Annotated in this window: 55 protein-coding genes and 1 tRNA gene (2 of these 56 cut by a window edge); 18 read left to right on the top strand and 38 right to left on the bottom strand. The window is 65.0% G+C overall.

The features are described from left to right. Positions 1–134 carry the 5' portion of a M50 family metallopeptidase gene (locus AC1C2N_RS03945; RefSeq protein WP_495432955.1) on the bottom strand. 1,195 nt of this gene lie to the left of the window's left edge, so 134 of the gene's 1,329 nt are visible here — the first part of the coding sequence; it begins with the start codon at positions 132–134; its stop codon lies beyond the left edge, outside the window. A 117-nt stretch (positions 135–251) separates the two neighbouring features. On the opposite strand from AC1C2N_RS03945, the gene AC1C2N_RS03940 reads away from it, so the two are divergent. Further along, positions 252–1,781, top strand: a complete 1,530-nt coding sequence (locus AC1C2N_RS03940; RefSeq protein ID WP_495432954.1) for a Mur ligase family protein — start codon at positions 252–254, stop codon at positions 1,779–1,781. Positions 1,782–1,791: 10 nt separating this feature from the next. On the opposite strand, the gene dxr is transcribed toward AC1C2N_RS03940, so the two are convergent. Then, the gene (dxr, locus tag AC1C2N_RS03935; RefSeq protein WP_495432953.1) at positions 1,792–2,877 is read right to left on the bottom strand and encodes a 1-deoxy-D-xylulose-5-phosphate reductoisomerase; all 1,086 of its coding nucleotides are present in this window, start codon (positions 2,875–2,877) and stop codon (positions 1,792–1,794) included. A 40-nt stretch (positions 2,878–2,917) separates the two neighbouring features. Then, positions 2,918–3,943: an FKBP-type peptidyl-prolyl cis-trans isomerase gene (locus AC1C2N_RS03930; RefSeq protein ID WP_495432952.1), complete on the bottom strand. Its 1,026-nt coding sequence runs from the start codon at positions 3,941–3,943 to the stop codon at positions 2,918–2,920. 132 nt (positions 3,944–4,075) lie between these two features. Here AC1C2N_RS03930 and AC1C2N_RS03925 point away from each other — a divergent pair, with 132 nt between their 5' ends. Continuing rightward, positions 4,076–4,786: a lysophospholipid acyltransferase family protein gene (locus AC1C2N_RS03925; protein ID WP_483405900.1), complete on the top strand. Its 711-nt coding sequence runs from the start codon at positions 4,076–4,078 to the stop codon at positions 4,784–4,786. Between the two features lie 38 nt (positions 4,787–4,824). On the opposite strand, the gene AC1C2N_RS03920 is transcribed toward AC1C2N_RS03925, so the two are convergent. Beyond that, positions 4,825–5,295 carry an OsmC family protein gene (locus AC1C2N_RS03920; protein WP_483405707.1) on the bottom strand — a complete coding sequence of 157 codons (471 nt, stop codon included), beginning with the start codon at positions 5,293–5,295 and terminating at the stop codon, positions 4,825–4,827. A 37-nt stretch (positions 5,296–5,332) separates the two neighbouring features. Between AC1C2N_RS03920 and AC1C2N_RS03915 the strand changes: the two genes are divergently transcribed. Together AC1C2N_RS03915 and ald are read left to right on the top strand one after the other, a co-directional pair. Next, entirely contained in the window at positions 5,333–6,346 is a 1,014-nt protein-coding gene (locus AC1C2N_RS03915) for an asparaginase (RefSeq protein ID WP_495432951.1), read from the top strand. 127 nt (positions 6,347–6,473) lie between these two features. Continuing rightward, the gene (ald, locus tag AC1C2N_RS03910; RefSeq protein WP_495432949.1) at positions 6,474–7,592 is read left to right on the top strand and encodes an alanine dehydrogenase; all 1,119 of its coding nucleotides are present in this window, start codon (positions 6,474–6,476) and stop codon (positions 7,590–7,592) included. A 73-nt stretch (positions 7,593–7,665) separates the two neighbouring features. Here ald and AC1C2N_RS03905 read toward each other — a convergent pair whose 3' ends face one another. From AC1C2N_RS03905 to AC1C2N_RS03880, 6 genes are all read right to left on the bottom strand, one after another. Further along, the gene (locus AC1C2N_RS03905) at positions 7,666–11,016 is read right to left on the bottom strand and encodes an FtsK/SpoIIIE domain-containing protein (RefSeq protein WP_495432948.1); all 3,351 of its coding nucleotides are present in this window, start codon (positions 11,014–11,016) and stop codon (positions 7,666–7,668) included. 126 nt (positions 11,017–11,142) lie between these two features. Then, entirely contained in the window at positions 11,143–11,940 is a 798-nt protein-coding gene (locus tag AC1C2N_RS03900; RefSeq protein WP_483405704.1) for a PP2C family protein-serine/threonine phosphatase, read from the bottom strand. A gap of 86 nt (positions 11,941–12,026) precedes the next feature. Then, positions 12,027–13,196, bottom strand: a complete 1,170-nt coding sequence (locus AC1C2N_RS03895) for a DUF4192 family protein (RefSeq protein WP_495432947.1) — start codon at positions 13,194–13,196, stop codon at positions 12,027–12,029. Between the two features lie 150 nt (positions 13,197–13,346). Further along, a complete protein-coding gene (locus tag AC1C2N_RS03890) occupies positions 13,347–15,332 on the bottom strand; it encodes an ABC transporter ATP-binding protein (protein ID WP_495432945.1) in 1,986 nt (661 codons plus the stop codon). Further along, complete coding sequence (locus AC1C2N_RS03885) at positions 15,329–17,062, bottom strand: ABC transporter ATP-binding protein (protein WP_483405701.1); 1,734 nt, start codon at positions 17,060–17,062, stop codon at positions 15,329–15,331. Before AC1C2N_RS03885 ends, AC1C2N_RS03890 begins: the two co-directional genes overlap by 4 nt. Before the next feature lie 84 nt (positions 17,063–17,146). After that, complete coding sequence (locus AC1C2N_RS03880; RefSeq protein ID WP_495432944.1) at positions 17,147–18,130, bottom strand: aldo/keto reductase; 984 nt, start codon at positions 18,128–18,130, stop codon at positions 17,147–17,149. Between the two features lie 116 nt (positions 18,131–18,246). On the opposite strand from AC1C2N_RS03880, the gene AC1C2N_RS03875 reads away from it, so the two are divergent. Together AC1C2N_RS03875 and AC1C2N_RS03870 are read left to right on the top strand one after the other, a co-directional pair. Beyond that, entirely contained in the window at positions 18,247–18,825 is a 579-nt protein-coding gene (locus AC1C2N_RS03875) for a methylated-DNA--[protein]-cysteine S-methyltransferase (protein WP_495432943.1), read from the top strand. Positions 18,826–18,931: 106 nt separating this feature from the next. Further along, positions 18,932–19,510, top strand: coding sequence for a DNA-3-methyladenine glycosylase I (locus AC1C2N_RS03870; RefSeq protein WP_495432942.1), 579 nt, complete (start codon positions 18,932–18,934; stop codon positions 19,508–19,510). Between the two features lie 77 nt (positions 19,511–19,587). Here the strand turns inward: AC1C2N_RS03870 and AC1C2N_RS03865 are convergent, their stop codons facing one another. From AC1C2N_RS03865 to prmC, 13 genes are all read right to left on the bottom strand, one after another. Further along, entirely contained in the window at positions 19,588–20,343 is a 756-nt protein-coding gene (locus AC1C2N_RS03865) for a YaaA family protein (protein ID WP_495432941.1), read from the bottom strand. 29 nt (positions 20,344–20,372) lie between these two features. After that, positions 20,373–20,636: a F0F1 ATP synthase subunit epsilon gene (locus AC1C2N_RS03860; protein WP_483405696.1), complete on the bottom strand. Its 264-nt coding sequence runs from the start codon at positions 20,634–20,636 to the stop codon at positions 20,373–20,375. 2 nt (positions 20,637–20,638) lie between these two features. Continuing rightward, positions 20,639–22,105 (bottom strand): F0F1 ATP synthase subunit beta, encoded by a 1,467-nt coding sequence (gene atpD, locus AC1C2N_RS03855; RefSeq protein ID WP_483405695.1) that lies wholly within the window; start codon positions 22,103–22,105, stop codon positions 20,639–20,641. Between the two features lie 23 nt (positions 22,106–22,128). After that, positions 22,129–23,028: a F0F1 ATP synthase subunit gamma gene (locus AC1C2N_RS03850; RefSeq protein WP_483405694.1), complete on the bottom strand. Its 900-nt coding sequence runs from the start codon at positions 23,026–23,028 to the stop codon at positions 22,129–22,131. 3 nt (positions 23,029–23,031) lie between these two features. Then, complete coding sequence (atpA, locus tag AC1C2N_RS03845; protein WP_108390496.1) at positions 23,032–24,669, bottom strand: F0F1 ATP synthase subunit alpha; 1,638 nt, start codon at positions 24,667–24,669, stop codon at positions 23,032–23,034. A 52-nt stretch (positions 24,670–24,721) separates the two neighbouring features. After that, positions 24,722–25,516, bottom strand: coding sequence for a F0F1 ATP synthase subunit delta (locus AC1C2N_RS03840; RefSeq protein ID WP_483405693.1), 795 nt, complete (start codon positions 25,514–25,516; stop codon positions 24,722–24,724). Continuing rightward, entirely contained in the window at positions 25,516–26,067 is a 552-nt protein-coding gene (locus AC1C2N_RS03835; protein WP_483405692.1) for a F0F1 ATP synthase subunit B, read from the bottom strand. Before AC1C2N_RS03835 ends, AC1C2N_RS03840 begins: the two co-directional genes overlap by 1 nt. 29 nt (positions 26,068–26,096) lie before the next feature. After that, entirely contained in the window at positions 26,097–26,333 is a 237-nt protein-coding gene (gene atpE, locus AC1C2N_RS03830; protein ID WP_108390493.1) for an ATP synthase F0 subunit C, read from the bottom strand. Positions 26,334–26,379: 46 nt separating this feature from the next. After that, on the bottom strand, positions 26,380–27,177 hold the full coding sequence (gene atpB / locus AC1C2N_RS03825) for a F0F1 ATP synthase subunit A (protein ID WP_483405691.1): 798 nt from the start codon (positions 27,175–27,177) through the stop codon (positions 26,380–26,382). A gap of 177 nt (positions 27,178–27,354) precedes the next feature. Next, positions 27,355–27,801, bottom strand: coding sequence for a Cg1360 family ATP-synthase-associated protein (locus AC1C2N_RS03820; RefSeq protein ID WP_483405690.1), 447 nt, complete (start codon positions 27,799–27,801; stop codon positions 27,355–27,357). Next, positions 27,798–29,114: an MraY family glycosyltransferase gene (locus AC1C2N_RS03815; RefSeq protein WP_483405689.1), complete on the bottom strand. Its 1,317-nt coding sequence runs from the start codon at positions 29,112–29,114 to the stop codon at positions 27,798–27,800. The genes AC1C2N_RS03820 and AC1C2N_RS03815 overlap by 4 nt, the downstream gene beginning before the upstream one ends. Then, entirely contained in the window at positions 29,111–29,797 is a 687-nt protein-coding gene (locus AC1C2N_RS03810) for an L-threonylcarbamoyladenylate synthase (RefSeq protein WP_495432940.1), read from the bottom strand. The genes AC1C2N_RS03815 and AC1C2N_RS03810 overlap by 4 nt, the downstream gene beginning before the upstream one ends. A 172-nt stretch (positions 29,798–29,969) precedes the next feature. After that, positions 29,970–30,845, bottom strand: coding sequence for a peptide chain release factor N(5)-glutamine methyltransferase (gene prmC, locus AC1C2N_RS03805; RefSeq protein WP_495432939.1), 876 nt, complete (start codon positions 30,843–30,845; stop codon positions 29,970–29,972). Between the two features lie 165 nt (positions 30,846–31,010). Between prmC and cysK the strand changes: the two genes are divergently transcribed. Further along, positions 31,011–31,949: a cysteine synthase A gene (gene cysK / locus AC1C2N_RS03800; RefSeq protein ID WP_483405686.1), complete on the top strand. Its 939-nt coding sequence runs from the start codon at positions 31,011–31,013 to the stop codon at positions 31,947–31,949. A gap of 2 nt (positions 31,950–31,951) precedes the next feature. After that, complete coding sequence (gene epsC / locus AC1C2N_RS03795; protein ID WP_483405685.1) at positions 31,952–32,515, top strand: serine O-acetyltransferase EpsC; 564 nt, start codon at positions 31,952–31,954, stop codon at positions 32,513–32,515. Positions 32,516–32,612: 97 nt separating this feature from the next. Here epsC and prfA read toward each other — a convergent pair whose 3' ends face one another. Both prfA and rho read right to left on the bottom strand, forming a co-directional pair. Beyond that, a complete protein-coding gene (prfA, locus tag AC1C2N_RS03790; protein ID WP_108390484.1) occupies positions 32,613–33,692 on the bottom strand; it encodes a peptide chain release factor 1 in 1,080 nt (359 codons plus the stop codon). A 117-nt stretch (positions 33,693–33,809) separates the two neighbouring features. Continuing rightward, positions 33,810–36,230, bottom strand: a complete 2,421-nt coding sequence (gene rho, locus AC1C2N_RS03785) for a transcription termination factor Rho (RefSeq protein ID WP_495432936.1) — start codon at positions 36,228–36,230, stop codon at positions 33,810–33,812. 346 nt (positions 36,231–36,576) lie between these two features. On the opposite strand from rho, the gene AC1C2N_RS03780 reads away from it, so the two are divergent. Together AC1C2N_RS03780 and AC1C2N_RS03775 are read left to right on the top strand one after the other, a co-directional pair. After that, a complete protein-coding gene (locus AC1C2N_RS03780) occupies positions 36,577–36,822 on the top strand; it encodes a hypothetical protein (RefSeq protein ID WP_483405683.1) in 246 nt (81 codons plus the stop codon). Continuing rightward, on the top strand, positions 36,819–37,820 hold the full coding sequence (locus AC1C2N_RS03775) for an SRPBCC family protein (RefSeq protein WP_495432935.1): 1,002 nt from the start codon (positions 36,819–36,821) through the stop codon (positions 37,818–37,820). The genes AC1C2N_RS03780 and AC1C2N_RS03775 overlap by 4 nt, the downstream gene beginning before the upstream one ends. A 166-nt stretch (positions 37,821–37,986) precedes the next feature. Here AC1C2N_RS03775 and thrB read toward each other — a convergent pair whose 3' ends face one another. The 7 genes from thrB to AC1C2N_RS03740 all read right to left on the bottom strand — a co-directional run bounded on the left by thrB (position 37,987) and on the right by AC1C2N_RS03740 (position 45,757). Continuing rightward, positions 37,987–38,922, bottom strand: a complete 936-nt coding sequence (gene thrB, locus AC1C2N_RS03770; protein WP_495432934.1) for a homoserine kinase — start codon at positions 38,920–38,922, stop codon at positions 37,987–37,989. Beyond that, positions 38,919–40,001, bottom strand: coding sequence for a threonine synthase (gene thrC, locus AC1C2N_RS03765; protein ID WP_495432933.1), 1,083 nt, complete (start codon positions 39,999–40,001; stop codon positions 38,919–38,921). The genes thrB and thrC overlap by 4 nt, the downstream gene beginning before the upstream one ends. Before the next feature lie 2 nt (positions 40,002–40,003). Next, positions 40,004–41,314 carry a homoserine dehydrogenase gene (locus AC1C2N_RS03760; RefSeq protein WP_483405679.1) on the bottom strand — a complete coding sequence of 437 codons (1,311 nt, stop codon included), beginning with the start codon at positions 41,312–41,314 and terminating at the stop codon, positions 40,004–40,006. Next, entirely contained in the window at positions 41,311–42,714 is a 1,404-nt protein-coding gene (gene lysA / locus AC1C2N_RS03755; RefSeq protein ID WP_495432932.1) for a diaminopimelate decarboxylase, read from the bottom strand. The genes AC1C2N_RS03760 and lysA overlap by 4 nt, the downstream gene beginning before the upstream one ends. A 195-nt stretch (positions 42,715–42,909) precedes the next feature. Further along, a complete protein-coding gene (locus tag AC1C2N_RS03750; RefSeq protein WP_495432931.1) occupies positions 42,910–43,746 on the bottom strand; it encodes an LmeA family phospholipid-binding protein in 837 nt (278 codons plus the stop codon). A gap of 2 nt (positions 43,747–43,748) precedes the next feature. Next, entirely contained in the window at positions 43,749–45,416 is a 1,668-nt protein-coding gene (locus tag AC1C2N_RS03745) for an arginine--tRNA ligase (RefSeq protein ID WP_483405676.1), read from the bottom strand. Positions 45,417–45,550: 134 nt separating this feature from the next. Further along, a complete protein-coding gene (locus AC1C2N_RS03740) occupies positions 45,551–45,757 on the bottom strand; it encodes a hypothetical protein (RefSeq protein WP_483405675.1) in 207 nt (68 codons plus the stop codon). On the opposite strand from AC1C2N_RS03740, the gene AC1C2N_RS03735 reads away from it, so the two are divergent. The 3 genes from AC1C2N_RS03735 to AC1C2N_RS03725 all read left to right on the top strand — a co-directional run bounded on the left by AC1C2N_RS03735 (position 45,744) and on the right by AC1C2N_RS03725 (position 47,820). Continuing rightward, positions 45,744–46,175: a hypothetical protein gene (locus AC1C2N_RS03735; RefSeq protein ID WP_495432930.1), complete on the top strand. Its 432-nt coding sequence runs from the start codon at positions 45,744–45,746 to the stop codon at positions 46,173–46,175. The two genes, AC1C2N_RS03740 and AC1C2N_RS03735, sit on opposite strands and share 14 nt — an antisense overlap. 73 nt (positions 46,176–46,248) lie before the next feature. After that, positions 46,249–46,321, top strand: a tRNA-Arg gene (locus AC1C2N_RS03730). Positions 46,322–46,407: 86 nt separating this feature from the next. After that, on the top strand, positions 46,408–47,820 hold the full coding sequence (locus AC1C2N_RS03725; RefSeq protein WP_495432929.1) for an amidase: 1,413 nt from the start codon (positions 46,408–46,410) through the stop codon (positions 47,818–47,820). Between the two features lie 14 nt (positions 47,821–47,834). Here AC1C2N_RS03725 and AC1C2N_RS03720 read toward each other — a convergent pair whose 3' ends face one another. The 3 genes from AC1C2N_RS03720 to AC1C2N_RS03710 form a co-directional block, all read right to left on the bottom strand. Continuing rightward, positions 47,835–48,164, bottom strand: coding sequence for a hypothetical protein (locus tag AC1C2N_RS03720; RefSeq protein WP_495432928.1), 330 nt, complete (start codon positions 48,162–48,164; stop codon positions 47,835–47,837). Between the two features lie 337 nt (positions 48,165–48,501). Further along, positions 48,502–49,089, bottom strand: coding sequence for an HAAS signaling domain-containing protein (locus AC1C2N_RS03715; protein WP_495432927.1), 588 nt, complete (start codon positions 49,087–49,089; stop codon positions 48,502–48,504). Then, on the bottom strand, positions 49,082–49,420 hold the full coding sequence (locus AC1C2N_RS03710) for a PadR family transcriptional regulator (protein WP_495432926.1): 339 nt from the start codon (positions 49,418–49,420) through the stop codon (positions 49,082–49,084). The genes AC1C2N_RS03715 and AC1C2N_RS03710 overlap by 8 nt, the downstream gene beginning before the upstream one ends. 227 nt (positions 49,421–49,647) lie before the next feature. Between AC1C2N_RS03710 and AC1C2N_RS03705 the strand changes: the two genes are divergently transcribed. From AC1C2N_RS03705 to AC1C2N_RS03695, 3 genes are read left to right on the top strand one after another with little or no spacing between them, the layout of a single operon-like run. Next, positions 49,648–50,970, top strand: coding sequence for an MFS transporter (locus AC1C2N_RS03705; RefSeq protein ID WP_495432925.1), 1,323 nt, complete (start codon positions 49,648–49,650; stop codon positions 50,968–50,970). Further along, positions 50,967–52,763 (top strand): glycoside hydrolase family 2 protein, encoded by a 1,797-nt coding sequence (locus AC1C2N_RS03700; RefSeq protein ID WP_495432924.1) that lies wholly within the window; start codon positions 50,967–50,969, stop codon positions 52,761–52,763. Before AC1C2N_RS03705 ends, AC1C2N_RS03700 begins: the two co-directional genes overlap by 4 nt. Next, a complete protein-coding gene (locus AC1C2N_RS03695; protein ID WP_495432923.1) occupies positions 52,750–53,754 on the top strand; it encodes a DUF2804 domain-containing protein in 1,005 nt (334 codons plus the stop codon). Before AC1C2N_RS03700 ends, AC1C2N_RS03695 begins: the two co-directional genes overlap by 14 nt. A gap of 5 nt (positions 53,755–53,759) precedes the next feature. Here AC1C2N_RS03695 and AC1C2N_RS03690 read toward each other — a convergent pair whose 3' ends face one another. From AC1C2N_RS03690 to AC1C2N_RS03680, 3 genes are all read right to left on the bottom strand, one after another. Further along, the gene (locus AC1C2N_RS03690) at positions 53,760–54,602 is read right to left on the bottom strand and encodes a DUF3097 domain-containing protein (RefSeq protein ID WP_495432922.1); all 843 of its coding nucleotides are present in this window, start codon (positions 54,600–54,602) and stop codon (positions 53,760–53,762) included. Between the two features lie 434 nt (positions 54,603–55,036). After that, a complete protein-coding gene (locus AC1C2N_RS03685; protein ID WP_495432921.1) occupies positions 55,037–55,819 on the bottom strand; it encodes a class I SAM-dependent methyltransferase in 783 nt (260 codons plus the stop codon). A gap of 223 nt (positions 55,820–56,042) precedes the next feature. Continuing rightward, positions 56,043–56,564, bottom strand: a complete 522-nt coding sequence (locus tag AC1C2N_RS03680) for an NUDIX hydrolase (protein WP_495432920.1) — start codon at positions 56,562–56,564, stop codon at positions 56,043–56,045. A 138-nt stretch (positions 56,565–56,702) separates the two neighbouring features. Between AC1C2N_RS03680 and AC1C2N_RS03675 the strand changes: the two genes are divergently transcribed. Both AC1C2N_RS03675 and AC1C2N_RS03670 read left to right on the top strand, forming a co-directional pair. Continuing rightward, positions 56,703–57,278, top strand: a complete 576-nt coding sequence (locus AC1C2N_RS03675) for a hypothetical protein (protein WP_495432919.1) — start codon at positions 56,703–56,705, stop codon at positions 57,276–57,278. 78 nt (positions 57,279–57,356) lie between these two features. Further along, positions 57,357–57,671: the 5' end (the start) of an alpha/beta fold hydrolase gene (locus tag AC1C2N_RS03670; protein ID WP_495432918.1), read on the top strand. It continues 477 nt past the right edge of the window; 315 of the gene's 792 nt are visible here — the first part of the coding sequence; it begins with the start codon at positions 57,357–57,359; its stop codon lies off the right edge, out of view.

The following is a 57,671-nucleotide window of genomic DNA, read 5'->3' as shown; positions in this document are numbered from 1 at the left end:
ATCATGTACTGCGTGACCTTGACCCCGAACAGCTTCGCGGGAACCAGGTGACCGATTTCGTGCAGGCCGATCGACACGGCGATGCCGATCACCATGATGACGATGCCGAGGATATAGAGCAGGACGGTTTCCACGCCAGAACACTACATCCCCGCGCTGGACGGCCGCTGTCGGCGTGCTGTGAATGAGCGTCGATCCCGGTGGGGCTTTCGCCCCGGTGTCCGCACGGGGGCCTGTGAGAACATGGGGCTGTGCGTCCTCTCCACCCCACCCCCAAGCCCCTTGTCGATCTCGCCGAACACTTCACGCTCGCCCTGCACAGTGATGCACCGGACGTTCTGCTCACCGGCATCACCATGAACTCACGGGATGTCGAGCCCGGTGACCTCTATCTCGGGATCCCGGGGGCGCGATTCCATGGAGCAGCGTTCGCGAAGGATGCCGTGGCTCGCGGAGCCGTCGCAATCCTGACGGATGCCAGTGGCGCGGTTGACGCGACTGCCGCCGGCGTTCCCGTCCTCCTGGTCACCCACTCGCCCCGGGACATCGCGGGCGAGGTGGCCGCGTGGCTCTACGGCACATCGACAGACCGACCGCTGACCCTCGGTGTCACCGGCACGAACGGAAAAACGTCGACGGCGCACTTCCTGGACGCGCTCCTCACCCAGCTCGGTCGAAAGACCGGCCTCAGTTCAACCGCCGAGCGACGGATCGGCGACGAGGTCGTCGTCAGCTCACTGACCACCCCTGAGGCGCCCGAACTTCACGCCCTGCTCGCGCGGATGCACGAGGTCGACGTTGACGCGGCGGTCCTCGAGGTGTCAGCCCACGCCCTCACGAGGCACCGGGTCGACGGTGTCGTTTTCGACGTATCGGCCTTCACCAACCTCAGCCACGACCACCTCGACGACTACGCCGACATGGATGAGTACTTCGAAGCGAAACTCGCCCTGTTCGCCCCCGAACGGTCACGGAAAGCGGTTGTGAGCCTCGATACCCCGGCCGGTTTCGCTGTGGTGGAACGCGCCGGTGTCGATGTCGTGACGATCTCATCGACGCCGGGAGTGGCATCCGACTGGACCGTCACAATTGACGACGAGAAGCCGGACTCGACGGCGTTCACCGTGCACTCGGAGCGCGCTGGTTCGTTTTCGACGAGGGTGCCGGTGATCGGGCGGCACATGGCCGCCAACGGAGGGCTCGCAATCGCAATGCTCGTCGAGGCCGGGATTTCACCCGCCGAGATCCGTTCGGTGCTCGACCGGGACGGTGGCATCGTCGCGACCCTTCCCGGCCGCTCGGTGCTCGTGCCGGTCGTGGACGGTCCGACCGTCTACGTCGACGCCGGCCACAGCCCCGACGCCTTCGCCAAAACCCTCGAATCGGTGCGGTCACTCACGCGCGGCCGCGTCATCATGGTCGCCGGCGCCAACGGCGACCGAGACGCACTCAAGCGACCCGAGATGGGCCGGGAAGCGGCCCTGGGCAGCGACGTGCTCATCATCACCGATCACCAGCCGCGATCCGAGGATCCGGCAGAGATCCGCAGCGCCGTCCTTGCCGGTGCACGCGGGGCAAAGCCGGACGGCGACATCCGCGAGATCGCGGCCCCGGAACTCGCGATTCGCGCCGCGGTCGCCGAAGCAACCGCCAAAGACACCATCCTTTGGGCCGGGCTCCCCGAGAAGGAATACCGAGAAGTAGCCGGTGTCAAGATTCCGTTCTCGGTGCTGGACGAGACCCGGGCAGCCCTGACCGAGGCGGGCTGGGCCACCCTGTAACGGCCTGACGTCAGCCGAGTCCTGCGATCAGACGATCAGCCGTGGCTCGCGCCCACGACTCGGCCTCGGCGAGGGATTCGAGGGTGAGCTCCCCGTCCGGGTTGTGCGCATCGACGACCCGCCTGACGGTGTCGACGATGTCGACGAAGCCGAGACCTCCCGCGTGGAACGCCGCGACCGCCTGTTCATTGGCTGCATTGAAAACTGCCGGGTAGGCCCCACCGGCACGACCGACGGTCTTCGCCAGGTCGACCGCGGGGAACGCGTCCGAGTCGAGCGGTTCGAAGCTCCACGTGGATGCCGTCGTCCAGTCGAGCGGACGCCCCACCCCCGAGACGCGGTGCGGCCAGTCAAGACCGAGCGAGATCGGCAGGCGCATGTTCGGCGGTGAGGCCTGCGCAATCGTCGAGCCGTCGATGTACTCGACCATCGAGTGCACGATCGACTGAGGGTGGACCACAACGTCGATGCGCTCGTACGGCACGTCGAAGAGCAGGTGCGCCTCGATCACCTCGAGGCCCTTGTTGACGAGGGTTGCCGAGTTCGTCGTGATGACGAGTCCCATGTCCCAGGTCGGGTGGGCGAGCGCCTCTGCCGGGGTGACGGTGGTGAGCGACTCGCGTGTTCTCCCCCGGAACGGACCACCGGATGCCGTGAGCACGAGACGACGGACCTCGGCGCTCGTTCCAGAACGGAGCGCCTGGGCGATGGCCGAGTGTTCGGAGTCGACGGGGACGATCTGCCCCGGCTTCGCGAGCCGCTTCACGAGGTCACCGCCGACGATGAGCGATTCCTTGTTGGCGAGCGCAAGGGTGCGGCCGGTCTCGAGAGCGGCGAGTGTCGGACCGAGTCCGACCGAACCGGTGATGCCGTTGAGAACGACGTCAGCATCGACCGACCGCACCAGCCGCTCGGCATCCGAGGCACCGAACGCAATGTCGTCGACCGAGAACTCCGCGGCCTGAGCGTGAACCTCGTCCCGCTTGCTGTTCGCACCGAGGCCGACCACCTCGAACCTCTCCGGGTTCGCCCGGATGACGTCGAGGGCCTGGACACCGATGGACCCAGTTGAGCCGAGAATTATGACGCGTCGCATCCCCACAGCCTAGCCAGCGGCATCCGTTCGCGTGCTGCCGCTACCTCGTTGTGGCGAGGATGTCGATGACGAAGACGAGGGTGTCTGTGCCTTCGATGTCCGCCTGGGAGTTACCGGCCTCGCCGTAGCCCTGGGCCGGGGGAATCGACACGAGCACCTGTGAGCCCACGGCCTGGCCGACGAGTCCAGCGGTGAATCCGGGGATGAGCCCGTCGGTCTTGAAGCTCGCGATCTGGGTGCCCCAGCTCTGGTCGAAGACCTCGCCGGTGCGCCAGTTGACGCCCTGGTAGTGCATGGTGACTGTGTCGCCGGCCTGGACCGCTTCACCGTCTCCGAGCTTGAGGTTCGCGATCTGGAGTTCGGGCGACGGGTCGGTTTCCGGAATGCTGACCGCCGGCTGGCCGTCCTTCGCGAGCTTCACGGTCGGCATGCCTTCGACCGGCGTCTGCTCGGCGCCCGTGGCCTTCTCCGGTGTGATGCTCAAGACGTCGGCGACGAGGAGGAGCGAATCGGTCGCCGCAACGCTGCCATCGGACGCACCGACGTCACCGAAGCCATCGTCCGGGCTGATCACCGCGGCGACTCGTGAGCCTGCCGGAACGCACTCGATGGTCCTGACGATGCCCGGAAGGATGCCTGACGCGTCGTCGATGACGATCTGCTGGGTCCCGAGGTTGTCGTAACGGGTCTGTGCGAGCGTCGCACCGCTCGTTCCGTTGTACAGCGTGAGCTCGACGGCGACGCGGTCAGACGGCGCTGTCTCCTCGCCGTCGCCCTTGATCAGCACGGTGCGCTCGGTCTTCTCGACGCTCAGCGGTTCGGCGAAGTCGACAGTGGGGGCCGCTCCGAAGTCTCCCGAGATGTCGACCGACGTCACGACGCTGCCTTCCTTCGTGTCGTGGCATTCTGCGGACGCTGTCGTCGCGTCCGGCTTGGCTTCACCGCCGCCGGAGCAGCCGGTCAGGACGAGAGCGGATGCCGCTGCTGCAGCAAGAAAGACGGGAGTACGCAAGGGAGAGGTCACTTTCTGAAACGGAAGGGTGAGCCCCAAGTCTGCCGTAGTCATTTCTGTATTTGCTGCGAACGCTCGTGACACGCGTGCCACGAGCCCCATGCGTCACTGAGAATATGTGAACGGGTACGCTGCTTCCTTGTGTCAATTGATCAAGCCCCGCTTCAGGAACCCACGGCGCCGGGCATGGTCTACCTGCTCGGCCGGGCTGTTCTCATGCCCATTGTTCGACTCGTTTTTCGCCCGAAGATCATCGGCAGGAAGAACGTTCCAAAGACGGGCCGCGTGATTCTCGCGAGTAACCACCTGTCGTTCATCGACAGCATTGCGATCCCCGTCGTTGCCCCTCGGAGGGTGCAATTCCTGGCGAAGTCGTCGTACTTCGACGGAAAGGGTGCCCGCGGCTGGGCGTCCCGCACCTTCTTCACGTCGATCGGCGCTGTTGGCGTTCGGCGCGGTGCCGGCCAGGCGGCGCAGGAAGCGCTCGATGCCGGTAAACGCATACTCGAAACCGAGAGTGCTTTCGCCATTTACCCCGAGGGCACTCGCTCGCTCGACGGTCGCCTCTACAAGGGCAGGACCGGCGTGGCGTGGCTCGCGCTCTCGACGGGGGCACCCGTGGTCCCCGTCGGACTCATCGGCACCGCTGACCTGATGCCGGTCGGAAGCAAGTTCCCGCGACTCGGCAAGGTCACCGTCATCTTCGGTGAGCCCATTGACGTCACCGTGCACGGACCGGCCACGAGCGGCAAGGCGAGGCGGCAGGCCACCGACGAGATCATGGCGGCGATCCACACGCTCACGGCCCAGGAACTGGCACACGCATACAACGAGTCGCCGCCAGCGGACACCATCGAAAAGATCAAGCGGGCAGTACTCCGGCCTGAACGGCTCTGACACTCCCCCGCAGCGTCCCGCCAGACGGAGAGTCGGTTTCAGGCGACGATGATCTCCGGCTCATGCAGCACAGGGAAATTGACGCTGCGCGCGATGAAACACAGCTCGTTCGCTTTCTTGTGCGCCCGCATCGCGGCATCCGCCATCGAAGAATCAGCGACGGTGACCCTGGGCCGCAGGAGCACCTCGGTGAACGCTCCCCCACCGGCACCGTCTTCGACCATGGTGCCCGTCGCTGAATCGGAGTAGTCGGTGACGACGACGCCCTCGGTCACGGCGACGTAGAGGTAGGAGAGCAGGTGGCACTGGGCGAGTGCGGCGAGGAGCAGTTCCTCGGGGTTCCACCTCGACAGGTCACCGCGGAACGGCTTGTCCGCCGAACCCTCGATCTGGTGCTTTCCAGCGGCTGAGACGGTGAGGTCGCGACTGTACTCCCGGTACCCGCTCGTGCCCGAACCGAGGTTGCCCTGCCACACGACATCGATGCCGTAGCTGTGTTCACGCGCCATGGCCTCAGTCTGTCATCATCCCGGCTAATCTTGACCGGTGACCAGTACAGCGAACCCCGTCGAGACTTTTCCGGTGACCAGCGCAGTGGAACTCGCCGTCGTCGAACGAAGCGGCTTCGTCGAATCACGCCATTCAGGCTCCGCCATCGTCATCGACCAGCACGCCGACGTGCTTCGATCCCTCGGCGACCCGAGTGCCCCCGTGTTCCTGCGGTCGACGATGAAGCCGTTCCAGGCGATCGCCGTGATGAACGCCGGTGTCGGCCTTCGCGGCGCGGCCGCCGTGCTCGCAACGGCGAGTCACTCAGGAACCCAGCGCCACGTCTCCGTCGTCCGCAGCATTCTGGCGCAGGCCGGACTCACCGAGACCGCACTCCAGTGCCCCGCAGACTGGCCCTCAGACGGCGCCGCTCGCGACGAGTTACTGAAGGACAACGGCGACAAGTCACCGATCTACATGAACTGCTCGGGCAAGCACGCTGCAATGCTGCTCGCCTGCGTCACGAACAACTGGCCCATCGAGAGCTACCTCGACCCGGAACATCCGCTGCAGCACGCGATCCTCGACGTCGTCGAGAGGTTCACCGGCGAGCGCCCCGCAGCGTCCGGAATCGACGGTTGTGGTGCGCCGGTGCACGCCCTGTCGCTCGCCGGACTCGCGCGCGGCATCAGCCGGATCCGGACGTCAAGCCCGACGTCACCGTTCGCGATCTACCGGAACGCCGGCATTCTGTGCCAGGCGGCGCTCGAAGACGGCTGGGCGATCGACGGCCCCGGCCGTCCGAACACCGTCGTGATCGACAGGCTCGGCGTGTTCGCGAAGCTCGGCGCCGAAGGCGTCATGGTGATGGCTGCGCCTGACGGCACAACGGTCGCCCTGAAAATGCTCGACGGGAGCCTTCGGGCCGCGACAATCGTCGGCCTCGAACTGCTCGCGGATGCCGGTGCCCTCAGCCGCGACGCCATCGAGGAGATCCGACCTGACCTCAACCTCGATGTCCTCGGCGGCACGGCTGTTGTCGGCGAAATCCGGGTGTCGGGCTCTCTCTAAACGCATGCTCCCTCGCTAGGCTGAGGCCGAGGCCAGATCCGGCCCGAACCGACAGTGACGTCGGACTCCAGCGCGACGTCCTGAGATGCCGGCCCCACCAGGGCCAGGCAGCGAATCGAGGAGCACCATGCGAGTTGCCGTCCCCCGCGAGATCAAGAACAACGAATTCCGGGTAGCCATCACCCCGGCCGGCGTCCACGATCTCATGCTCTCCGGCCACGAGGTCTTTATCGAGAGTGGAGCAGGCGCCGGGTCATCCATTCCGGATTCTGCCTTCGAACGCGTGGGGGCGACGATCCTTCCGGATGCCGCCTCGACGTGGGAGCGGGCGGAGTTGCTGCTCAAGGTGAAAGAGCCCATTGCGAGCGAGTACGGCTACTTTCGGCGGGATCTCGTGCTCTTCACCTACCTCCACCTCGCGGCAGAGCCCGCGCTGACCGAGGCGCTCCTCGCCTCGGGGATGACCGCCATCGCCTACGAGACGGTACAGCTGCCGAATCGCTCCCTCCCACTGCTGGCACCGATGAGCGAGGTCGCCGGGCGCCTGTCGGCGATCGTCGGCGCCAACACGATGCTTAAACCCAACGGCGGGCCGGGACTCCTCGTTCCCGGCGTGCCCGGTACGTCGCCCGCCCGGGCCACGGTCCTCGGCGGCGGAGTCGCGGGCACGAACGCCGCCGCCGTCGCGGTCGGACTCGGGGCTGACGTCACGATTCTCGACACGAACATCGCGAGACTCCGTGAACTCGACGCCATCTATGCCGGACGGATCAAAACCATCGCCAGCAACGCCTTCGAGATCGAGCACTCGCTGCTCGGTGCTGACCTCGTCATCGGCTCGGTGCTGATCCCCGGCGCTCAAACTCCCAAGCTCGTGAGCAATGAACTGGTGTCGAGGATGAAGCCAGGCAGCGTCCTCGTCGATATTTCGGTCGACCAGGGCGGATGCTTCGAGGATTCGCACCCGACGACCCACGCCGATCCGACCTTCACCGTGCATGGCTCGTTGTTCTACTGCGTCGGCAACATGCCCGGTGCCGTACCGCACACGTCCACCTACGCACTCACCAACGCCACGTTGCCGTACGCTCGCGCCCTTGCCAGCAGCGGCTGGCGGGACGCCTTTCGCGCCGACCCCGCCCTCGCCCAGGGGCTCAATGTGCACGACGGCACCGTCTACAGTGCACCGGTCGCTACCGCCCACGGACGCGAATACCACTCGGTCGAGACACTCCTGGAGGAGTAGTCGAGCGTTGGCCGGTCGTCGCGGCCCCGGGCAGGCGCGGTCTGAGTCCGGCTGACTTCACCGCAGGCTGGCTTCACCGCAGGCTGACCCGCTCCGCCTGGCCGCCGGGAGGGACGTGCCAGACATGGCCGGGCCAGACCAGGAGGGGCGGAAGCTCGCGTCGTTTGGTGAGTGCACGGTACTCGGCGACCGTGCAACCGTCGAGAATGAGTTCCGCGTCCTGGCGGAGCGCAGCGAACAGTGCCCACTGGGTCTGCCAGTCATCGCTGTCGCCAACGAGTACTACGGCTCCGGGAGTGCCGAGTCCGAGGTCCCCCACGGTGAGCCGCGTCGCCCCTCCGACCGCGGCCACGCGCAGGCCCAGCTCGCACGACGGATCGTTGAGTATCGATTCCACCCGGTGCTGGGGAGACCGGCAGACGAGCACCGTCAGCGGGTGCTGGCCCAGAACGTATTCGGGGGCGGTGCTGCTTCGCCCATGTCGGCCTGGCCCTGCCCGGCCAGATGAAGACCCGGACCCGGTCCCGGTCCCAGGCGCGGACACCGGGCCGCTTGTTGTGTCGGCGACTGTTGCGTCGGCGACAGCGACCTGTATCGTGGCCCCACGCCACACCGCGTTTCCGTCCGGCCGATTGGCCACCCAGCTCGCACTGTCACCACCCGCCATGAGGTGTTCCTGCCGATTCGCCATTCGCAGCATGAGCACGGCACCGGCAAACCCGGACAGCACGCTGAGTGCTCCCGCCAGCCGCTTGAGCGTGAGCATCACCCACACCGACCGGCGGGGACCGTCGCGCAGCAACTCCACCAGGGCGTCACGGAGCCTGGTCGCATAATCGTCGTCCAGTCGCGCGAGGGTGGAGTCGACATCATCGATCAGGAGGAGTGTCTTGTCGCCCGGTCGGAGAACCGCGACCGTTGACCTGAACACGGTGCCCGCTGTGGCCGCTGTGGCCGCTGTGGCCGCGACGCCTGCGGTGCCTGCTGTCGCCGGGGCGCGGAGGCTGGCCGCGAGCCCGATCACCGTGTCCCAGGTCTCTTCATCGTCAGAGCCGACCCGAACCAGCCGCCAGCCCGGGCGACGTGCGCCGGAACCGGTGGGGTCCCGGTTATTTGTGTCGCCGGTTGCCATCGCCTCAGCGGTTACCGTGTCGAGTACCGTCGTTTTCCCTGAACGCGCCGCACCGACGACGAGAACACTCCCATCGGTTTCCGGCACCCAGAGCGCGGTGTCCTGCCGCTGAAGTCCCGGCAGATCTGCCAGCCCGAGACGGATCGCGCCCGGGATGGCGCCGGGGATGCCGTTCGAGGTCGCGTTCGGTGGCTCGAGATCGTTCAGGGCAAGCCGGTCGGGAAGCGGGTCGAGCCACGGCCGACGCGGCGAGACGCCGGATTGTGTGTTCGCTGCAATGCTCTCGATTTCCGACTGTGAAACCGCGGCGACCTGCACCTGCCGGTCGCGGCCCCCTGTGGCCAGAATAAGCCGACCGGGCCTTGACGCAGGCAGGTGCGCTGCAGCATCCGTGCCCACAACCGCGACGCTGTCGCTGCGGCTGTGCACGCGCAGTGACAGCCGGAGTCCGCAGTTGGCGAGGAGGGCGTCCCTGACCACTCCCGCCGGGCGCTGCGTACAGAGAATGAGGTGCATGCCGAGCGAACGCCCCCTCGCTGCGATGTCAACGAAAAGAGCGTGGAGATCGGGGAAGCCGTCGAGCATGGCGGCGAATTCGTCGACGACGATGACGAGTCGGGGGAAGGCGCCGCGCGCCTCGGCGATATCGCGACACCCGAGGTCAGCGAGCGTCCTTTCCCGATACACGATCTCTGCGCTGAGGCTGGCGAGCGCCCTGGCCGCGGCGACCTCGTCGAGGTCCGTGATGAGTCCAACCACGTGCGGCAGCGATCCCAATGGCGCGAACGCGCTGCCGCCCTTGAAGTCGACAAGCAGGAAAGTGACGAGCGCCGGCGAATGCCCGAGCGCCATACTTGCCACCCAGGTGGTCAGCAGTTCGCTCTTGCCGCTACCTGTTGTACCGCCGACTATCGCGTGTGGCCCCTCGGTCACGATGTCGACCACAACCGCTGTGCCACCGCCAGCACCGGCGCCACCAGCAGCACTGGCACTGGCACTGGCACTGGCACTGGCACTGGCACCGTCCCCGATCCCGAGCACCGCCCGGAGGGATGACCCGTCTTTCGTGCTCACCGCCCCCTCCTCACCGGCGCGCCGGTGAACGTCGCCGAAGCCGACGTGTGCAGGAAGTTCGACTGCCGCTGTCGCAACACCGAGCCTGTCCGCGAGTGCAGCGAGTGCCGTCGCAAACAACTCGCACTCGACCTCGGTCATGAGTTCGAGCGCAAGGACTACGGGTCTGGCGACTCCTGAGGACCTGTCGGAGTCACCGTGGTGGAGAACCGCTGTCGCCAACCCCGTCAGTTCGAGTACCTCACCGCATTCCGGCGGGATCTCCTCGACCGTGCGAGCGAGCACGATCAGGATCGTCGCACGTTCGCCCGTGGCCGTGGCCGTGGCGGAACCGGACCATACGTGATCAGGCCAAGCGGAACCGGACCCGGCGTGATCATGACTGCGCCCGCCCGGGAGGAGATCAGGCGACCCCGGCGCCGCGGTCAGATCTCTGACCACGACAGTCACCGGAGCGCCTCGCCCTGTCCCCGCGTGCGGCATAACGGACACCCAGTCCCATCCGGGGCCCTCCGTGAGGACCTCCGCGGTCTCAGGCCCCATCGCGTTGCACAGCTGGAGCAGAATGCCCCTGGCGAACCCCCTGGCGGGAAGCGTGGCGCCGACGACGCCGATGCCACGAGTCGCGTCGATATCGACCGGGACTCCCGACGCGAACCGCGCGCGATCGCGCAGCGCCCGACCCGCCGCTGAGTCCACCGCGCCATCAACCCGGAGGGTGCTCGGCAGAGTGCCGGTACCGACGACCACGCGAGTCCGTGCTGCGCCGCTGACGCGCCAGCGACCGAGTCGGACCGAGCGCGCGACGTCGGGCTCTCCGCTCTCGTGCGGCCGGCGAGATGGAGCTGCGGTGCTGCCCATTCCGGTCGTACCGACGAGTGCCCGCGCTCCCGGCGCGTTCCGTCTCCTCACCTGTCGCTCCTCGTCGAGCCTCGAGTCGATGAGCTGCGAAATGCTGTCGAGTTCGGCTGCATACGCGGCGCGGTCCTTCTTCAGCCGCCTGCCGGACGACCACCGCGAGTCAATCACGCTCGCGATCGCGATTACCGGACCAAGCGCGGCGAACATCAGGGCAAACGATGATCCGGTGACGAGCCAGATCAGAACCGAGACCGCGACCGGCGCCAGGGCCGCAAGGACGGGAAACGGCGACGGGGGCGAGCGCACGGGTTGCTGCGGGAGGGTGATCGGTTCATCGTTCGGCGCGCTGACGCTCATGAATCCACAACATCATGTCCGAACGCCAGGCCACACAGCGGGACGACACCGGTGGACGCAGCCTCCCGGCGATACCCGTGTGGAGGGTACTACGAGGGACCGGCGAAGAACCGCGATTAACCGCGGTCAGGCGCGGGAGACGAGCAATTCGTCCAAAACTATGGCGCTGACGTTGTCGCGGCCACCGTTCTCGAGGGCAGCTTCCACGAGAGCGCGGACAGCCTGCTCCGGAGTCGGAGACTGCAGAAGGAAGTGCCTGAGACCGAAGTCGGTCAGCTCTTTGGTGAGCCCATCGGAACAGACGAGCCAGCGCGCCTTGTCCTGGATGGGAACCTCGGTGTAATCGGGAAGCGGTTCGTCTGAGAAGCCGACCGCGCGGGTGATGACGTTTCCGTGCGGGTGGGATTCCGCCTCAGCGGGTGTAATCGCGCCGATGGAAATAAGCTCCTGCACGACCGAGTGGTCGAGCGTCACCTGCACGAGTTCATCACCGAGAAGCCGGTAGACCCGCGAATCGCCGATGTTGAACACGGTCCAGGACGGGACCGAGTTCTCTGGACCGGAAAATCCGAGCACGATCCCCGTGACCGTCGTCCCCGTGCCGAGGTCGGACTCGCCGACCTGTTCGAGCATGTCGGCGACGGCATCGCGGAGAGCGTTCTCAACGGCGATGCGGTCGACAGTCTCGCCAGACTCCACGCGCTCAGCAAGTCGCGCGATGACTGCGGCGCTTGCGACCTCGCCGGCTTCGTGACCGCCCATGCCGTCTGCAACGGCGAAGACCGGATACTCGACGATGAGAGCATCCTGATTCACCTGGCGCTTGCGGCCGGTGTCGGTGACACTTGCCCACGACAGCGCGAGCGGCTGTCCGTTGGGCACGTCGACGACGTACGAATCGGTGCGCACGTCAATCTCAGTCACGCGGTCGTCCTCTCGGTGCCAGAGCGAGTCGCCCCTTCCGTAGATAATACCGGCGGAATGTACCGAGTGGTTCCCTCGGGTCGCCTTCAGGGGTCAATTGCGTCGCACCGGGTTGCTTCCGGTGGCACATCGAAGGCCCACTCGGGCAGATGTCCGGCGCCGATCATGGTGCCAATGAGGTCGGCGAGACCGTATCTCGGGTCGATGTCCACAGCCTGCGCGATCCACCTCGCCGCGACCGAACCGGCGCCGAGTGCCCAGTACAGCCACCCGATCATCGTCAATAGCGCTGGTGCGGTCTCGGACGGAACGCGCGCCGCGGCGAACCGCAGCACGGCGATGGCCGAGCGAATGCGGTCAGGGTCCGGCCTCGGCATGTCCCACCCACCGAGAGCACCAGCGCCCGGCATCCCGCTGATGTCCTCACCCGAGGCGAACATCCTCTGCGTCAGGGCACTCTCATCGCCCGCGGTGGTTTCCCACCCCCAGGTCATCAGCACGGTGTCCCTGACCGCCGGACTCTGCACGAGAAAGGTAAGCAGCGCCGCGTTCTTCCCGCTGTCGGCATCGGCATCAGGGCGAGCGGTGACGAGATGATCGGCGAACGCGACGGTATCGCCGTCGAAGTTGTACTCCCAGTAGAGAACCGGCAGGAGTTCTGCACTCTCCCTGAGCCCGCTGAGCACGTGGTACAGCGACGACACACGTTCGCACTCGGCCGCATCGGCCGCCTCGAGCGTCGCGCCGGCCACGACGTCGTCGAGTGCCGGGACGTCACCGAGTGCCGGTGCGTCGCGCGGCAGCCGTTCGTCCTGACGCGCCGCCGACTGGGCGATGAGCTCGAGCGACCGCCCCCGCCGCGGTCCGTCATCGAGGTAGCTCCCCCACGCATCGGAGGCGACGCACAGCGCGTCGCGCACGAGGAAACCCCCGTGTCTGGCACGGGTCGTCAGATTGGCAATGAGCGCTCGACGTGGTGGTCCTGCGTATCGCTCGAAAGTGTCATCCGTATAAACGACCGGCACTATCGCGTCGACGTCGGGGATCCTGCAGACCATGCCGAGCGTTGTCGTGGCAAACGCCTTGCGCACGGGAGCCGGTGCGTCCTCGCCAGGCAGATCGATGCGCAGCGCGCCGCAGGTGCGGTTGCCTCGAAAGGCAACGAGAACCACGCTGTCGCGCGGCACGAAGCCAGCCAGGCTGGGGACGAGGGCAAGGAAGTCGTGGGCGCCGTGCGCGGTGATGATCGTCGTCATGACGGCAGTCTTCACCGCGAATGCCCGGCCTCTGCGCCGTCTTCCAGCTCCGGTGAGTGAACGGGCGTTCCACTGCCACTGTGAGGGGAATCGCCTCGTTCGTCGCTTGATCAGGGGCTGGCCGCCGTGATCAGGCGTCGGCAACCCTGATCAGGCGTCGTCCGTGGTCGTTGCCTGGGCGAACTGCGAGTTGTAGAGCGAATAGTACGCACCGCCGGCCGCGAGCAGTTCGGCGTGCGTTCCCTGCTCGACGATCGCGCCGGACTCCATCACGAGGATCAGGTCGGCGTCGCGGATCGTCGACAGACGGTGCGCGATCACAAAGCTCGTCCTGTCCTGCCGGAGCGCCGACATCGCCTTCTGGAGCAGCAGTTCGGTCCTGGTGTCGACAGAGCTCGTCGCCTCGTCGAGGATGAGAACGCTCGGCTTGACCAGGAAGGCCCGCGCGATGGTGAGCAATTGCTTCTCCCCCGCTGAGACATTCGATGCCTCATCGTCGAGAACCGTGTCGTAGCCATCGGGCAACGAGTGCACGAAGCGGTCGACGTAGGTAGCCCGGGCGGCCTCGAGGATTTCCTTCTCAGTGGCATCCGGTCGACCGTAGGCGATGTTCTCGCGGATCGTCCCGCCGAAGAGCCAGGTGTCCTGCAGCACCATGCCGGTGCGGGAGCGCAGGTCGTCGCGCGTCATCTCGGCGATGTTCACGCCGTCGAGGGTGATCCGACCTGAATCCAGCTCGTAGAACCGCATGATGAGGTTCACCAGCGTCGTCTTGCCTGCGCCGGTCGGACCGACGATCGCCACCGTGTGCCCGGGCTCCGCCACGAGGTTGAGGTGGGAAATCAGGGGCTTGTCCGGCGAATAGCTGAACGAGACGTCCTCGAAGACCAGGCGGCCCCTGCCGTCTCGTGGCGGGGTCACCGGGTCGGACGGATCCGGCGACTGTTCATCGGCGTCGAAGAGCTCGAAGACGCGTTCAGCGGATGCCACGCCCGACTGGAGCAGGTTGGCCATCGACCCGAGCTGGGTCAGCGGCTGGGTGAACTGGCGGGAGTACTGGATGAAGGCCTGCACGCTGCCGAGACTCAGGCCTCCGGTCGCGACCTGGATTCCACCGACGACCGCTATGGCGACGTACACGAGGTTACCGACGAACATCATCGACGGCATGATGATGCCGGAAATGAACTGCGCACCGAAGCTGGCCTCGTAGAGTTCCTCGTTCTTCGACGAGAACCGTGACCCGACCTCGCGGGCACGGCCGAAGACCTTGACGATGGCGTGGCCTGAGTACATCTCCTCGATCTGCGCGTTGAGCTCACCGGTGTGCTTCCACTGCGCGACGAACTTCTTCTGTGACCGCTTGGCGATCACACCGGTGATGAGGATCGTCGCCGGGATCGTGACCAGTGCGATGAGTGCGAGCAGCGGTGAGATCGTGAACATCGCGATCAGCACGCCGATCACGGTGAGCAGCGACACCAGCACCTGGCTGAGCGTCTGTTGCAGGGTCTGTGCGATGTTGTCGATGTCATTGGTGACCCGGCTGAGCAGCTCACCGCGCTGCATCCTGTCGAAGTATTTGAGGGGAAGGCGGTTGACCTTCACCTCGACGTCCTCGCGAAGCCGGTACATCGTCCTCTGGACGACACCGTTGAGAACCAGAGCCTGGATCCAGCCGAAGAGAAAGGCAAAGGAATACACGGCGAGAACGATGAGCAGCACACGGGAGAGGGCACCGAAGTCGATGCCCTGTCCCGGCGTGAGAGTCATTCCGCTCAGCATGTCGGCCCGGTCGTTATCGCCGGTCGCACGGAGCGAGTCGACGATCTGCTCCTTGCTGGCACCGGAGGGCAGCCCCTGGGAGATGACGCCCTCGAAGAGGATGTTTGTCGCGTCACCGAGGAGTTTCGGTCCCATCACGGACAGCGTGACACTGATCACGGCGAGGACCGTGACAAAGACGAGCTTCCACCGCTCAGGCCTCAGCCTCGCGAGCAAACGCTTCGCGCTCGGCCCGAAGTTCATGCTCTTCTCGGCGGGCATCCCCGCTCCGCCGAACGGACCACCACCGCGAGGTGGTCGCGCCGGAACCCTGACTGGTGCGTCGTCGTCGACCTCGTCGATGTCGCTCACAGTGCCTCCTCGACGGCGAGCTGCGACTCGACGATCTCCCGATAGGTCTCAGACGACTCGAGCAACTCCTCGTGGGTTCCCGTGCGCTCAACCGCGCCGTCCTCGAGGACGATGATCTGGTCAGCATCCCGAATCGTGCTCACGCGCTGCGCGACGATCACCATCGTCGCACCCCGGACATCCCTCGCGAGGGCCGCGCGCAGTCGCGCATCGGTGGCGAGATCCAGCGCCGAGAACGAGTCGTCGAAGACATAGACCTCCGGGCGCTTTACGAGCGCCCTGGCGATGGCGAGTCGCTGTCGTTGCCCGCCGGACACGTTGCCGCCTCCCTGCGAAATCGGCGCGTCCAGCTGATCGGGGAACGCCTCGACGAAGTCGCGCGCCTGCGCGGTCTCGAGGGCCCGCCAGAGTTCATCGTCCGTTGCGTCAGGCTTTCCGAACCGCAGGTTCGTCGCAACAGTGCCCGAAAAGAGATACGGCCGCTGGGGCACGATACCGATCTTCGACCACAACAGGTCCTGATCTGTTTCATTGACAGCGACGCCATCGACGAGCACCCGCCCACCGGTCGCGTCGAAAAGCCGGGGAAGCAGATTGATCAGTGTCGTCTTTCCCGATCCCGTCGATCCGATGATCGCTGTCGTCGTGCCCGGTTCGATGTCGAACGTGATGTCACGCAGCACCGGCTGCTCTGCACCGGGATAGGAGAACTCGACGTGATCGAACCGGATCCTCCCAGCGACATCCAGTGTCGAGACCGGCCGGTCCGGCTGCCGCACCGTTGAGTCGGTCGAGAGCACCTCTTCGATCCGGTCAGCGCTCACCGCTGCGCGCGGGATCATCACCGCCATGAACGTCGCCATCATGACCGCCATGAGGATCTGCATGAGGTACTGGAGGAACGCCATCACGGTTCCGACCTCCATGGAACCGTCAGCAATGCGGAACCCACCGAACCAGAGCACGGCGATACTCGACACGTTGAGCACGAGCATGACGATCGGGAACATCAGCGCCATCAGACGACCGACGCGAAGGCCGACATCCGTCAGTTCATCGTTGGCCTTCTCGAAGCGAGACGTCTCCTCCGCCTCCCGCACGAACGCGCGGACAACGCGGATGCCGGTGAGCTGGCCCCGCAGGATTCCGTTGACCCGGTCGATCCTTCTCTGCATCGACTGGAACAAGGGAATCATCCGCACGATGATGAGCCCGACAGCGATGAGAAGCACCGGGATGGACACCGCCATCAGCCAGGACAGCTCGAGGTCGAGGCTCAACGCCGCGACAACACCGCCGATGGCGAGGATCGGCGCAGACACCATCAGCGTGCACGTCATGAGGACGAGCATCTGCACCTGCTGGACGTCATTGGTGCTTCTCGTGATCAGCGACGGAGCCCCGAACTTCGACACCTCCCGCTCGGAGAAGCGGCCGACGTGGGTGAACACCGCCGCGCGGACGTCGCGACCGAGCCTCATCGCCGCCTTGGCTCCGAAGTACACGGCAGTTATCGCGCACAGCACCTGGATGAGGGTGATGCCGAGCATCAGCATCCCGACCCTCAGGATGTACGCCGTGTCTCCGGTGGCAACGCCGTTGTCGATGATGTCGGCGTTGAGGGTGGGAAGGTACAGCGACGCTATTGCCTGCGCAAACTGAAAAACGACGACACCGACGAGAAGCGGCCAGTGGGGCTTCAGGTAGCGGCCGACGAGTTTTGCGAGCATGGGAGTCCTTATCAGGGGTACCGCCGACCGATCGGCAGATCCACCCAGCGAGCCTAGCTGAGCAGCTCTCCGCCGAGGAGAGTCTTACCCGTTCACCTCTTCGCGGGGAGCGAACAGGTCACCGATAAAGGTCAGGTCGTCGGCAGACGGATGCCAGCTGGTTGCGGCATCCGCGTTCTGAATGATCTGCTCGGGGCGCGTGGCGCCGGCGATGACGCTTGTGAGGTTCGGCTGGGCGAGCAACCAGGCGAATGTTGCCTCGAGCATCGTGATTCCGCGGTCGTCACAGAACTTCTGGTACGCCTCGATGGCATCCCATGGTGCACTGTCGAGGAGATAGCTGCGCTGGCGAACGATCCGGCTGTCCGACGGCCCGCCATCCCTCGAGAACTTGCCGGTGAAGAGGCCGTTGTAGAGCGGGAAGTACGGCAGGAAGCCGATGTCGTACTTCGCCAGCACGGGGAACAACTCGCGCTCGGCATCGCGGACGATGAGGCTGTACTCGTTCTGCGACGAGATGAACTTCGGATGGGACGTGAGCCCGGCGGTGAGCTCTGCCTCGACAACCTGCCAGGCCGGCAGGTTCGAGTGGCCGATGTAGCGCACCTTACCCTCGACGATGAGATCATCGAGCACCGAGAGGGTCTCCTCGATCGGCGTGAGGGGGTCTGGGGTGTGCAGCTGGTAGAGGTCGATCCAGTCGGTCTGCAGCCGCCGGAGGGATGCTTCGACAGCGAGCCGCACATACCGCCTGGATCCCTTGGCGCCCCACGCGGGAATGCCGACGTCGGCCCCGGAATGACCGAACTTGGTGGCGAGCACGATCTGGTCGCGACGCCCCTTGAGTGCATTGCCCATCAGCGTCTCGCTGAGCCCCGGCTCCTTGCCGTACATGTCGGCGGTGTCGAAGAGCGTGACGCCGACGTCGATCGCGGCTGAGATCACCGCGTTCGTGCCCTCCTGTGATTCGCTCGCCGTGCCGAGCCGCCCGAAGTTATTGCAGCCGAGCCCGATCGTCGAGACGCGAAGTCCGCCGGAGCCGAGTGTGCGATATTCGATGTCTGCCATTCGATCAGGCTACCGGTCGGCGGTCAGACTCCCCCACAACCGGTGCTCCGGCGGCGAGAATCCACCGATGCTGTGAAACGCCCGCCCTGGTCGCTGTGCCGCATACCGTCGAGCACATGACACGCCACCACAGCGACCCCGCTCCCGCGCCCGGGCCGATGCCGACCCTGTTCGACCGCCCCGTCGGTCTCCTCCGTTTCTCCAGCCCGCTCGGCAGGATCGAACTCACGAGTGACGGCACGTCCGTGACGACGCTCGTTATCGAACGAGGGAGCGAGTTGCCCCTCGACGGCTACCGTGAATCGCCGCTCGATGTCCTCGTGCTCGCGTCCGAGCAGCTCGCGGAGTACTTTGACGGCTCCCGCCGGGCGTTTGATGTGCCGCTCTCCCCCGTCGGTACCCCGTTCCAGCTGGCCACCTGGACCGGGCTCGCGGGGATCAGCTTCGGCGAATCACGAACCTATGGGCAGCTGGGCTACGACATCGGTGCCGGTCTCGCCGGCCGTGCCATCGGAAGTGCGGTGCGTGCGAACCGACTGCCCCTGTTCGTACCGTGCCACAGGGTGCTCGCAACCGGACGCCGCATCACCGGGTATACACAGGGCAACGGAGTGCCCACCAAAGAGTGGCTGCTTGACCACGAGGGCATCGAGTACCGGCAGCCACTGCAGCAGGCAACTCTCCAGACCGCGTGACGCGCCGGAGATGATGGACGCGTCACCGGCGAGTTCAGCTTCGCGGACAGTCGCCAGCCTTTTCCCAGCGCGGGTACTCATTTCGCCAGCCGGTACTCTGGTCGGCATGCCCCCTTCCGAATCGACAGTTCCCGGAACCGACGGCAAGAGCCGGTGCGCCTGGGCGGTCAACGACCCCGAGTACCAGCGCTATCACGACGAAGAATGGGGAACCCCCCTGGTCGGCGATCGTGCGGTCTTCGAGAAGATCAGCCTCGAGGGTTTCCAGGCCGGACTGAGCTGGATCACAATTCTCAAGAGGCGGCCCGCTTTCCGGGAAGCGTTCGACAACTTCGATATCGAGACGGTCGCCTCGTACTCAGACGCCAAGGTCGAAGAGCTCGTACAGAACCCGGCCATCATCCGGCACCGAGGCAAGATCACAGCCGTGATCGGCAACGCGCGGGCTACACTTCAGCTCGGCGAGAGCCTGTCAGATCTCGTCTGGAGCTTTCGACCGGATCCCCTCCCGCCGCGCCCGGCGACGTTCAGTGACATCCCGGCGATCACCGCGGAGTCAACAGCGCTCAGTAAGGAGCTCCGTCGTCGGGGCTTCCGCTTCGTAGGGCCGACGACCATGTACGCGCTGATGCAGTCAGCGGGGATCGTCGACGACCACGTCGAGGGATGCTGGCGGGCTGCGTGACGACAAGCCGGTGAGGTAACTTCCGTCAGCGAAATCCCGAGGGCAAAATTCAGGGAGCAAAATCCCGGGAACAAAACTCAGACGAGTAGTGCGAGTTCCCTGGCACCGGAGTCCGCGCTGAGTTTCTCAAGCCTGAAACCCGCCGTCGGCGCCCAGGCGCAGAGTTCATCGACATGGGCAAACGGGATCCGCGCATGCACTATGGCGCGGGTGAACTCACCCTTGGCCTTCTTGTTGAAGTGGTTGAGGGCGCGGCGCGAGCCGTTTGGCCCGTCGGTAAGAACCCGAAGATAGAAGGAGTTCGGCATCGCGAGTGACGGTCCGAGCGCGACATACGCCTCGGAGCGCATGTCGATCAGGAGACCGTCGTGCTGGGCGAGCGCGTCCGCAACGACAGGAGCCCAGAGGCGTTTCATCGGCGCCCCCGGAATGCGCGAGTCGTGGGACAACCGGTAAGCGGGGATGGGGTCGAGCGCACCAACCGGACCGAAGAGGGCCGCGTGGACGAGCACGTGCCTGCCGGCAAACGCCCGGGCTTCAGCATCGAGCGTTCCCGCGTCGAGCGCGTCGAACAGCACGCCGGTGTACCTGTCGAGTGCAGGCATGGTCGGTGACTCCCACAGCATCCGATTCACCTCGACCTCGCCGTGCTGCTTGGGCCCGAGCTTGAGCGCAGCAATCATGGCGTCCCGGTCTGCTGCCAGCCGAACAACGTCGTCGGTCAGTTGCCGACGCACCGCGGTGAGTTCGGGATAACGCAGCGCGTCGAGAGACAACGAACGCCCCGTGCCACCGGCTCGCTTCGTCTCAGACGGAGGGAGCAGGATAAGCACGGGGCGTTACGAGGAGCCTTGCGGCGGTACTACTTGACCAGGCTGGCGTTGCCAGCCACGATCGTCACTGTGTTGTTCTCAACGGAGAGGAACCCGTCTGCGGCCGTCGCGGTGATCTTCTCACCGTTCTCAGCCGTGACGCGAACCTGACCCTCGGCAAGGATGGCAAGCATCGGCTCGTGGCCGGGGAGAATACCGATCTCTCCCTCGACAGTCCGGGCGATGACCATGGACGCGGTCCCTGACCACACTTCCTGGTCTGCCCCGACAACACTGACCTTGAGCGAAGCCATGACTAGCCGTTCTCCTTCTGGATGCGTGCCCAGGCCTCTTCGACATCGTTGATGCCACCGACGTTGAAGAACGCCTGCTCGGCAACGTGGTCGAATTCGCCGTCGGCGATCGCGGAGAAGGACTCGATGGTCTCCTTGAGCGGAACCGTCGATCCCTCGACACCGGTGAACTTCTTCGCCATGTAGGTGTTCTGCGAGAGGAACTGCTGGATGCGACGAGCACGGGCAACCGTGATCTTGTCTTCTTCGCTCAGCTCGTCGACACCGAGGATCGCGATGATCTCCTGGAGTTCCTTGTTCTTCTGCAGGATCGCCTTGACGCGAACAGCGGTGTTGTAGTGGTCATCACCGATGTAGCGCGGGTCGAGGATGCGGCTCGTCGAGGTCAGCGGGTCGATCGCGGGGTACAGACCCTTTGATGCGATCTCACGTGACAGCTCGGTGGTCGCGTCGAGGTGCGCGAACGTCGTTGCAGGAGCCGGGTCGGTGTAGTCGTCAGCAGGAACGTAGATTGCCTGCAGCGACGTGATCGAGTGGCCACGGGTCGACGTGATGCGCTCCTGGAGGATACCCATCTCGTCGGCGAGGTTCGGCTGGTAACCCACCGCGGACGGCATGCGTCCGAGAAGTGTGGAGACCTCGGAACCGGCCTGCGTGAAGCGGAAGATGTTGTCGATGAACAACAGGACGTCCTGCTTCTGCACGTCGCGGAAGTACTCAGCCATGGTGAGGGCCGAGAGGGCGACGCGGAGTCGCGTTCCTGGCGGCTCGTCCATCTGGCCGAAGACAAGGGCGGTCTTGTCGAAGACGCCTGCTTCTTCCATTTCGGCGATGAGGTCGTTACCTTCACGGGTACGCTCACCGACACCGGCGAAGACCGAAACTCCACCGTGGTCCTGCGCAACGCGCTGGATCATTTCCTGGATGAGGACTGTCTTACCGACACCAGCACCACCGAACAGACCGATCTTTCCACCCTGTACGTACGGGGTGAGAAGGTCGATGGACTTGATCCCGGTCTCGAAGAGCTCGGTCTTCGACTCGAGCTGGTCGAATGCCGGTGGCTTGCGGTGGATGGGCCAGCGTTCGGTGATCTCGATCTGCTCGCCGGGAGCAGCGTTGAGGACGTCACCGATGACGTTGAAAACCTTGCCCTTGGTGATGTCACCGACGGGAACCGTGATCGGCTCTCCGGTGTCAGTCACTTCCTGGCCGCGGACGAGTCCGTCGGTCGGGTTGAGCGCAATGGCGCGGATCAGGTCATCGCCGAGGTGCTGGGCAACCTCGAGCGTGAGGACCTGGGTCACGCCGGCCATGTTCACTGTGGTCTTCAGTGCGTTGTAGATACCGGGAATCGCGTCGTGCGGGAACTCGATGTCAACAACCGGACCGGTGACGCGAGCGACTCGGCCGGTAGCGCCGGCCTTCACCTCACCCGTCGTGTCCTGAGCGGTGGCAATGTCTGTCATGCTCTTCTTCTCTCTTCGTAAAGTTACTTGGCGGACGACAGTGCGTCTGCGCCGCCGACAATCTCGGAAATCTGCTGGGTGATCTCGGCCTGGCGGGCGTTGTTCCGCAACCGTGTGTAGTCCGTGATCAGCTTGTCCGCGTTGTCGCTGGCCGAACTCATCGCCTTCTGCGTTGCCGCGTGCTTTGCAGCAGCGGACTGAAGCAGCGCGTTGAAGATGCGGCTCTCGATGTACACGGGCAGAAGTGCGTCGAGCACGCTCCCTGCGTCTGGTTCGAACTCATAAAGCGGGAGCACTGTCTTGTCGTTGGGCTCTTCGACACCCTCGACGACCTCGAGTGGAAGCAACCGCACAACCTCGGGAACCTGGCTCATCATGCTGACGAGACGGTTGTAGACGATGTGGATCTCGTCGACGCCACCCTCTGACGCATCCTGAACGAAACGCTCGAGAAGCGCAGCGCTGATCTCCTGCGCTGTTGCGAAGGTCGGGTTCTCGCTTTCGCCGACCCACTGACCTTCTGAGGAACGCTTGCGGAATGCGAAGTACCCGACGGCCTTGCGACCGATGAGGTAGTAGACAACGTCCTTGCCCTGGCTGCGGAGCAGCTCGGCAAGCTCGTTGGCTTCACGCAGAACCTGCGAGTTGAACGCGCCGGCGAGGCCGCGGTCAGACGCAAAGATCACAACGGCTGCACGCTCGATGGTCTCCGGCTCGGTGGTCAGCACGTGGTCGACGTTTGAGTACGTCGCCACGGCTGACACCGCGCGGGTGATCGCACGAGAGTACGGCCCGGATGCTTCAACGCGCGCCTGCGCTTTTGCAATGCGCGAGGCGGCGATGAGCTCCATCGCCTTCGTGATCTTCTTGGTCGTCTGCGCAGACTTGATCTTCTGCGTATAGACCCGAAGTTGTGCACCCATTACTTATCGACGTCCCTTGACGATCTTTTCCTGGTTGACGTCTTCAGCGGGCAGTTCGGTGAACTGCTCGGAACCCGGGCCGTTGAGGGGCTTGCCCGCACCGGTCTGGAATTCCTTCTTGAAGGCGTCGACAGCTGCGTCGAGCTCGTCGACGATGTCGTCGCTGAGCACGTTCGTCTCGCGGAGCTTCGAGAGCACCTGGGTGTTGCGACCCAGGTAGTCGTGAAGTTCGCTTTCGAAGCGCAGGATGTCTTCGACAGGAACCTCGTCGAGCTTGCCCTTCGTACCGGCCCAGATCGAGACGACCTGGTTCTCGACGGGGAACGGAGAGTACTGCGGCTGGCGCAGCAGCTCGGTGAGGCGAGCACCGCGAGCAAGCTGGCGACGGCTGGCCGGGTCGAGGTCGGATGCGAACATCGCGAATGCCTCGAGCGAGCGGTACTGAGCGAGTTCGAGCTTCAGCGTTCCTGAAACCTTCTTGATGCTCTTCACCTGGGCGTCTCCACCAACACGCGAGACCGAGATTCCCACGTCAACAGCGGGACGCTGGTTGGCGTTGAAGAGGTCTGACTGCAGGAAGATCTGGCCGTCGGTGATCGAGATCACGTTGGTCGGGATGTACGCCGAAACGTCGTTCGCCTTCGTCTCGATGAGCGGGAGACCGGTCATGGAACCGGCACCGAGCTCGTCGGACAGCTTGGCGCAACGCTCGAGCAGACGGGAGTGCAGGTAGAACACGTCACCGGGGTATGCCTCGCGTCCTGGCGGACGGCGAAGGAGCAGCGATACGGCGCGGTATGCCTCTGCCTGCTTCGACAGGTCATCGAAGACGATGAGGACGTGCTTGCCGCCGTACATCCAGTGCTGGCCGATGGCCGAACCGGTGTAGGGAGCGAGGTACTTGAAACCTGCGGGGTCAGACGCGGGAGCGGCGACGATCGTCGTGTACTCCATGGCGCCGGCCTCTTCGAGCGACGCCTTGATGGCGGCAATCGTCGAGCCCTTCTGGCCGATGGCGACGTAGATGCAGCGAACCTGCTTGTTGACGTCGCCTGACGCCCAGTTGTCCTTCTGGTTGATGATCGTGTCGATGGCAATTGCGCTCTTGCCGGTCTGACGGTCACCGATGATGAGCTGGCGCTGGCCGCGGCCGATCGGGATCATGGCGTCGATCGCCTTGATACCGGTCTGCATCGGCTCGTGCACGCTCTTGCGCTGCATAACGCCAGGAGCCTGGAGCTCGAGCGCGCGGCGGGTCTCTGCCTTGATCTCGCCGAGTCCGTCAATCGGAGCGCCGAGCGGGTCAACGACACGACCGAGGAATGCGTCGCCGACCGGAGTCGACAGCACCTCTCCTGTGCGTGTTACTTCCATGCCCTCGACGATGCCGTTGAATTCGCCAAGGACGACAACACCGATTTCGTCTTCGTCAAGGTTCTGGGCGAGGCCGAGTGTTCCATCCGCGAAGCGGATGAGCTCGTTGGCCATAACGCCTGGCAGACCCTCGACGTGGGCGATGCCGTCACCGGCGTCGATGACCTTGCCGACCTCGGTTGCGCTTGCCTTACCCGGCTCGTAAGCCGTGACGAATTCCTTGAGAGCATCCCGGATCTCGTCGGGGCTGATCGTGAGTTCTGCCATCTTCTTCCCTATCTGTGTGGAGACGTCTTGTCCCCTACGTTGTCTACTGGCGCTAGCCAGCAAGCTGAAGTCTGAGTTCGCCGAGGCGCGATGCGATGCTGCCGTCGATGACATCGTCGCCGACCTGCACGCGCAGGCCTCCGATGACAGCGGGGTCGACAACCTGGTTGAGACGGATTGCGCGGCCATACTGTGCCGCGAGTCCCTTTTCGAGTCGCTCGAGCTGAGCGGCGCCGAGCGGCCGTGCGCTTGACACAGTGGCGACGGAGAAGCCGCCCTGGTCAGCAACGACGGATGCCGCGTGGCGAAGAAGTTCCCCGATCCGGCGGCCGCGAGGCTGCAGGACGAGGTGCTTGACGATTTCGACGATCTCCGGCGATCCCTTGCCCGTAAGCAGGGTGTCGACGAGTGCGAGTTTTGCGTTCTGGCTGCCGAGCTTCGACCCGAGCGCGAGCTCGAGTTCCGGGTCGGAAGACACTGTCGTGCCGAACTCGAACAGTTGGGCTTCGAGCCTGGCGTCCGGGCCGGCGGAGAGGGCTGCGGCGCGGAGTCCGAGTTCCTCGATTCCGCCGAGCAGGTCCTTCTGGCTTGACCAGCGCGCTGAGACGACATCCTTGAGCAGTGCAAGAGACGATCCGCCGATGCTGCGTGCGAACACGCGATCGACGATCGTCGCCTTGACACCGGCTTGAGCGGACGGGTCCGCGAGGAGCGAGCGCAGCTGACCAGAGTCGCCAACGACCCGGCCGGCTGCGAAAAGTTCCGCAACCGTTGCCAGGTCGACGCGTTCGAGGTCGGACAGTGCCTTCTTCGACTGAGCCAGTGCTTCTCTGGTAGCGCTTCCCATTAGTTGGTTGCCTTCTCCGAAGCCTCGAGGTCCGCGAGGAAGCGGTCGACGATGGCCGTTGCCTTCGCGTCGTCCGACAGCGTTTCGCCGATGACGTTTCCGGCGAGGTCGATGGCGAGTGTTCCAACCTCAGTGCGGAGCGAAACAAGAGCGGCCTGGCGCTCTGCCTCGATCTGCGCCTGGGCGCTGGCTGTCACGCGCTGGGCCTCGACAGTTGCCTGGTTCCGGGCCTCAGCGACGATCTTCTTGCCGTCTTCGCGAGCGGTGTCGCGAATCGAGCCGGCTTCCTGACGTGCCTCGGCGAGCTGAGCGGTGTACTGCTCAAGAGCTGCCTCAGCCTGACGCTGTGCCTCATCCGCCTTGGCGATGTTGCCCTCAATGGCCGCAGTACGCTCTTCGAGCATGGTCTGCATCTTAGGAAGAACGAGCTTCCAGAAGAGCACCAAGAGGATGACGAAACACACCGCCGACCAGACAATGTCGTAGGTCTCGGGGAGAAGAGGGTTCTTGGTAGTACCCTCTTCAGCCGCCGCAACGAGTGCGTGAAGCATCTTGCCTCCTTACGAGGGGTGAAAGAGGACTAGTTGGTGAAGATGAAGTAGGTGGCGATACCGATGAAGGCGAGCGCCTCGGTGAAGGCGATACCGATCCACATCAGAACCTGGAGGCGACCGGCCAGCTCAGGCTGACGGGCGACACCCTCAATGGTCTTGCCAACGACGATTCCAACGCCAATGGCTGGGCCGATGGCTGCGAGACCGTAACCGACCGTCGCGATGTTTCCGTTGATCTCGGCGAGAACGGTTGTTGCGTCCACGTGTGTTTCCTTCCGTGATGTAAGAGTAGGCGGTCGCCGACTCTTTTTAGTGCTCTTCAGCTACCGCGAGCTGAATGTAAACCGCGGTAAGCAGGGTGAAGACATAGGCCTGGAGAAATGCGACCAGGATTTCGAACAGGGTGAAAGCGAAGCCGAAGGCGAAGGTGACGGCGCCGAGGCCGATGAACCATCCACCGAGGGTGATCACGAAGAACTGCGTCGCCGCGAAGAACAGCACGAGCAGGAGGTGCCCGACGACCATGTTCATGAGCAGTCGGAGGGTCAGCGTGACCGGCCGGATGACGAAGGTCGAGATGAGCTCGATTGGCGTCACGATGATGTAGACGGGCCACGGGACACCGGCGGGGAACAGCGAGTTCTTGAAGAACTTCCCCGGGCTCTTCCTGACGCCTGCGTAGATGAACGTGACGTACGAGATCAGTGCGAGGACGAGTGGGACACCGATGACCGACGTTCCGGCGATGTTGAGGAACGGGATGATGCCCGTGATGTTCATGGCCGCGACCATGAAGAACATCGTCGTGAGGATCGGCAGGAACCGCTTCCCGTCGACCTTGCCGAGGAGGTCCTCGGCGATGTTGACGCGAACGAAGTCCAGGGCCATCTCGATGAGGTTCTGGAACTTTCCGGGAACAACCTTCATGTTCCGGGTTCCGAGCCAGAACACGACGATGAGCACGGCGACGACGAGGAACCGGATCAGCATGATTCGGTTGATGTCGAATCCGGTGCCCTCGAAGAGCACAACATCCGGGAAGAATTCAAGAATCGACGGACCGTGGAACGACGTGTCGTCGGTTGAGGTCTGAACCAGTAGGTTCACAGCGTTAGCTAACAGCGCGCTCTCCTGTTTCGGGCGTGGAGCTAAGCTCTCGCGACGACGAACAATGGGGGGTGCAAGACAGCCACGAACGAAGTGGGATGCTCAAGCGGGAATACATACCAACACTATCAAACGATAAGCATCCCCACGAACCGAGCGGCGAACTAAACACCTCGATCAGTGCGATCTGTTGTTGTCGCCGGGAAGAATGACGTCGCTGGCATACAGCATCCGTGACCGGGAAACGATGACGACGTCGATCACGAGGGTGACGAGTACGCCGGTGATGATGCTGAGGAAGAGGACGACCGGGTTGATCCACGGCTGGTCCTTGAGCAGGAGCGCCATGACGAGGAACAGCACGAACTTCACGATCCAGCCGCCGAGCACCACCCCGAAGAAAATCGGCACGTAGAGGTCGCTCCCGAAGAACCGGTTGGCAAACAGGATGCTGCCCGCCGTGATGCTGAGGAAGACGAGCGCGAGCGCTGTTCCGATCAGTGCACTGCCCAGGCCGACTGTGCCGTCGACGATATAGCCGATACCGCCACCGATGACGGCGATGGCCAGCGATGCGACGGCTCCCCATTTGAGACTCTGCCGGAAGATAGGTGTTGATTTCATCGCTGATCTTTCTGTGGTTCGTTATCCCGTGGTTCGGAACTGGGCTCTGCGGCAAGCGCGCGGCTCACCACGTCTTCTGAGATTGGTGCGTCCGGGCTGCGCACATCCGCCGCAGCATCGAGCGGGTCGAAGCTCGCAAGGTCTTCAGCGACCTCCGTGCCCTCCTCCGCAGACTGCACGGTGATCTCAACGGCTTTCCGCTTGCCGAGGGGGGCCAGCGTGAAGACCGTGCAGACGATCACGCCGACGATGAGGAAGACGAGCGCGAACCAATACGGCTGAAACACGAAGAACATCAGGCAGGACAGCGCGATCACGGCGGTCCAGGCGTAGAACAGCAGCACGGCGTGGAAGTGCGAGTGGCCCATGTCGAGGAGCCTGTGGTGCAGGTGGAGGCGATCGGCGCTGAACGGCGACTTGCCGGCGCGGAGGCGCCGGATCACCGCGAGCGCGAAGTCGAGCAGCGGAACGATGAGGATCGCGAACGGAAGGATGATCGGGATGAACGCCCCGAGCAGCTGGCTCCGCCCGACCACACCCGCATCTGACGGGTTCGCGCTGAGCGCCGACGGGTCGATCTGCCCCGTGATCGCGACGGCAGACGTCGCCATGAGCAGGCCGACGAGAAGCGCGCCGGCATCTCCCATGAACATCTTTGCGGGATGCCAGTTGAGCGGGAGGAACCCTGCGCACGCCCCGACGAGCACCGCGGAGATCAGCAGCGACAGGTTGAAGAAGCTCGACTGGCCCATCTCGCGGACGAGGAGGTACCCATAGACCAGGAAGACACCGTTGGCGATCAGTCCGACGCCGGCGACGAGACCGTCGAGGCCGTCGATGAAGTTCACGGCGTTCATGACGAGCACTATCGCGAAAATCGTCAGTGTCGCGCTCATCCACGACGAGCCGACGGTGAGACCGCCGATGGGAAGGGAGTAGATCTGCACGCCGAGCCACGCGATGAGGCCAGCGGCAAGGAACTGAGCGGCGAGCTTGATCATCCAGTCGAGATCCCAGATGTCATCGGCAACGCCGACGAGCACGATCAGGAACGAAGCGCCGAGAATGGCGAGGATGGGGCCGGGGTCGGCGAAGGTGTCCTTGAAGAACGGGTTCTGCGAGGCGATCGCGAACGTCGCGACCACACCGATAAACATCGCCACTCCCCCGAGCCTCGGGGTTGGCTTGGTGTGTACGTCACGATCGCGAATCGACGGGTAGAGCTTGAATTTGAGCGCCAGCTTGTAGACGACGATCGACATCAGAAAGGTGATCAGCGCGGTGACCGCCGCGATGATCGCGTAGAGGGTCATGCGTCTGACACACCGTCCTCCGGCACCGGGTCCTCGAGGACGTCACCGATCACGTCGCGGATCTGCTCGCGCGAGATCGCACCCTCACGAAGGATCGACAGCCGTCCGCCCGGGGCGATCAGCCGTGTGGCGTCAACGATCGTCGATGCGACAGTCGCCGACTCGCCGCCGTCGAGGTAGACCTCAACCGTGTCCCCGAGCATGGCTTCGGCGGCCTTGGCGGTTGTCGCCGCGGGCTGACCGGTGAGGTTCGCACTCGACACAGCGAGCGGCCCCGTCTCGGTGAGCAGCTCGAGCGCAATGCGATTGTTGGGCATCCGCACGGCCACTGTGCCGTCGGTGTCTCCGAGGTCCCATGCCAGCGAAGGCTGCGCGGGCAGGACTATGGTCAGTCCCCCTGGCCAGAATGCGTCGACGAGCTTCCTGACGGCATCGGGAATGACCGCGGCAAGTGCCTCGAGGGTCTGCACACTCGGCACGAGGACGGGTGGCGGTGACTGCCTGGTCCGACCCTTGGCGTCGAGGAGCCGCTGAACGGCCCTCGGGGAGAACGCATCAGCGGCGATTCCGTACACCGTGTCCGTGGGGATCACGACGAGCTCACCGCGGCGAAGCGCCGTTCGAGCCAGTCGCATGCCGGTGAGGAGGTCTGATTCCACGGAGGAGTCGAAGAGACGTGACATTCCGCCGATTCTATCTGAGCCTGTGTGGGAGGATGCCGCGAATTCGTCTCGGGTCGCAGCGGCCGGGGCGCGCGCTGCCTGCCCAGAACTTCACTTCCGGTCGAGAACATCCCGCGCAACTGATGCGCTCGCCCGGAACTGATGCTCTCGCGCGGGGTGGGGGCGGGGCTGGCTAGGCGCGAAGTGCCGTGGTCGTCCGGTCCCGCTGGGTCAGATCACGGAAGGTCGCGGCGGCGCGCCAGCCGTCGCGGGTGAGGATGTCGCGAATCGCTTCGCCCTGCAACTCGCCATGCTCGATAACCAGCGTCCCGCCCGGTCGAAGCAGCCGGGCGGCCGTCACTGACAGCTGCCGAACGACGTCAAGCCCGTCCTCTCCCCCGTACAGGGCGGCGGGAGGGTCAAAGAACCGCACCTCCGGGTCGCGCGGGATGGCGGCTGCCGGCACGTACGGTGGGTTGGAGATGACAACGGATACCTGACCGTCGAGTTCACTGAACGCCCCCGCGAGGTCGTCGAAGATCAGTGTCGCGTTGCTCGCGCCCACCTTACGGAAGTTCTGCTTCGCCCAGATGAAGGCATCCACCGAGTTCTCGGCTGCGTAAATGCGCGCGTGAGGGACCTCTGTCGCCATCGCAAGGGCGATGGCTCCTGAACCTGTGCCGAGGTCGATACCGATCGGTTCCGGATCGGAGTCTGCGCTGAGCGCGTCGATGGCGAACTGGGCCACCTGCTCCGTTTCGGGGCGGGGAACGAAGACGCCGGGGCCAACGAGAAGCTCAAGGGCCCTGAAGGGAGCAACCCCGAGGATGTGCTGAAGCGGCTCCCGTGTCGCCCTGCGCTCCACAAGAGCGGCGATCTCACCCGCGTGCTCGGCCGACACCTCGCGGCCCATGACAACGGCGGCCTGGACCTGCCCCCTGCCCATCCCGAGCACGTGTCCGATGAGCAATTCGGCGTCGACGTCCGGGCCCGGAACTCCCGCCTGCTGCAGTGCGGCGATGGCGAGGTCCCTGACGTCACCGACCGACGTCGTGTGAAAAGAAGTCATGCGCTCTCTTAGCAAATCCCTTGCGGTCGTGCCGCCGCAGGTCGAGCTTACCCGCTCGCCAGCGCGCCCCGACCGGAATGCGGGCCGTCACAGGCCGGATAAACCCAGCAATAAGCTGTAACCTGACGCGCATAGTTGCGTCCCCATTACCCAAGGAGCATATTCGTGGCCGGAAAAATCTACGCCAATATCACCGAGGCGTTTGGCAATACACCTCTTGTCCAGTTGAACCGTGTCACGGACGACGCGGGTGCCACCGTGCTCGCGAAGCTCGAGTACTACAACCCCGGATCGAGCGTCAAGGACCGCCTCGGAGTGGCCATCGTCGATGCTGCCGAAGCATCCGGTGCGCTGAAGCCCGGCGGAACCATCGTCGAGGGCACGAGCGGCAACACCGGAATCGCGCTCGCGCTCGTCGGCGCAGCACGCGGTTACAAGGTCATCCTGGCCATGCCCGCGTCCATGAGCACCGAGCGTCGCGTGCTCCTTCGCGCATTCGGAGCTGAACTCGTCCTGACCGAACCCGCCCTCGGCATGAAGGGTGCCGTGGCAAAGGCCGAGGAAATCGTCGCATCGACAGAGGGCGCAATCCTCGCGAAGCAGTTCGCCAACCAGGCCAACGTCGAGATTCACCGCACGACGACCGCGGAAGAGATCTGGCGTGACACCGACGGCGACATCGACATCTTCGTCAGCGGAGTGGGCACCGGCGGAACGATCACCGGCGTCGGCCAGGTGCTCAAACAGCGCAAACCAGGGGTGAAGATCGTCGTCGTCGAACCGCTGGACTCCCCCATCCTCAGCGGTGGGGCCCCCGGCCCGCACAAGATCCAGGGCATCGGCGCCAACTTCATCCCCGACATCCTCGACACCACGATTTACGACGAGGTCGTCGATGTGAGTTTCGAGGACTCGGTCCGCGTCGCCAAACGCCTCGCCGCCGAGGAAGGCATTCTCGCTGGCATCTCGTCCGGCGCAATCATCTGGGCGGCGACAGAGCTCGCCAAGCGCCCGGAGAACAAGGGCAAGCGCATCGTCGCCATGGTCTGCGACACGGGTGAACGCTACATCTCCACCCCGCTCTGGTCCGACCTGCTCGACTGAGAATGAGAATCCTCACCCGCATCCGGGAAGACATTACAGCAGCACGCGTTCACGACCCGGCCGCCCGCGGCAGCGTCGAGATCTTCCTGACCTACTCAGGACTGCACGCCGTGTGGGCGTACCGGCTCTCTTCCCGGATGTGGGTTCGCGGCGCGAAAATGCCCGCGCGTGCCCTGTCACAGTTCGCGCGGTTCCTGACCGGTATCGAGATCCATCCGGGTGCCGTCATCGGGCGCCGCTTTTTCATCGACCACGGGATGGGCGTCGTCATCGGTGAGACGGCGGAGATCGGCGACGACGTAATGCTTTACCACGGCGTCACGCTCGGCGGAAAGAGCCGCGGTCGGGAGAAAAGACACCCGACACTGGAGGACGGCGTACAGGTCGGTGCCGGTGCGAAGATCATCGGCCCCGTCGTCGTCGGCAAGGGCAGTATCGTCGGCGCCAACGCCGTCGTCACGAAGGACGCACCGGCCCTCTCTGTGCTGGTCGGCGTGCCGGCTCGGGCGAGGCCGCGGATACAGGGGAAAACCTACGGACTCACCGAACCGGAATACAACATCTAGGGCGGATGCCGCGGTGCACCCGCGTGCACGCGGCATCCGTTTTCGTCGCAAAAAAGCCGGTCATCGCGAGATGACCGGCTTTTTCGATGTGGAACGACTAGTTGGTGTCGCCGATGTCGGCGAGACGCGCCTCTTCGTCGGCCTGGATCGCTGACTCGATCAGCGGATCCAAGGCGCCGTTGATCACGGCATCAAGGTTGTACGCCTTGTAGCCGGTGCGGTGGTCTGCAATCCGGTTCTCGGGGAAGTTGTACGTGCGGATGCGCTCTGACCGGTCCATGGTGCGGATCTGGGTTTTGCGCTTGGCACTGTCGAGCTCGGCCTGCTCCTCCTGCTGGCGGGCGAGGATGCGCGCGCGAAGGACACGCATTCCGGCCTCACGGTTCTGCAGCTGGCTCTTCTCGTTCTGCATCGCAACGACGATGCCGGTCGGAAGGTGGGTGATCCGCACAGCGGAGTCGGTCGTGTTGACCGACTGGCCACCGGGGCCGCTCGACCGGTAGACGTCGATCTTGAGGTCGTTCTGGCTGATCTCGACCTCTTCGGGTGCGTCGACCTCGGGGAAGACGAGCACGCCCGTCGTCGAGGTGTGGATACGTCCCTGCGATTCGGTCGCCGGAACGCGCTGCACGCGGTGGACGCCGCCCTCGTACTTGAGGTGTGCCCAGACACCCTGTGAGGGGTCAGTGGCGTTCGACTTGATCGCGACCTGGACGTCCTTATATCCACCGAGGTCACTCTCGGTGCGCTCGAGGAGTTCCGTCTTCCAGCCCTTGGACTCTGCGTAGTGCAGGTACATCCGCAGCAGGTCGGCGGCGAACAGCGCGCTCTCGGCGCCGCCCTCTCCACCCTTGATCTCCATGATGACGTCACGGCCATCGTCGGGATCGCGCGGAATGAGCAAGCGGCGAAGCTTCTCCTGCGCCGTCGCGAGTCCCTCTTCAAGCCCGGGGACCTCGGCGGCGAACGCCTCGTCCTCCTTGGCGAGCTCACGGGCCGCAGCGAGGTCGTCCTGCGCCTCGAGCCAGGCGTTGTACGCCGCGATGATTTTCGACAGTTCGGCGTACCGCCTGTTGATTTTCTTGGAGCGAGCCGGGTCTGCGTGCACCGCCGGATCGGCGAGCTGATCCTGCAGATCCTTGTGCTCTTCGATCAGAGTCTTTACCGATTCAAACATGCCTTGTTCCGTCCCTTACGTTTCATCCTGCCATCTGTCCCACGAGAAAACCCGCCTGCCCCGGGCAAACGACCCTCGGGGGCCGAATGCTCGAGGCAAACGGGTTCGTGAACTCAGCTAGCGGTGATCGCGGTCGTGACCCGAACCGGAAACCGGCTGGGGCATCGTCTTCTGCATCTGAACGAGGAATTCGACGTTCGACGAGGTTTCCTTGAGCTTGCCGAGGACGACCTCGAGTGCCTGCTGCGGGTCGAGGCCAGCGAGGGCACGACGCAGCTTCCAGGTGACCTTGACTTCGTCTGCACCGAGCAGCATCTCTTCACGGCGGGTGGACGACGCGTTGACGTCGACGGCCGGGAAGATGCGCTTGTCGGCCAGCTGGCGCGACAGGCGAAGCTCGGAGTTGCCTGTGCCCTTGAACTCTTCGAAGATGACCTCGTCCATCTTGGACCCGGTCTCGACGAGCGCCGTGGCGAGGATGGTGAGCGATCCACCGTTCTCGATGTTGCGCGCAGCGCCGAAGAAACGCTTCGGCGGGTACAGAGCTGATGCGTCGACTCCACCGGAGAGGATCCGGCCCGAGGTCGGTGCAGCGAGGTTGTACGCGCGTCCGAGGCGGGTGATCGAGTCGAGGAGCACAACGACGTCGTGACCGAGCTCGACGAGACGCTTCGCGCGCTCGATGGCGAGTTCGGCGACCGTCGTGTGGTCTTCAGCGGGGCGGTCGAAGGTGGAGGCGATGACCTCACCCTTCACCGTGCGCTGCATGTCGGTGACCTCTTCGGGACGCTCGTCGACGAGGACAACCATGAGGTGAACCTCGGGGTTGTTGATCGAGATGGCGTTGGCGATCTGCTGAAGCACGATCGTCTTGCCGGCCTTGGGCGGCGCAACGATGAGTCCACGCTGTCCCTTGCCGATCGGAGCGATCAGGTCGATGATGCGCTGCGTGAGCTTGCCCTGCTCGGTCTCGAGACGGAGACGTTCCTGCGGGTAGAGCGGGGTGAGCTTGCCGAACTCGACGCGGTTAGCAGCCTCTTCGACACTCTGGCCGTTGACGGACTCGACCTTGACGATCGCGTTGTACTTCTGGCGCGCGTTGCTGTCGTTCTCGCGCGGCTGGCGAATCGCACCGACGACGGCGTCGCCCTTGCGCAGGTTGTACTTCTTGACCTGGCCGAGCGAGACGTAGACGTCGTTCGAACCGGGCAGGTAGCCCGTCGTGCGCACGAAGGCGTAGTTGTCGAGAACGTCGAGGATTCCGGCGACGGGCAGGAGCACGTCGTCGTCGGCGATTTCGGGCTCGAAGTCGGCCGAGTCCGTTCCGCCACGGCGCTTGCGGTCGCGGTAACGGTTGCGGCCGTTACGGCCACCCTCGTCATCGCGCTCGAGCTGGCGGTTGCCCGCGTTCCGATCGGAATCCTGGCGGTCGGAGGCAGGCGCACGATCGGCGTTGCGCTCGTTGCGCTCGTTGTTCTTGTCGTTGCGGTCGGCGTTCCGGTCGCGGTCGTTACGGTCGGCGTTCCGGTCGCGGTCGTTACGGTCAGCGTTCCGGTCGCGGTCGTTACGGTCAGCGTTCCGGTCGTTGCCGTTACGGTCAGCGTTCCGGTCGCGATCAGCGTTCTTGTCGCCGTTGCGGTCGTTACCGTTGCGCTCGTTACCGTTGCGCTCGTTGCCAGTGCGGTCGTCATCGCGGTTGGCGTTGTCGCCACCGCGTCCACGGCCACGTCCACGGCCACGGCCCTGGCGCTCGCCCTGCGACGAATCGCCCTGCGACGCATCGGTGTCGGTGTCGGTGTCGGATGCCGCGTCAGCGTCAACCTCGACCGTCACGTTCTCGGCCCGGTCGGCGTTTTCGGTGCGGTCGGCGTTCTCGGCACGGTCAGCCTTGCTGCCGCGTCCGCGCCTGTTGTTCTTGCGGCCTGAACGCTGGGATCCGCTCTCGCGGCCCTCAGCCTGTCCGTCGGCTGCCTGTGCGTCAGTTGCCTGCGCGTCAGTTGCCTGGGCGTCGGTCGCCTGTGCCTCGACGGGAGTTGACTCGCCCTGGGCCGATTGCGGTGCTTCCACCGGAGCGACGACGGCGGTGTCCGCCACCGGAGCATCCGGAATGAGTGGTGCACCGTCGGAGTTCACGTGACCAGCGGCCTGAACGCGCTCGCCCGCTTTGGTGGCACCGGTGGAGGCGCGACGCGGTGCGCGCTTCCTGGTGACGGGAGCTGTCGGCTCCTCGGCGGGAGTTGCCTCCGTCACAGCAGGAACCTCAACCGGTGAGTCCTGCGCGACAACTGCGTCCGGCGCGGGGACCTGGGTTTCGGGGGCCTGCTCAGCCGAGGCGGCTGACGTGGCCGGAGCCTCGCCGTTTACCTCGGGAGCGGAAGCGGCCTGGGCCTCGGCAATTCTCTCCACGAGTTCTCCCTTGCGAAGTTTGGATGCGCCCTGAACGCCCCATTGGCTGGCAAGCAGCTGCAGGTCAGAGACCTTGAGGGACGAGAGGTTTGCGCCTGATTCCGTATCAAGACGGATGTTGACGTTAGTCACTAAAAGTGGGTTCCTTCCCCCTGATCCACGTCGAGCGCGTCAGGAGAGCTCATCTTCAGCTGTGGCGGAAGTCAGATTGACTGGCGCCCTGTCTGCTCTTCGAACCGAAGATCACAGGCACACTGCCGTTGCGATGGCGATGGGTTTGCAGAAATGACCCGAAGGCCAGATTTGCCTTATCGGCTTGCCTGTCGGGATGCCTCCCACTCTAGCACCCGGCAGGTAAACAGCGTCACTGTCACGCCGTGTCGCGATTTGGCCCCAGTTCGGGCGACCACAACGATGCGCCGCACTGAGTTAAGCAACTGGAGTTGCTTAACTGTTACAAGCAACATAGGTTGCTTACATGGAAACCGAGACGCTCGCCGCGACGGCGGCGAACACGACGGACCCCCGTGTGGGCCTGCGCGCGATTGTTTCCCTGCGCGCCCTCGCTGATGCACTTGAACTCAAGCAGGTTGAAGCCGCTCTCCGCGCCGGAATGAGCTGGCTTGAGATCGCAGACGCCCTCGGAGTCACCCGCCAGGCGGTTCACAAGAAGTACGCAAAACGCGTAGATCCCTCGATTCCCGTACCCAGGAGGACCCAGTGAGCTCGTTCACCACCGCCGCAGCGACGATCCAGACGCTTTCGTTGGCCGCGATGGAAGAGGCGTCGCGACGCGGGCAACGCAATGCTGACCTCGAGGACCTCTTCATGGCGCTCGTTCTGAGCGACCAGGTCGCCGGCAGGGCACTTCGCACAGCAGGCATCACGCTCGATCGCGCAAGAGCTGCCGTCGATGCCATGCACTCGGACCAGTTACGTCGCATCGGTGTCGCGATCGACCAGCCGGAACCGGGTCGCATTGTCTTTCACGAGACCCGCGGCTATGAGTGGACGCCGCGGGCACTCACCCTGCTCAAACGCGCCGGCGATAACGGCTCTGGCGACGCAGCCGCCGTGCTGCGCGAGGTGATCGCCGAACCCAGCGGACTCATCGATGACCTTCTCGCCCGGCTCGACCTCTCGGCGGCCCAGGTCGAGGCCGCGCTGACGACCGAGGAGTCGAATCCCCCGGCGCAGCGACCGGCCGGCACCGCGGGAATGCCACACTCGATCACTGGCCACACCGAAGTCTTCGTCCCCGCGAGTGTCGAGACGGTCTGGGCGCTGCTCGCGGATCCCCTGCGCATGCCCGAATGGAATCCGAGTGTCGGAGCGATCGAATCCGAGGGCGATGACGACACCGACACACCGACCGTTGGCGACAGCTGGCTGGCCATCACCCCCACCGTGCACCCCGACGGCAAACCGGCACGCGTAGAGAGGGAATACCGGCGACGGCGAGTGCAGCTTGTCGACTCAGCCAAACCGGTTCGGATCGCCTGGCGCACAAGTTACCCGGACACCACACGTGGCAATGCGAACGTCCTGTCGATCGAACTCGCACAAGCACCGGGCGGAACTCAGTTGCGGTTGGCGATGTCCTGGGCTCGCTCGAGCGGCTGGCGAGGCTTCGCGCGCTGGCCGCTGCGCCCGCTGCAGCGGTTCCTGGCCTGGCTCGGGCTGGTGCAGGTCGGCGGAGGGATTAGTCGGGTGTTTCGGTGAATGGGGGCACGCAATCGCGCCTCGGTTCAGTGTGCTTGAGGGAGACGCGCGACCAGGCACGGGTTCGGAACATGCGTCCGGTTTGAGTGTGGTTGGGGGGACGCGCGACCACGCACGGGTTCGGTTTGAGTGTGGTTGAGGGAGACGTCTCGTTTTTGAGGTTGCCTTAGTTGGGGCTGCCGCCTTTCGCATCGCTTCGCGATGCGCCCTTCACATCCACGGCGAGGAAGAGGGCGTCCCATTCGGTGTCGGACTCGCTCGCCAGCAGTTCCGCCGCCTCGAGCCGCTGCCCGGGGCCGTCAGCGAGCACCAGGATCGACGGACCTGCGCCAGAAACGACAGCCGCAAAACCGTGAGCTCGGAGCGCAAGGACCAGACGGTAGGTCTCCGGCATCGCGGATGCCCGGTAATCCTGGTGCAGTTTGTCTTCCGTCCCCGCGAACAGGAGTTCGGGGCTCTGCGTGAGCGCAGCGATCAGCAGCGCCGATCGCGAAACGTTGAAAACGGCATCCGAGTGCGGAACGTTCTCGGGCTGGAGGCTCCGCGCGAGCTTCGTCGACAGCGTGTGCTGCGGGACAAAGACGAGCGGCGCGACACCGCGGTGCACGGTGAGCTTCTTGTGCTGCGGACCGGTCGGCTCGACCCACGCGATGGTGAGCCCGCCGAACAGCGCGGGCGCCACATTGTCCGGGTGCCCCTCAAGCTCGGTAGCCAGCTTGAGCAACTGCGAATCGTCGATGTCGACGATGCCGTCGAGCAGGCCCTGGGCCGCGACGATCCCCGCGACAACCGCCGCGCCGGACGACCCGAGGCCGCGACCGTGCGGAATGACATTGCGCGCAACGACATCGACACCCGGAACGTCCTGACCGAGGGCACGGAACGCGTAGGCCATCGACGAGACCACGAGGTTGGTCTCGTCCGTCGGAACCTCGCCGTCGCCGACACCGATGACCTCGACCGTCGCACCCGGTTCATCGCGAACCGTGACGGTGACCTCGTCGTACAGGCTCAGCGCGAGGCCGAGGGTGTCGAAGCCCGGCCCGAGGTTTGCACTCGTGGCCGGTACCCGGACGGTGACACTTCGACCGGCCAGGCTCACGCCGAACCCTTGGCCAGCCCGAGAACGCTCGCGACCTCAGTGACGTCGACGGGGACGATCGTCGGGGTGATGTCTCCCCCGTCGGCGTTGCGAAGAGCCCACTGCGGGTCCTTGAGCCCGTGACCAGTGACGGTGAGCACAACAGTGGCGTCGGCTGGGACCTGCCCCGCTTCTGAGCGCTCGAGCAATCCGGCAACACTGATGGCGGATGCCGGCTCAACGAAGATCCCGACTTCCTGCGACAGGATGCGCTGCGCCTCGAGGATCTTGGCATCCTCGATGGCCCCGAAGTAACCGTTGGTCGCCTCGCGCGCGGCGAGAGCGAGCTCCCACGACGCGGGGTTGCCGATGCGGATCGCGCTCGCGACGGTCTCGGGGTGCTTGACGATCTCCCCGGTGACGAGCGGTGCGCTGCCCGCGGCCTGGAACCCGAACATGCGCGGGAGCTTGGTAGAGATGCCGCGCTCGAGCTCTTCGGTGTAACCACGGGTGTACGCGGTGTAGTTGCCCGCGTTGCCGACCGGGATGAAGTGGAAGTCGGGTGCGTCCTCGAGCACCTCGACGATTTCGAACGCCGCGGTCTTCTGGCCCTCGATGCGGTCGTTGTTGACCGAGTTGACGAGGTGGACGGGGTAGTTCGCGGCGAGTTCACGCGCCATGTCGAGGCAGTCATCGAAGTTGCCCTGCACCTGGATCAGCTGCGCGTTGTGCGCGATGGCCTGGGCCAGCTTGCCCATGGCGATCTTGCCCTCCGGCACGAGAACAGCCGCGGTGATGCCGGCGTGAGTCGCGTAAGCAGCAGCCGATGCCGATGTGTTGCCGGTCGACGCGCAGATGACGGCCTTTGCTCCGGCTTCGACGGCCTTCGAGACCGCCATGGTCATACCGCGGTCCTTGAAGGATCCGGTCGGGTTCATGCCCTCGTACTTGACCCAGACCTTCGCACCGGTTCGAGCCGACAGTGCTGATGCGTAGATGAGCGGGGTTCCACCCTCACCGAGGCTGATGATCGGGGTCTTGGCCGTTACGTCCAGGCGGTCTGCATACTCGTGCAGAACTCCGCGCCACTGCTTCGCCATTACTAGACTCCTTCAACTCGTAGAACACTGACAACTGACTCAACCACACCGGACGCGTTGAGCGCCGTGACGGTGGACTGGAGAGCTCTTTCCCTGGTGGCATGCGTGCCGATGACGAGGAACGCCGTCGGGACGTCCTCCGTCGATTCGATGGTCTGCTCGACAGTCTCGACCGAGACGCCGCCGTCGGCGAGAACCGTGGCGACCTCGGCAAGAACACCCTGGCGATCATCGACCCGAAGGGTGATCTGGTACTTGGTGACGACCTCGCCGATGGGAAGGAGCGGAAGGTCGGCGTGGGTGGACTCACCGAGACCGGGACCACCGGCGACGTGACGGCGGGCTGCGGAAACGAGGTCGCCCAGCACGGCGGACGCCGTCTGCACTCCCCCGGCACCCGCACCGTAGAACATGAGGGGGCCGGCAGCTTCAGCCTCGACGAAGACCGCGTTGTTTCCGCCGTGCACAGCGGCGAGCGGATGTTCACGGCTCACGAGGGCGGGATACACGCGTGCGGAGACGCCCGATGTCCCGTCTTCTGCGGTGATGCGCTCGGTGATGGCGAGCAGCTTGATCACGTAACCGGCCTTCCTGGCCGCCTCGATCTGCTCGGGTGTGATGTGCTCGATGCCCTCGCGGTAAACGCCCTCAGGGTCGACACTGCTGTGGAACGCGAGGCTCGCGAGGATGGTCGCCTTCTGGGCTGCGTCGTAGCCGCCGACGTCGAGAGTGGGGTCGGCCTCGAGGAACCCGAGCTCGAACGCGGTCTTCTGGGCATCCTCCATGCTGTCGCCGAAGCGGTCCATGCGGTCGAGGATGAAGTTCGTCGACCCGTTGACGATGGCCAGGATCCGGTTGATGTTGTCGCCGGCAAGGCTGTCGCGCAGCGGCCGGATGATCGGGATGGCGGCAGCGACAGCCGCCTCGTAGTAGATCTCTGCCCCGACCTGCTCCGCCTGGGCGAAGAGTTCGGGACCGTGGGCGGCGAGCAGCGCTTTATTGCCGGTGATGACATCGGCCCCCGAGTTGATGGCGGAGAGGATGTAACTGCGCGCCGGCTCGATGCCGCCCATCAGTTCGATGACGATGTCTGCCCCGACAATAAGCGACTCGGCGTCGGTGGTCAGCAGTTCGCGCGGCAATTCCACGTCGCGCTCGGCGTCGACGTTGCGGACGGCAATACCGGCCAGCTCGAGCCTGGCTCCGACACGGGCGGCCAGTTCGTCGCCGTTGGCGAGAAGAAGCCTCGCCACCTGCGAACCGACGGACCCGGCGCCGAGCAGCGCCACCCGAACTGTGCGGTATTCAGTCATCGTGCATCCAATCCGGCGTCGCGCGCCAGTAGGTCAGCCTCGGTTTCACCGCGGACGATAACCCGCGCTGTGCCGTCTTTCACGGCGACAACGGGCGGTCGCCCGAGGTAGTTGTAATTGCTCGCGAGCGACCAGCAGTACGCTCCCGTCGCCGGGACGGCGACGAGGTCGCCCGGTGCAACGTCGCCGGGGAGGTAGTCGTCCGAGACGACGATGTCGCCTGATTCGCAGTGCTTTCCGGCGAGACGGATGAGGACCGGCTCTGCGGCGCTTGTCCTGCTGGCGATCCGCACGGAGTAGTCGGCACCGTAGAGCGCTGGCCGGACGTTGTCGCTCATTCCGCCGTCAATGCTGACGTAGCGTCGCGTCGCCGTTGTGCCGGCATCCGTGATCAATTCGACGTCTTTCGTCGTACCCACCTCATAGAGGGTGAACCCGCTCGGGCCGATGATCGCGCGACCCGGCTCGAATGCGACGAGAGGAACAGGGATCTCGAGGCGCGCACACTCCGCGGCGACAATGCCGGCGATCGCGGCGGCGAGGTCGTCGATCGAATCGGGATCGTCAGCCGTCGTGTACGCGATACCGAAGCCGCCGCCGAGGTTGAGCTCTGGCACCGGTCCCGCCGTGAGCAGTTCCCTGTGCACCGCGAGCAACCGTGCCGCGGACTCGGCAAAGCCGTCAGCACCGAAAATCTGTGATCCGATGTGGCAGTGGAGACCGAGGAATTCGAGGGAGTCGAACGAACGGATGTCGGCGACGGCATCCGCAGCATGCTCGAGTGGCAGCCCGAATTTCTGGTCCTCGTGCGCCGTTGCGAGGAAGTCGTGGGTGTGCGCGTGCACACCGCTGTTGACCCGGAGCCGGACCGCCTGACGGTGACCGTGCCTCGCCGCGGCATCCGCAACGCGCGGTATCTCCTGGAGGCTGTCGATCACGATCGCACCCATTCCCACGGAGACGGATCTGTCGATCTCAGCGAGCGACTTGTTGTTCCCGTGGTGACCGAGGCGGGATGCGTCCACGCCGGCGGCGAGGGCAACGGCGAGTTCTCCCTCCGAGCAGACGTCGATGTTGAGGCCGGCTTCGGTGACCCAGCGTGCGATCTCGGTGGAGAGGAACGCCTTACCCGCGTAATAAACCTTTGCTTTCGACCCGATCGCTTCGAACTCGCGGGAGAAGGCGGCGAGCACATGGCTGGCCCGTTCGCGGGCATCGGCTTCGTCGAAGACGTAGACGGGCGTTCCGAACGTCTCGGCGATCTCGGTGGCCGGAACACCGGCAACCGTCAGCGCTCCGCTGTCATCGCGGCCGATGTTTCGGCTGAACACCGCTGGAGAGAGGAAATTGGCGTCGTCGGGAACCGCCAGCCACGCGGGGGCGAGTGGGTGAGAAGCCACGGCAGAAACCAATCGTGCGGGTGATGGAGTACCGCGTGAGGGTGCGGTGGAGACTCCCAAATCCTACCGAGAAGTCCTCAGGGGGCGGGAATCGCGAGCGTCAGCAAATTCTGGCACGGGCCGTATGCGCTGCCGGGCATCCAGCTCGTTGTTGGGAAGGGCGTCAGCCCGTTACCCTGGCGGCCTGTGGGGGCATCACACCGGATCGGGGCAGGTGCCGCGCGCTCGCAGCGACTCACCATTGAGGGTGAAATCCCTTGCGCGGAGGTTGAGTGTCGCTCTCTCCGGAGTGACGTCGATGCTCGTGATCGTTACGCCAACGGGCAAGCGGTCGGCGACGCAAATGCGCACGGGCTGGGCCCCGAGTATCCGTTCGATCAGACCTGAGACGTCGAGCGACCCGACATCCGACGTCACTGTAGCGGCCACCGGAGTGGCAAGTACGTCGGTTCCGTTGGGTGACAGCGTCGCCTCGACGAGGTACCCGAGGGTGAAACCAAGAATGGATGCCGAATCCGCGTAACTGACGGTGCCATCGCCGAGTGCCACCTCCGCGTCGTTCCCCGGGAGCGTGAGGAGTTCGTTGATCGATCCTGGTCCGAGGCTCACCGTGGCGTCGATGTCACCGACGGGCTGCTTGAGGTCGAGCGGCACGTCTGTCGCGACGAGCGTGAAGTCGGCGGGGCTGCCATCCACCATGGCGTCATCACTCGTCAGCGTGACTTTGTCGAGGCTGCCCGAGAAGATCTGGAACAGCACCCACTCCCCCGCAATGTCCACATCCACATCAGCATCGACCGCTGAGGGCAGGCTGGATTCGACAGCGACGGCGATCGCGTCCGTCGCGATGCCCTTCGTGACGTTCTCGGCGAGAAACAGCCCGCCGATCGCGAGAGCGATCACCGCGGCGACGATCAGCACAACGGCAATCCACCGTGCGGTGCGGTTTTTCCTGCGCGGCGGCTCGGAATCCTCGGTCACGGTTGCACGGCTGCTCAGCGTCTCCCAGCCGTCGATATCCGAGGAGGTCATTGCTACATCCTGTCTGGAGCCGTGACGCCGAGGAGGTCGAGACCGTTGCGGATGACCTGGCCTGTGGCGTCGTTGAGCCACAGCCTCGAGCGGTGCACGTCGCCGATCGGTTCGTCTCCGAGCGGGATCACCCGGCAGTTGTCGTACCAGCGGTGGTACAGACCCGCAACTTCTTCAATGTAGCGGGCAATGCGGTGGGGTTCGCGAAGTTCTGCGGCCTGGGCGACAATTCGCGGGAATTCCTGCAGTGCGCCGAGCAGGGCGGACTCGGTCTCGTGGTCAAGCAGTTCGGGGGCGAACGCCGACCGGTCGACACCCGCAGCCTCGGCGTTGCGGGCAACGGAGCGCGTGCGGGCGTGTGCGTACTGCACGTAGAACACCGGGTTGTCGTTGCTGCGCTTCTTCAGCTGCTCGGGGTCGAGCGTGAGCGGCGAGTCTGCCGGGTAGCGCGCGAGCGAGTAACGCAGCGCGTCAGTTCCGATCCAGGCCTGCAGGTCGTCGAGCTCGATGATGTTGCCCGCTCGCTTGGAGAGTTTGGCGCCGTTGACGCTCACGAGCTGCCCGATCAGAATTTCGATGTCGGTGTCCGGGTTGTCGCCGGCAGCACCGGCAAGCGCCTTGAGCCGGTGCACGTAGCCGTGGTGATCCGCGCCGAGCAGGTAGATCTTGTGCTCGAAACCGCGGTCGGACTTCGAGAGGTAGTAAGCGGCATCCGCTGCGAAATAGGTGTAGATGCTGTTGCCGCGACGAATGACGCGATCCTTGTCATCACCGAAGTCGGTGGTGCGCACCCAGACGGCGTCGTCCTCGTCGAAGACGTGGCCCTGCGCGCGCAGCCGGTCGACGGCCTCGTCGATGGCGCTCAGTCCGGTGTCCGGGTTCTTCGCGTGAAGTGTGCGCTCGGAGAACCAGACGTCGAAGTGCACGTTGAAGCTCGCGAGCGACTTCTCGATCTCGGCGAGCTGGAGTTTGTATGCAAGTTCCCTGGCGGTGGCGAGGGCTTCGGCCTCGTCCTTCTCGAGCAGGTTCGGCTCAAGCTCGAGCACCTGGCGGCCAAGCTCAGCGATGTATGCGCCGGGGTATCCGCCCTCCGGCGTCGGCTTGCCCTGGATGGCGGCGAGCACGGAGGCACCGAAGGTGTCCATCTGGCTGCCGGCGTCGTTGATGTAGTACTCGCTGGCGACGTTTGCTCCGGATGCCTTCAGCACGCGGGCGATCGAGTCACCGAGCGCTGCCCAGCGGGTGTGGCCGATGTGGAGCGGGCCGGTTGGGTTAGCCGAAACGAACTCCAGGTTGATCGCCCTTCCGGCCTGCGACTCGTTGCGGCCGTAGGCGTCAGCCTCGTCAACGATCTTCTTCGCGAGCGCTCCCGCCGCCGCTGCGTCGAGGCGCACGTTGATGAATCCGGGTCCGGCGACCTCGGCGGTCGCGACGCCGGGGACATCGGCGAGTGACGCAGCGAGCTGTGCGGCGAACTCGCGGGGGTTCGTCCCGAGTCGCTTGGCCAGTTTCATCGCCACATTCGATGCCCAGTCGCCGTGGTCGCGGTTCTTCGGGCGTTCAAGAACGACGTCTTCCCGCCGGATCTCGGCGCTCGATCCCTCGCGGTGACTCTCGGCGAGTGGGAGGATGAGGTCGAACAGGGCAGCGGAGAGATCGTCAGGGGTCACAGAGTCAATTCTACGGCAGCGCCCGTGCCTCACCCTTCGGACCCCCGACGCACCATCCGGCATCATCGTCGGAGCACGCGTGGCTTGGTATCTTTTGTACATCCTCACAGAGAGACATCCATGGCCACCTCGCTTCAGTTCCCCCGCTCTTCCCGTTCCTTCGCGCTGATCGTCGCCGTATCCGTCGGCGCTGTCATGCTGACGGGATGCACCCCGGACGCCGAGCCTTCGAGCTCCGCGAGCCCGACCCCGAAGCCGAGCTCAAGCGAGACGAGCGAACCGACTCCGACACCGACCGCGACGGTTCCGCCAAGCGAGACACCGGTCGTGAGCCAGCCCATCGCCGCGTCGTGCGACCAACTCATCACCGCCGACGACATGTACGACTACAACCCGAACTTCAGCCTTGTAGCCGACGGGGCACCGAACCCGGACACCAAGCCGGGCAAGATCGCCGGCATGAACGGGCTCACGTGCCAGTGGGTTAACAACACGAGCAAAGACACCATCGATATCGCAGTGGCCAAACTCAGCGATGACGAGCTCACAGCGCTGAAGAACGTCGCCATAACGGAGAGCACTCCGGTGCCGACCTATGGCGCGCCGCCCATCGAGGGCTACTTCACGGTCATCGATTCCCAGGGCGAAGCGCAGATCTTCACGGGCTCCTACTGGATCGCGGCACGGTCGACGACGTTCTTCGAACCCGGCGACGTTGAGCAGCTGGCCATCGCGGCGATGCAGAATCTTCCGGCGTAGCTCCTCCACGATCGAAACAACCGTCGGACGCGGGCAATCGGCGCGCTGAAATTCTGGTAGTTTTGAGTTGTGCGCCTTCGTAGCTCAGGGGATAGAGCGTCGGTTTCCGGTACCGCAGGTCGGGGGTTCGAATCCCTCCGAGGGCACATAGAGAAAGACCCGGTCAGCTTGAATTTCAGGCCGACCGGGTCTTTTGTTTCGTTAGTGTGATCCACGAGTCAAGGGAGTCCGTGTGCAGCTGCGAGAGTACTCAGCGCTCGACGCCACAGGCCTTCGCGACCTGATCGCGGCCGGCGAGGTGACCGGTGCCGAGGTTGAATCTGTTGCCCGCGAGGCAATCGCAGCGGTGAATCCCGACCTCAATGCTCTGACGCTGGAACTCTTCGACCCCGCACTCGACGCCGACGCTGCCGGTGTTCTCGCCGGCGTGCCGTTCCTCATCAAGGACAGCGGTCCGTTCGCGCGGAATATCTCGTTCACCCTCGGTAGCCGGAGCATCAACCGGGCCTTTGCAGCGGTCGACCACGAACTCATGGCCCGGTTTCGCCGGGCAGGGCTCGTTGCCCTCGGCCAGACCACGGCACCGGAGCTGGGTCTCACTTTCGCCACGGAGTCGCGTCGGTATGGGATCACGCGCAACCCGTGGTCTCTCGACCGGGGCGTCGGCGGCTCGAGCGGCGGAAGCGCTGCACTCGTCGCGGCCGGCGCCGTTCCACTCGCGCACGCCAACGACGGTGGCGGCTCGATCCGCATTCCCGCGTCGAGTTGCGGACTGGTCGGACTCAAGCCCACGCGGGGCAGGACCCCGTCGGGCCCGCTTGCCGGCGAGGCTGGGTTCGGCCTCATCACGGAGTTCGCGCTCACCCGCACCGTGCGCGACACCGCTCTTCTCCTCGACGCGGTGAGCGCACCGACCGTCGGCGAGAAGTACACGTCGCTCGCACCGCGGCATCCGTTCGTCGACAGCACGCAACAGGATCCGGGACGCCTGCGAATCGCACTGCAGTCGACTGCGTGGTCGGATGCCACGGTGGACGAGACCGTGCGGCTCGCGACAGTGCGCGCGGCCGAGACCCTCGAGTGGATTGGGCACACAATCACCGAGGCAATGCCTGCCCTCGATGCTGACGACCTGATCGAGGGCGAAATGCTCGCCGTGTATTCGACCGGTGGCGCGATGCTGCGGGCACCACGGCGGCCGGATCCGGCGCTGCTCGAGGGTGTCTCGCGACGCGTGCTCGAGGAGGCTGCACGAGCGAGCGCACTCGACATCCTGGCGTCGATCGACGCCCAGCATCGGGTGACCCGCTCAGTCGCCGGGTTCTTCGAGACGTTCGACCTGCTCGTCACGCCGACCATCGGGCAGTTGCCGGCGCCGCACGGAACCCTCGACTACGACAACGACAGGTACTCCGCCCGCGAGTGGCTCGCCAGAATTTCGGAGTACGGGCCGTTCACCGCAGCGTTCAACATCTCGGGCAACCCGGCGATCAGCCTGCCCCTCGGCGAGAGCAGGGAATCGCTGCCGATCGGCGTTCAGATCGTGGCCGCGCACGGTCGTGAAGACCTGCTTCTCGCCGTTGCGGCCCAGCTTGAGCAGGCGATGCCGTGGCGCGAGCGGGTGCCACCGATCTTCGCGGACTGAGACAGGCGAACCAATCAGCGTTCGGCTGTGGCAAACCCGTTCGAGGACGTGTCGTCGAGGATCTGGTAGTTGACCCGGGTTCCGCGGTCGACATCGAGACGCCAGGTCCGCTGCCAGGGCTTGTCGGCGGGCCCGTAGTTCATCACGATTCGGTCGTAAGCCTTGCCCTGAACGCGTCGTCCGACGACGTAGCCTGGCGCTCCCGGGCTACTGGTGGACAGCGTTGCGATGTACTCGTCATCGTTCAGCGCCGGGGGCGTAACGTGCTGCTGCGAGACGTGTTCTGCTGAGATGTTTCCCAGGAGTAGCGTCGCTTCGGTCATCTGGGGGTAAGAGCGTGACAAGGGTTCTCCTGTTATTCGGGTGTGAGCTTCCGTGTGCCGCTTCCGCGACACGACCGACGGGCGCCTGGCCTCTGCCTTCAGGCTTTGAACATCTGGCTGTGTTGCCAGGCACGGCGCCGCAGCGCATTCGGGCGCGTGCGGCCGTCTCCGGTCCGACGTTGCTCGGCGTCTGATGCCGCTGATCCCACCGATTCGGGCGGCGGATCAACTCGCTGCACCCGGGTGGAAATCTCTCAATCCGCGCACCCGGCGCAGCATTGAGCGGTCGTTCCGTATTTTCCAGAGTACACGGTTGTTTTGACTTACTCAAAACAACGGTGGCGGTGTGTGATCGCTGTCAGGCGAAAACGCGCCCCCTGGCGCGCCAGAGCAGCCAGATGCCGACGACGATCGTCGACGGCACGCCAATCAGGAAAACGTGCCAGCCGGACAGCATCCCGAACACCATCTGGCCGTTGGGCTGCCCGAGTGCCGAGCCGATCGCGGCAACGATCATCGCGAGAATCGCCGCGCCAGGTATGGCCAGCGTGGCCACCCACTTTTCCCACCGACGCCATGCCGACGACATCCACATCATCACCATGCCAACGATCCAGCCGGCGATCGGCACGATAAATCCGCCGATCCCGACGAGCAACGCAGCGGTGATGGCGAAGCCACGTGACGCGCTCAGCGTGCTCGCCGGGGCCTCGAGAACGACTGGTTGCGCCGGAACCGTGCCCATGGCATCCCGCGCCTCGGCGGCGATGAAGACGGGATCCCCGAGTTCCTCGATGCGCGCGGATGCCGTTCCGGCATCGAGCCCGGCCAGTTCCTCTTCCACGCCGGAACGGATGTCGCGGGCGAGCTCGGCGGGCATGCCCTCGAGTGCCGAATCCAGCTGGGCGAGGTAACTGCGAACGACCTGCGGGGTCTGTTCAGTCATGGACGGGGTTCCCTTCGATGAGATGTTGCACCGTGTCGTGGAACGGTGCCCACTGCTGCCGGAACGCGTCGAGGCGCTCTTCTCCCGCTGCGGTCAGCCGGTAGTACTTACGCACAGGGCCGGCGTCGGAGGCCTCATCGAACGAGATCACGAAGCCCTTCTCGCGCAAGCGACCGAGAACGGGATAGAGGGTGCCGATGCTCGCGATCATGCCCGCCGCCGTCAGCGTCTCGGAGAGCTGCCAGCCGTACATTGGTTCACGCGACAGCAGTCCGAGCACGCAGTACTCGACCACGCCCTTGCGCAGTTGTGCACCAACGTCCGCTGTCATGTTCACAAGCTAGCTTGCATGGCAAGCTAGTGCAAGAAGTTTTACTCAACGGCTCCCGCCGCCGCCGGGATTGCAGGAGATCGCACGGTCATCAGGGCGATCTCGCCACGAGCATCCTGATAATCGTGCGACCTCCTGTTTAGCGGCCGCCCGCGCGGTTACCGCCGCCCGCCGATATGATCAGCGGAGGCCGTCTCAGGCCGGATTCCCCGATGATGAGGACCACGATGACTACGACGCCCGTCACCGGCACACCCGGGTCTGCCCAGCGCACTGCGCCAGCGCTCAGCGGTCGGGTCTGGACCTCGATCGTGCTCGTCGGCCTCGTCGGGCAGCTCGCGTGGACCATCGAGAACATGTACCTCAACGTGTTCGTCTACGACACGATCACCGACAACCCGACAGTCCTCGCGCTCATGGTTGCGGCGAGCGCCGCCAGCGCGACGATCGCCACCATGCTCCTCGGCGCGGCGAGCGACCGGGTCCGCCGGCGCCGCGAGTTCATCGCGATCGGGTACGTGCTGTGGGGGCTCGCCACAGCGGCCTTCGGTTTTCTCAGCGTTGACGGCATCCGGGAGCTCGCCGCTGTCGGTGATGCCGTCGTTCTCACCGTTCTCGCGGTCATTCTCCTCGACTGCCTCATGAGTGTGATCGGGGCGGGTGCCAACGATGCGGCGTTCAACGCCTGGGTGACCGAGTCGACAGTGCCCGCCAACCGGGGTCGGGTGGATTCGGTGCTTGCGATCCTCCCGCTCCTGGCAATGCTCATCGTGTTCGGTGCGCTCGACGGGCTGACCCAGGCCGGCGCCTGGCGCGAGTTCTTCCTGCTCATCGGTGGCGCGACCAGCCTCGTCGGCGTCGTCGCGTGGTTTCTCGTCCGCGACCCGGTGACCGTCTCGCCCCAACCCGGCGGCTACTTCTCCGCCGTGGTCGCTGGCCTCCGACCGAGTGCCGTTCGGCAGAACCCGACGCTCTACGTGACGCTCGTGTGCCTCGCCATCGTCGGCACGAGCACGCAGGTCTTCCTCCCTTACCTCATCATCTACATCCAGCGCACCCTGCGGATCGACGGCTACGCCATTGTTCTCGGAACCGTGCTGGTGACGGCATCCGTTCTCAGCGTTCTTGGCGGACGACTCATCGACCGATTCGGCAAGGTCCGATCGATCCCCCCTGCCGTCGCCCTGCTCGCAACCGGCCTGATCCTCATGTTCTTCGTGCGGGACATGGTGCCGGTGATCCTCGCAGGGATCGTGATGATGACCGGGTTCATGCTCTCGATCGCGGCACTTACCGCGACGGTGCGGGACCACACTCCGACCGATCGGGTCGGGAGCGTGCAGGGACTCCGGATGATCGCGGCCGTGCTCATTCCGATGGTCGCCGGTCCCTTTCTCGGCGCAGCAGTAATCGTCGGCGCCGCCGAAACGTACGTCGACCTCGGCGTCGAGAAGCAGGTCCCGACGGCGTGGATCTTCCTCGCCGCAGCGGCGGTGCTCCTGGTCGCCATCCTCCCTCTCCGAGCCTTGAAAAGGAGAACAGCAGCATGAACCTGACCACGATCGAGGGCGATGCGCTCGACGAGAACGCGATCCTCCCCGAGTACCCGCGGCCGCAGCTGGTGCGTGACAGCTACGTCAACCTCAACGGCCGGTGGCAATACGCGATCCGCGCGAGGACCGACGACGAGGCCGAACCGACCGAGTGGGACGGGCCGATCCTCGTGCCCTTCTCCCCCGAATCGGCGCTCTCGGGCGTCAACCGCCAGCTCGCCCCGGACCAGACGCTCTGGTACCGGCGCGAGCTCGACCTGCCCTCCGATTTCAATGTCGGCCGTCTTCTCCTGCACTTCGGCGCCGTCGACTCGGAGTGCGAGGTGTTTCTCAACGGTGAATCCGTCGGTTCGCACGTCGGCGGGTACCTCCCGTTCTCGATCGATGTGACGGATGCCGTCGGCAGCGGCAGCGCGACGCTCACCGTTGCCGTTCACGATGCGTCGGACACCGTGCCGGCGTCGCACGGCAAACAGAAGCTCGACCGCGGCGGCATCTGGTACACCGCCCAGTCCGGGATCTGGCAGACAGTGTGGCTCGAGTCCGTGCCGGAGGCTCACATCGAGCGCCTCCAGCTCACGCCGCAGCTCGAGGCTGGCGCCGTCGAGGTCACCGTGATCTCCGATTCGGATTCGCCCGCAACAGTCGTCGTCACCGCCGAGGGACAGACGGTGGCCGAGGCGACGGTGCAGGCCAACTCCCCCACCCGGATTCCCCTCGGTGCAAACGTGCGCCCGTGGAGCCCCGAGGACCCGTTCCTCTACGACGTCCGCGTCACTCTCGGCACCGACGAGGTCACGAGTTATGTGGGCATCCGCTCGTTCGGCACCGGCACGGACGCGGGCGGCGTGCCGCGACTGCTGCTCAACGGGAAGCCCTACTTCCACGCCGGAGTACTCGACCAGGGCTACTGGCCCGACGGTCTCTACACCGCGCCATCCGACGACGCACTGATCGCCGACATCCGCACCATGAAGGATCTCGGCTTCACCATGTTGCGCAAGCACATCAAGATCGAACCGCTCCGCTGGTACGCGCACTGCGACCGGATCGGCATCCTGGTCTGGCAGGACATGGTCAACGGCGGCGCGCCCTATCGTCCCGCGGTGATCACACTGCCCGCCGCAACTCCCGTTCGGTTCAGAGACGACCGTTACGACCTGTTCGGGCGAGCGGATGCCGGCGGGCGCGCAGAGTTCCGCCGCGAACTTCACGAGACCATCGAGCTGCTCTCGAACGTCGTGAGCATCGCCATGTGGGTGCCGTTCAATGAGGGCTGGGGCCAGTTCGACGCGAGAGAGATTGCCGACGAGGTCCGGGCACTCGACCCGACGCGCACCATCGACCACGCGAGCGGCTGGCACGACCAGGGCGCTGGCGATGTGAAGAGCCTGCACGTGTACATCCGGCCGTTCCGGATGCGACGCTCGTGGCGAGAGGACGGCCGCGTCGTCGTGCTCTCGGAGTACGGCGGGTACAGCTACCGCGAGCCGGGGCACGCGTTCAGCGACAAGGAGTTCGGCTACCGGCGCTATCGGTCGCACGCCGAGCTCGACGCCGCATTCGAGCGGCTGCACGACGCTGAGGTGATCCCGGCCGTCCCACAGGGACTCGCAGCGACCGTCTACACACAGCTCTCCGACGTCGAAGACGAGCTCAACGGCATCCTGACCTACGACCGCCGGATCGTGAAGCTGACCCCGGATGTTGTCCGGCGCGTCAACGCGCGGCTTACGGCGGGCAACACCCAAACACCCCGAGAGGACCCACCCGCCCATGCGCGAGAGTGAAATCACCAGGCCCGTCGCGTTTACCGGTCCGGACGGGCGGCTGAACCCCGCCGCTGTCGGCTTCACACGGACGCCACTCCACACCACGGACGGCATCGGTAAGTTCGGCCGCGGCTGGGGAAGGAACAAGCGCTGGGAGTACTGGGCGGTCACGACGCCGACGCACATTGCCTCGGTCACCGTCTCGAGCCTCGACTATGCCTCGGTGCACGACCTGTGGCTTTTTGACCGTGAGTCGCAGGAGGTTATCCACACCGGCGTGATCCGACCGCTCAGCGGGAGTGTCACCCTGCCCGGCACCCTCGGCGGCGGACCGGCGCGGGTGCGGACGCGTCCGCTGCAGGTCGAGATCACCGAGGAAGAGGGCGGTACCCGGCTGCGAGCGGACACCTCGCTCGTGCACCTCGATGTTCTGGCCGCGAGGCCCGAGGGCCACGAAGCGCTCGGCGTTGTGGTGCCGTGGTCGAAAACACGGTTTCAGTACACCGTGAAAGACGTCGCGCGGCCAGCATCCGGCACCATCCGGATCGACGGCGCCGCGATCGACATCCCCCGCGGGGCGTCCTGGGCGACCCTCGACCACGGACGGGGCCGTTGGCCGTACTCGATGCACTGGAACTGGGCTGCGGGATCCGGGGTCTGGGACGGACGGGTGATCGGGGTGCAGCTCGGCTCCAAGTGGACCGACGGTACCGGGTCGACCGAGAACGCCCTGTTCGTTGACGGGCGAATGAGCAAGATCAGCGAGGAGCTGACCTGGGACTACGACAGCGAGAACTGGCTGGCGCCGTGGCATATCTTCGGCGACTCTGGCGACATCACGTTCACGCCGTTCTACGACAAAGTGTCGGCAACCGACCTCAAGGTCTTCTCGTCGTTCGGGCACCAGTGTTTCGGGACGTTCAACGGCTGGCTGCTCGATGACACCGGCAACCGCGTCTCGTTCTCGGGCATCACGGGCTGGGCAGAAGACGTCCGCAACCGCTGGTGACCGGGTTACGGGGTCGGCGCCGTCACGAAGTCGATGAGTTCCTCCACCCGGCCGAGGAACGCCGGCTCGAGGTCTGAGTAGTTGCGCACCCGGCCGAGGATCGCCTGCCACGCCCGGGCGATGTCAGCCTGGCTCTCGTTCGGCAGGCCAAGGGCGGCACAGATGCCCTTTTTCCACTCGATCGACCGCGGAATGTTCGGCCATTCCTTGAGTCCGACGCGCGCCGGCTTTACGGCCTGCCAGACATCGATGTAGGGGTGACCGACGATAAGAACGTTGCCCCCGTGTTTTCCGCGAATCACGGCATCCGCGATTCGGGTCTCCTTGGAACCGGGGACGAGGTGGTCGACGAGCACGCCGACCTTGCGAGTCGGGGTTGGCGCGAAGTCGGTGATGATGGCGGCGAGGTCATCGATGCCGCCGAGGTACTCGACGACGACGCCCTCAACGCGCAGGTCGTCGCCCCAGACCTTTTCGACGAGTTCGGCGTCATGCCTGCCCTCCACGTAGATGCGGGACGGAAGTGCGACGCGGGCCCGTGAATCCTCGACGGCGAACGAACCCGAGGCCGTGCGGGTCGGGCCAGCGGCCTTCTTCTTTGGCACCGTCAGGATGACCGGCTTGCCCTCGAGCAGGAAGCCGGGGCCGAGCGGGAAGACGCGGCGCTTGCCGTGGCGGTCTTCGAGCTGCACGGTCTTGCCCTCGATACCGGTGACGGCACCGCACCAGCCGGTCATCATTTCTTCGACGACGAGGTCGGGTACCGCTTCGTGCTCTTCGGGTGGCGGGGTCTTGCTCTTTCGCCAATCGGTGGCGAGGACATCGCTTCCGTACGGGTCATAACTCACGTCGTCAACGGTAGTCGCGGCCGCCGACGGCGAGCGGATGCCACGCTGCGGTTCGACTCTTCACGGAGCTACAGCGGGGCTGGTTACGGGCGCGACACGCCCGTAGCGCTGGGTAGCAGTCGCCACTCACCTGCCGCGCCGTGGTGTTTCGGGAGGAGAATCGCAGAGTCCACGCACCTCTGACGCTCCGACCCCCGGATCTACCTCCCGAAACGACACCACTGGCATCCGCTGGCCGGTGACGGCAAGTGGATGCCACCCGCAGCGTCGATCAGCGAACGCACGGCGACCTGTCCGTGAGCGGATTCGCTCACGGACAGCTGGCTTGTTCTCCCCGCGAACTCATTGGCCTGATGACGGGCCTCCTGTATTTGTTTGCATCAGCCCTTGCGATGTCGATTTAACCGATCGATGACCGCGTCGTGATCCCTCGATTACTGCGCCGGGCGCGACACGATCAGCCGAAGCGAGCCGTCAAAGGTCGGCGCGCTGCGGAGTGCACCGTGGCGGGCGTCCCAAGCGCCGGAGTCGAGATCAGCCCGCAGCGACGCCTCAAAGCGCTTCCCCACTGATGGCTCGACGAAACTCCACGCAGAGTTCGCCAGTCGCGCACCGGAGTCCAGCAGCGCCTCGGGCCGACCGTAGTAAGCCTCACCGAACCCGTCGGTGCAATCCAGAGGAATCGGAATCGCGGATACCTCAACGGTTCCGCCGAGCGCGTCGGCAATGTCGGCAATGCTCGGATATCTGCTGGCCTCGGTCGCGATGACCTCCGGTGCGTATTCAGACAGCCAGAAACGATCGAGGGCGGTCGGATCGCACGTGAGAACGACGACGGGGCCCGCGGTGACACGGCGCAGCTCGCTCAGCCCGGCGCGAAGGTCCGCCCACTGATGGACCGTGAACGACGCCAACGCCGCGTCGAAAACAGCGTCCTCGAACGGCAGCGCCTCGGCCGTCGCGTCGATCGCGGGGGCGAGCGTGCGTGGTCGCTGTGCGCGCATTGTCGCGCTCGGCTCGACCGGCGTCACGTCACGGTCGATCGGTTCATACGACCCGGCACCCGCGCCAACGTTGATGATCGTGTGTGCTCCACCGAACGCTGCGTTAATTGCCGCCACAATTCGGGGGTCCGGCTGGCGGTATGCCGTATAGCCCTCACCGATCGCGCCGTAGTTCGCGTCGCCGGCGCTTCCGTCGGACTGTCGATCAGTCATGCGACCTCCCTGGAAGCGTCGTCCTGCCGTGCCGCCCTCTCAGCGTTTCGGGCGGAGAATCGCAGAGTCCACACACCTATTGTGCCCCGACCCCCGGATTTACCGCCCGAAACGACGCAGCTGGCATCCGCCCCACCTGCGTCACCGCGCCCTATGGGCGCTGACACATCAGAGTGACGGAAGCGGCCGTCGCTCGGCGGCCAGCTGCGAAGACCAGGATCGGTCAACGGGCGACTCCTTCACGCTCACGCAACTCCGCAACGAAACGTCTCATCACTCGCGCGTCGTCGGGGTGGAATGTGCGCCAGTCGTCATCGATGGAGACCCACCGTGCAGGTTGCCCGGGTTCGGGGCGGAGGGCAGCTTGGGTGTCGGCGATCGCCCAGTACGAAAGACTCAGCGTTACAGGCCAATCCGACCTGTACGAGCGAACCGCGGCGAAGGCCGGTCGCTCCCCGAGGTCCAGGTCGAGTCCCGTCTCTTCCCTGAGTTCCCTGCTCGCCGCTTCTCGAGGAGTCTCACCGTCCTCGACCCGACCGCCGGGCGGCACCAGCCCACGCCATCGATGCTCGACAACGAGCACGCGGTCAGAGTCCGGCGAGAAGACCCAGACATCGGCGGCCAGCGGATGCTGGTCAGCCATCCACTCAGATTGGAACCAGGCCAGGACTCCGGCTTCCGAGAGGTGTGCCGCGGCGATATCGTCGCGCGCCGCATCGGCAACGCGCACCGAGCCATCAGCCAAGCCGCCCTCCCCCGTCCGCCGTCGCTCGTTAGCCTAGGGCCCGCACCCGATATGCCGCCTCCTGTATGCAGAGGCAACCCGCAGGATCTGCTGCCACGACCGGGCGGGTGAAAAAGCGGGCGGCGATAGTCTGCTGGGGTGACTCTTCCATCGACCCGGCCCATTAGACCGTCCGCTGCGACGATGGCCGATTTCTGGCGGTTGGCGGCAATTACCATGTCTGCCCAGCTCCTGGCTACCCGGAAACAACGCGCACTTTTCGTTGCCGTGGTGATCGGGGCGGTCGCCCTCGCCGTGTCTTTGGCCTCTCTCGCGCTTTTACTCGACGCGACCTGGGCCCTGGTGATCGGGGCGGTATACATCGCAGTCCTCACCATCTCTATCGTCGGTGCCGTTCTCCTGCACGCGGCGTGGCGGCTGCTGGACCCCAAACGTTTAGTGTTTCTGTCCTCCACCCGAGGCGCGTCTCTGGATGTGCGATTCAAACGGAGCGTGATGTCCTTCGACAATCACGGGCGACTTCCAGGTGACTCATCAGCGACCGCGTTGCGAGCGCAGGTTGCGAACTGGGCTGGCACTCTTCCTCATCACATTGATGTGAGAGCGCAGAATTCGCGGGTCGCCGACCTTTATGCGAAGCAGTTCCCGGAGCTGGCACCGGCGAACCCTGACGTTTTCGGCCGTGTCCAGATGAGCGGCCGTCCCACGCGCTGATCGCTTTCGCAATGCTGGCACCGCTGGCATCCGGACCCCCGTTCCCCTCACCGAGACGCGTCACTACGATCTCGGAGTATGGAAACCCGAATACGCGGAGTCCTCATCTCATACGCCGAGCACGGAGACGGCATCCCCCTGGTCGCCCTTCACGGTGCCGGCGTTGACCACCGTGACATCGAAGCGGCAGTTGAAGCCGTCGTCCCTGCGGCTGGTTACCGCCGGATTTATCCCGATCTGCCGGGAATGGGTCGCTCGACGGCCGAGGGCCTCACGAGCAATAGTGACGTGGTTGCCTTGCTCGTCGACTTCATCGACCAGATCTCTGACGGACCTGTTCTGCTCGCAGGACACTCCTACGGCGCGTACCTGGCACGCGGAGTCGCGGCGGCA

The organism is Mycetocola sp. Y791, from assembly GCF_059445325.1.
This window is presented reverse-complemented; position numbering and strand designations above follow the sequence as displayed.

Coding starts and splice junctions, on each gene's coding strand:
- dxr (WP_495432953.1), bottom strand. CDS start 2,877: ATGCGACGCGTCATAATTCTCGGCTCAACTGGGTCCATCGGTGTCCAG.
- AC1C2N_RS03930 (WP_495432952.1), bottom strand. CDS start 3,943: ATGACTACGGCAGACTTGGGGCTCACCCTTCCGTTTCAGAAAGTGACC.
- AC1C2N_RS03925 (WP_483405900.1), top strand. CDS start 4,076: ATGGTCTACCTGCTCGGCCGGGCTGTTCTCATGCCCATTGTTCGACTC.
- AC1C2N_RS03920 (WP_483405707.1), bottom strand. CDS start 5,295: ATGGCGCGTGAACACAGCTACGGCATCGATGTCGTGTGGCAGGGCAAC.
- ald (WP_495432949.1), top strand. CDS start 6,474: ATGCGAGTTGCCGTCCCCCGCGAGATCAAGAACAACGAATTCCGGGTA.
- AC1C2N_RS03905 (WP_495432948.1), bottom strand. CDS start 11,016: ATGAGCGTCAGCGCGCCGAACGATGAACCGATCACCCTCCCGCAGCAA.
- AC1C2N_RS03895 (WP_495432947.1), bottom strand. CDS start 13,196: ATGACGACGATCATCACCGCGCACGGCGCCCACGACTTCCTTGCCCTC.
- AC1C2N_RS03885 (WP_483405701.1), bottom strand. CDS start 17,062: ATGCTCGCAAAACTCGTCGGCCGCTACCTGAAGCCCCACTGGCCGCTT.
- AC1C2N_RS03880 (WP_495432944.1), bottom strand. CDS start 18,130: ATGGCAGACATCGAATATCGCACACTCGGCTCCGGCGGACTTCGCGTC.
- AC1C2N_RS03875 (WP_495432943.1), top strand. CDS start 18,247: ATGACACGCCACCACAGCGACCCCGCTCCCGCGCCCGGGCCGATGCCG.
- AC1C2N_RS03870 (WP_495432942.1), top strand. CDS start 18,932: ATGCCCCCTTCCGAATCGACAGTTCCCGGAACCGACGGCAAGAGCCGG.
- AC1C2N_RS03860 (WP_483405696.1), bottom strand. CDS start 20,636: ATGGCTTCGCTCAAGGTCAGTGTTGTCGGGGCAGACCAGGAAGTGTGG.
- atpD (WP_483405695.1), bottom strand. CDS start 22,105: ATGACAGACATTGCCACCGCTCAGGACACGACGGGTGAGGTGAAGGCC.
- AC1C2N_RS03850 (WP_483405694.1), bottom strand. CDS start 23,028: ATGGGTGCACAACTTCGGGTCTATACGCAGAAGATCAAGTCTGCGCAG.
- atpA (WP_108390496.1), bottom strand. CDS start 24,669: ATGGCAGAACTCACGATCAGCCCCGACGAGATCCGGGATGCTCTCAAG.
- AC1C2N_RS03840 (WP_483405693.1), bottom strand. CDS start 25,516: ATGGGAAGCGCTACCAGAGAAGCACTGGCTCAGTCGAAGAAGGCACTG.
- AC1C2N_RS03835 (WP_483405692.1), bottom strand. CDS start 26,067: ATGCTTCACGCACTCGTTGCGGCGGCTGAAGAGGGTACTACCAAGAAC.
- AC1C2N_RS03820 (WP_483405690.1), bottom strand. CDS start 27,801: ATGAAATCAACACCTATCTTCCGGCAGAGTCTCAAATGGGGAGCCGTC.
- AC1C2N_RS03815 (WP_483405689.1), bottom strand. CDS start 29,114: ATGACCCTCTACGCGATCATCGCGGCGGTCACCGCGCTGATCACCTTT.
- AC1C2N_RS03810 (WP_495432940.1), bottom strand. CDS start 29,797: ATGTCACGTCTCTTCGACTCCTCCGTGGAATCAGACCTCCTCACCGGC.
- prmC (WP_495432939.1), bottom strand. CDS start 30,845: ATGACTTCTTTTCACACGACGTCGGTCGGTGACGTCAGGGACCTCGCC.
- epsC (WP_483405685.1), top strand. CDS start 31,952: ATGAGAATCCTCACCCGCATCCGGGAAGACATTACAGCAGCACGCGTT.
- prfA (WP_108390484.1), bottom strand. CDS start 33,692: ATGTTTGAATCGGTAAAGACTCTGATCGAAGAGCACAAGGATCTGCAG.
- AC1C2N_RS03780 (WP_483405683.1), top strand. CDS start 36,577: ATGGAAACCGAGACGCTCGCCGCGACGGCGGCGAACACGACGGACCCC.
- thrC (WP_495432933.1), bottom strand. CDS start 40,001: ATGGCGAAGCAGTGGCGCGGAGTTCTGCACGAGTATGCAGACCGCCTG.
- AC1C2N_RS03760 (WP_483405679.1), bottom strand. CDS start 41,314: ATGACTGAATACCGCACAGTTCGGGTGGCGCTGCTCGGCGCCGGGTCC.
- AC1C2N_RS03750 (WP_495432931.1), bottom strand. CDS start 43,746: ATGACCTCCTCGGATATCGACGGCTGGGAGACGCTGAGCAGCCGTGCA.
- AC1C2N_RS03740 (WP_483405675.1), bottom strand. CDS start 45,757: ATGGGCTGGCTCACGACCGGTGTCTCGCTTGGCGGAACCGTCGCGGTC.
- AC1C2N_RS03715 (WP_495432927.1), bottom strand. CDS start 49,089: ATGACTGAACAGACCCCGCAGGTCGTTCGCAGTTACCTCGCCCAGCTG.
- AC1C2N_RS03710 (WP_495432926.1), bottom strand. CDS start 49,420: ATGACAGCGGACGTTGGTGCACAACTGCGCAAGGGCGTGGTCGAGTAC.
- AC1C2N_RS03705 (WP_495432925.1), top strand. CDS start 49,648: ATGACTACGACGCCCGTCACCGGCACACCCGGGTCTGCCCAGCGCACT.
- AC1C2N_RS03700 (WP_495432924.1), top strand. CDS start 50,967: ATGAACCTGACCACGATCGAGGGCGATGCGCTCGACGAGAACGCGATC.
- AC1C2N_RS03695 (WP_495432923.1), top strand. CDS start 52,750: ATGCGCGAGAGTGAAATCACCAGGCCCGTCGCGTTTACCGGTCCGGAC.
- AC1C2N_RS03685 (WP_495432921.1), bottom strand. CDS start 55,819: ATGACTGATCGACAGTCCGACGGAAGCGCCGGCGACGCGAACTACGGC.